Origin of the sequence: Sphingomonas sp. 2R-10 (genome assembly GCF_030062225.1) — a bacterium.
Lineage (GTDB): Bacteria > Pseudomonadota > Alphaproteobacteria > Sphingomonadales > Sphingomonadaceae > Sphingomonas.
In genome coordinates this window covers 1-57,671 of record NZ_JASCXF010000010.1, presented here as the reverse complement: position 1 = coordinate 57,671, position 57,671 = coordinate 1, and the positions used below count along the sequence as shown (strand labels likewise).

41 protein-coding genes and 2 pseudogenes (1 of these 43 running past the window's edge) are annotated in these 57,671 nt (G+C 69.3%); 7 read left to right on the top strand and 36 right to left on the bottom strand.

Features of this window, described 5'->3' with window-relative positions; all coding sequences use genetic code 11:
• From QLH51_RS06555 to QLH51_RS06520, 6 genes and pseudogenes are all read right to left on the bottom strand, one after another.
• Nucleotides 1–205 carry the 5' portion of a glycoside hydrolase family 127 protein gene (locus QLH51_RS06555; protein ID WP_125656928.1) on the bottom strand. Its footprint begins 2,150 nt before the window's first position, so the window shows 205 of its 2,355 coding nt (coding positions 1–205); the start codon lies at nt 203–205; the stop codon falls past the left edge of the window.
• Nucleotides 206–213: 8 nt separating this feature from the next.
• Nucleotides 214–468 (bottom strand): annotated as a pseudogene (locus tag QLH51_RS06550) (glucose/galactose MFS transporter); the annotation flags it as partial.
• 555 nt (nt 469–1,023) lie between these two features.
• Nucleotides 1,024–1,362: pseudogene (locus tag QLH51_RS06535) on the bottom strand (transposase); the annotation flags it as partial.
• A gap of 344 nt (nt 1,363–1,706) precedes the next feature.
• Nucleotides 1,707–2,684, bottom strand: coding sequence for an NAD(P)H-dependent flavin oxidoreductase (locus QLH51_RS06530; RefSeq protein ID WP_125656931.1), 978 nt, complete (start codon nt 2,682–2,684; stop codon nt 1,707–1,709).
• Nucleotides 2,685–2,743: 59 nt separating this feature from the next.
• Nucleotides 2,744–3,508, bottom strand: a complete 765-nt coding sequence (locus QLH51_RS06525) for an enoyl-CoA hydratase (RefSeq protein WP_125656934.1) — start codon at nt 3,506–3,508, stop codon at nt 2,744–2,746.
• A 2-nt stretch (nt 3,509–3,510) separates the two neighbouring features.
• Nucleotides 3,511–3,966 (bottom strand): MarR family winged helix-turn-helix transcriptional regulator, encoded by a 456-nt coding sequence (locus QLH51_RS06520; RefSeq protein WP_125656937.1) that lies wholly within the window; start codon nt 3,964–3,966, stop codon nt 3,511–3,513.
• Between the two features lie 202 nt (nt 3,967–4,168).
• Here QLH51_RS06520 and QLH51_RS06515 point away from each other — a divergent pair, with 202 nt between their 5' ends.
• Together QLH51_RS06515 and QLH51_RS06510 are read left to right on the top strand one after the other, a co-directional pair.
• A complete protein-coding gene (locus QLH51_RS06515) occupies nt 4,169–4,822 on the top strand; it encodes a hypothetical protein (RefSeq protein ID WP_125656940.1) in 654 nt (217 codons plus the stop codon).
• A gap of 98 nt (nt 4,823–4,920) precedes the next feature.
• Nucleotides 4,921–5,181, top strand: a complete 261-nt coding sequence (locus tag QLH51_RS06510) for a PepSY domain-containing protein (protein WP_125656943.1) — start codon at nt 4,921–4,923, stop codon at nt 5,179–5,181.
• Nucleotides 5,182–5,286: 105 nt separating this feature from the next.
• Here QLH51_RS06510 and QLH51_RS06505 read toward each other — a convergent pair whose 3' ends face one another.
• Nucleotides 5,287–5,580, bottom strand: coding sequence for a DUF1330 domain-containing protein (locus tag QLH51_RS06505; protein ID WP_125656947.1), 294 nt, complete (start codon nt 5,578–5,580; stop codon nt 5,287–5,289).
• 34 nt (nt 5,581–5,614) lie between these two features.
• Nucleotides 5,615–6,613 (bottom strand): zinc-dependent alcohol dehydrogenase family protein, encoded by a 999-nt coding sequence (locus QLH51_RS06500; RefSeq protein ID WP_125656949.1) that lies wholly within the window; start codon nt 6,611–6,613, stop codon nt 5,615–5,617.
• A 102-nt stretch (nt 6,614–6,715) separates the two neighbouring features.
• Between QLH51_RS06500 and QLH51_RS06495 the strand changes: the two genes are divergently transcribed.
• Nucleotides 6,716–7,687 (top strand): AraC family transcriptional regulator, encoded by a 972-nt coding sequence (locus QLH51_RS06495; RefSeq protein ID WP_125656952.1) that lies wholly within the window; start codon nt 6,716–6,718, stop codon nt 7,685–7,687.
• Here the strand turns inward: QLH51_RS06495 and QLH51_RS06490 are convergent.
• The 11 genes from QLH51_RS06490 to QLH51_RS06440 all read right to left on the bottom strand — a co-directional run bounded on the left by QLH51_RS06490 (nt 7,684) and on the right by QLH51_RS06440 (nt 26,837).
• Nucleotides 7,684–8,691: an alpha/beta hydrolase fold domain-containing protein gene (locus tag QLH51_RS06490; protein WP_125656955.1), complete on the bottom strand. Its 1,008-nt coding sequence runs from the start codon at nt 8,689–8,691 to the stop codon at nt 7,684–7,686. The two genes, QLH51_RS06495 and QLH51_RS06490, sit on opposite strands and share 4 nt — an antisense overlap.
• 17 nt (nt 8,692–8,708) lie before the next feature.
• A complete protein-coding gene (locus tag QLH51_RS06485; protein WP_125656958.1) occupies nt 8,709–10,364 on the bottom strand; it encodes an FAD-binding dehydrogenase in 1,656 nt (551 codons plus the stop codon).
• Between the two features lie 94 nt (nt 10,365–10,458).
• Nucleotides 10,459–11,022, bottom strand: a complete 564-nt coding sequence (locus QLH51_RS06480; protein ID WP_164516127.1) for a Crp/Fnr family transcriptional regulator — start codon at nt 11,020–11,022, stop codon at nt 10,459–10,461.
• A 492-nt stretch (nt 11,023–11,514) separates the two neighbouring features.
• Nucleotides 11,515–14,259, bottom strand: coding sequence for a DUF5695 domain-containing protein (locus QLH51_RS06475; protein ID WP_206428972.1), 2,745 nt, complete (start codon nt 14,257–14,259; stop codon nt 11,515–11,517).
• Nucleotides 14,260–14,345: 86 nt separating this feature from the next.
• Complete coding sequence (locus tag QLH51_RS06470; RefSeq protein ID WP_125656964.1) at nt 14,346–16,109, bottom strand: hypothetical protein; 1,764 nt, start codon at nt 16,107–16,109, stop codon at nt 14,346–14,348.
• Between the two features lie 73 nt (nt 16,110–16,182).
• Nucleotides 16,183–18,813: a TonB-dependent receptor gene (locus tag QLH51_RS06465; RefSeq protein ID WP_164516128.1), complete on the bottom strand. Its 2,631-nt coding sequence runs from the start codon at nt 18,811–18,813 to the stop codon at nt 16,183–16,185.
• 172 nt (nt 18,814–18,985) lie between these two features.
• Entirely contained in the window at nt 18,986–21,805 is a 2,820-nt protein-coding gene (locus QLH51_RS06460; protein WP_164516129.1) for a TonB-dependent receptor, read from the bottom strand.
• A 98-nt stretch (nt 21,806–21,903) separates the two neighbouring features.
• Nucleotides 21,904–22,881, bottom strand: a complete 978-nt coding sequence (locus QLH51_RS06455) for a FecR family protein (RefSeq protein WP_125656972.1) — start codon at nt 22,879–22,881, stop codon at nt 21,904–21,906.
• Nucleotides 22,878–23,357 carry an RNA polymerase sigma factor gene (locus tag QLH51_RS06450; RefSeq protein ID WP_164516130.1) on the bottom strand — a complete coding sequence of 160 codons (480 nt, stop codon included), beginning with the start codon at nt 23,355–23,357 and terminating at the stop codon, nt 22,878–22,880. Before QLH51_RS06450 ends, QLH51_RS06455 begins: the two co-directional genes overlap by 4 nt.
• A gap of 180 nt (nt 23,358–23,537) precedes the next feature.
• Nucleotides 23,538–25,748, bottom strand: coding sequence for a pyrroloquinoline quinone-dependent dehydrogenase (locus tag QLH51_RS06445; protein ID WP_125656978.1), 2,211 nt, complete (start codon nt 25,746–25,748; stop codon nt 23,538–23,540).
• 75 nt (nt 25,749–25,823) lie between these two features.
• Nucleotides 25,824–26,837, bottom strand: coding sequence for a hypothetical protein (locus QLH51_RS06440; RefSeq protein WP_206428973.1), 1,014 nt, complete (start codon nt 26,835–26,837; stop codon nt 25,824–25,826).
• Between QLH51_RS06440 and QLH51_RS06435 the strand changes: the two genes are divergently transcribed.
• Entirely contained in the window at nt 26,814–27,308 is a 495-nt protein-coding gene (locus QLH51_RS06435) for a fumarylacetoacetate hydrolase family protein (protein ID WP_206428974.1), read from the top strand. The genes QLH51_RS06440 and QLH51_RS06435 overlap by 24 nt on opposite strands.
• A gap of 49 nt (nt 27,309–27,357) precedes the next feature.
• On the opposite strand, the gene QLH51_RS06430 is transcribed toward QLH51_RS06435, so the two are convergent.
• Nucleotides 27,358–28,752 carry a sensor histidine kinase gene (locus QLH51_RS06430; protein ID WP_125656984.1) on the bottom strand — a complete coding sequence of 465 codons (1,395 nt, stop codon included), beginning with the start codon at nt 28,750–28,752 and terminating at the stop codon, nt 27,358–27,360.
• Nucleotides 28,753–28,905: 153 nt separating this feature from the next.
• Here QLH51_RS06430 and QLH51_RS06425 point away from each other — a divergent pair, with 153 nt between their 5' ends.
• On the top strand, nt 28,906–31,692 hold the full coding sequence (locus tag QLH51_RS06425) for a M16 family metallopeptidase (protein WP_164516131.1): 2,787 nt from the start codon (nt 28,906–28,908) through the stop codon (nt 31,690–31,692).
• 54 nt (nt 31,693–31,746) lie between these two features.
• Here the strand turns inward: QLH51_RS06425 and QLH51_RS06420 are convergent, their stop codons facing one another.
• The 9 genes from QLH51_RS06420 to QLH51_RS06380 form a co-directional block, all read right to left on the bottom strand.
• Complete coding sequence (locus QLH51_RS06420) at nt 31,747–37,164, bottom strand: hypothetical protein (protein WP_125656990.1); 5,418 nt, start codon at nt 37,162–37,164, stop codon at nt 31,747–31,749.
• A 5-nt stretch (nt 37,165–37,169) separates the two neighbouring features.
• Complete coding sequence (locus QLH51_RS06415) at nt 37,170–39,647, bottom strand: VWA domain-containing protein (protein WP_125656993.1); 2,478 nt, start codon at nt 39,645–39,647, stop codon at nt 37,170–37,172.
• Nucleotides 39,647–41,359 (bottom strand): hypothetical protein, encoded by a 1,713-nt coding sequence (locus QLH51_RS06410; RefSeq protein WP_125656996.1) that lies wholly within the window; start codon nt 41,357–41,359, stop codon nt 39,647–39,649. Before QLH51_RS06410 ends, QLH51_RS06415 begins: the two co-directional genes overlap by 1 nt.
• Nucleotides 41,356–42,261 carry a DUF58 domain-containing protein gene (locus QLH51_RS06405; protein WP_125656999.1) on the bottom strand — a complete coding sequence of 302 codons (906 nt, stop codon included), beginning with the start codon at nt 42,259–42,261 and terminating at the stop codon, nt 41,356–41,358. The genes QLH51_RS06410 and QLH51_RS06405 overlap by 4 nt, the downstream gene beginning before the upstream one ends.
• Nucleotides 42,261–43,736, bottom strand: coding sequence for a hypothetical protein (locus tag QLH51_RS06400; protein ID WP_125657002.1), 1,476 nt, complete (start codon nt 43,734–43,736; stop codon nt 42,261–42,263). The genes QLH51_RS06405 and QLH51_RS06400 overlap by 1 nt, the downstream gene beginning before the upstream one ends.
• A gap of 85 nt (nt 43,737–43,821) precedes the next feature.
• Entirely contained in the window at nt 43,822–44,718 is an 897-nt protein-coding gene (locus QLH51_RS06395) for an aspartyl protease family protein (RefSeq protein ID WP_125657005.1), read from the bottom strand.
• 42 nt (nt 44,719–44,760) lie between these two features.
• Nucleotides 44,761–45,783 carry an AAA family ATPase gene (locus QLH51_RS06390; protein WP_125657008.1) on the bottom strand — a complete coding sequence of 341 codons (1,023 nt, stop codon included), beginning with the start codon at nt 45,781–45,783 and terminating at the stop codon, nt 44,761–44,763.
• Nucleotides 45,784–45,860: 77 nt separating this feature from the next.
• A complete protein-coding gene (locus QLH51_RS06385) occupies nt 45,861–46,532 on the bottom strand; it encodes a response regulator transcription factor (RefSeq protein ID WP_125657011.1) in 672 nt (223 codons plus the stop codon).
• 60 nt (nt 46,533–46,592) lie between these two features.
• Complete coding sequence (locus tag QLH51_RS06380; RefSeq protein ID WP_206428975.1) at nt 46,593–49,640, bottom strand: TonB-dependent receptor plug domain-containing protein; 3,048 nt, start codon at nt 49,638–49,640, stop codon at nt 46,593–46,595.
• Nucleotides 49,641–49,774: 134 nt separating this feature from the next.
• On the opposite strand from QLH51_RS06380, the gene QLH51_RS06375 reads away from it, so the two are divergent.
• Together QLH51_RS06375 and QLH51_RS19930 are read left to right on the top strand one after the other, a co-directional pair.
• Complete coding sequence (locus QLH51_RS06375) at nt 49,775–50,134, top strand: hypothetical protein (RefSeq protein WP_125657014.1); 360 nt, start codon at nt 49,775–49,777, stop codon at nt 50,132–50,134.
• On the top strand, nt 50,091–50,420 hold the full coding sequence (locus tag QLH51_RS19930; protein WP_443018819.1) for an integrase core domain-containing protein: 330 nt from the start codon (nt 50,091–50,093) through the stop codon (nt 50,418–50,420). Before QLH51_RS06375 ends, QLH51_RS19930 begins: the two co-directional genes overlap by 44 nt.
• A gap of 299 nt (nt 50,421–50,719) precedes the next feature.
• Here QLH51_RS19930 and QLH51_RS06365 read toward each other — a convergent pair whose 3' ends face one another.
• The 7 genes from QLH51_RS06365 to QLH51_RS06335 all read right to left on the bottom strand — a co-directional run.
• A complete protein-coding gene (locus QLH51_RS06365; protein WP_283514453.1) occupies nt 50,720–51,523 on the bottom strand; it encodes an APH(3')-I family aminoglycoside O-phosphotransferase in 804 nt (267 codons plus the stop codon).
• A 99-nt stretch (nt 51,524–51,622) separates the two neighbouring features.
• On the bottom strand, nt 51,623–52,741 hold the full coding sequence (locus QLH51_RS06360) for an OmpA family protein (protein WP_125657020.1): 1,119 nt from the start codon (nt 52,739–52,741) through the stop codon (nt 51,623–51,625).
• 107 nt (nt 52,742–52,848) lie between these two features.
• Complete coding sequence (locus QLH51_RS06355; RefSeq protein ID WP_125657023.1) at nt 52,849–53,349, bottom strand: DUF2793 domain-containing protein; 501 nt, start codon at nt 53,347–53,349, stop codon at nt 52,849–52,851.
• Entirely contained in the window at nt 53,346–55,472 is a 2,127-nt protein-coding gene (locus tag QLH51_RS06350) for a GTA baseplate fiber-binding domain-containing protein (RefSeq protein ID WP_125657026.1), read from the bottom strand. The genes QLH51_RS06355 and QLH51_RS06350 overlap by 4 nt, the downstream gene beginning before the upstream one ends.
• A 2-nt stretch (nt 55,473–55,474) precedes the next feature.
• Nucleotides 55,475–55,849, bottom strand: coding sequence for a peptidoglycan endopeptidase (locus tag QLH51_RS06345; protein WP_125657029.1), 375 nt, complete (start codon nt 55,847–55,849; stop codon nt 55,475–55,477).
• A complete protein-coding gene (locus QLH51_RS06340; protein ID WP_125657032.1) occupies nt 55,846–56,628 on the bottom strand; it encodes a DUF2163 domain-containing protein in 783 nt (260 codons plus the stop codon). Before QLH51_RS06340 ends, QLH51_RS06345 begins: the two co-directional genes overlap by 4 nt.
• Nucleotides 56,625–57,671: DUF2460 domain-containing protein (locus QLH51_RS06335; protein ID WP_283514452.1), on the bottom strand; the 1,047-nt coding region annotated here is incomplete at its 5' end. The genes QLH51_RS06335 and QLH51_RS06340, both read right to left, overlap by 4 nt.

Sequence of the window (57,671 nt, the reverse complement as noted above, 5' to 3'; positions counted from 1 at the left end):
GGAGCAGACGATCGGGGTCGAGCGACAGCAGATAGCGACGATTGGCGTCGAAGGCGTCCGCAAACGGGGACGGTTTCAGCCGCACATGCCGCATCGGGACCGGCGCCGCGCGGAGGCCGACCGAAGGCCCCGTCGCCGCGACGACCGGCCGGGCGAGGAGGAGGGCGGCGCTGCCCGCCAGCAGTTCGCGTCGGGTCGGTCGCATGGTCTTCACCCCTTTGCCGCGACCGGCTTCGCCGACGGGATCGACGTGAAGAAACAGGCGATGAACAGCACGCTCTCGATCGGCGTCGTCTGCGTGTAGTTGCGGTCGAACACGTTTCGCGGGTGCGGCAGCAGCGTGTTGTCGATGGCGGTGATGCCGCTCCACACGAAGAACAGGCTGGCGAGCAGCGTCAGCGCCTTGCCGTAGCCTTCTGTCATGGCCGGCGTTCCAGCTGGCGCCGTTGAACCGATCGAACCCGCCATTCCACTCTCCGCGCAATTCGTGGTCCGGCGATCGATGCCGCCGTTTGCCACCCGGTAATATGTCTGACTATATCGCGCCCATATTGCGGTCAATGCGCAAGCCACGGGGGTGGGCCGCCGGGAGGGTTGCGGTCGATCCGGTACATCCTCGGGGCCGCTGCTTGCGCTGCCATCGTCGGCGCAGGCCGCTCCTGCCTGTACGGCGCTGATGGCGTCAGCGCGCGGATCATGACGCTCGGCGCGACGCTGCAATCGTTCAGGGACCCCGATCGGGACGGCGAATTCCCCGACATCCCGCTCGGCCATGATGAAGCCGCCAGTTGCGTAACCAGACCCAATTTTCGGGGGCAGACGGTTGGCGTTATGCCAGCCGGATCGCGGGCGGCAGGGTCGAGATCTATGGCAAGAGCCATCCATTGCCGTTCAACGACAAGACGAATTCGCTGCACGCGGGGCTAAGGGCTTCGACAGATATGTCTGGCGCATCACCGAAGTGAAATCCGGGCCGCAGGCCGGCGGGCGATCAGGGACATCACGGAACGCTTGAGGTCACCGTCACCTACAGTCTCGACGACATGGGCGCCCTGAGAACCCGACCCATACTTCGAGTTCGGCGATGCGGCGGGTCATGCGCCTGATGGAAGCGATGATGAGCCATGCCCCGGAAGAAGCGACGGATGCCTCCCAGTCCTTGGCGAGACACCGGCATCGGTTGAGCCATGCGATGGTGCGCTCGACGACCCAGCGCCGGGGCAGGACGACGAAGCGGCGGGCATCGGAACGCCGGACGATCTCGATGACGAGATGGTCGGTATGCGCGATGGCAGTGGCCAGTTTGGGCCCGGCATAGCTGCCATCGGCGAAGAAGCGGTCGAGCGCAGGGCAGGCTTCGCGACAGCGTCGATGCTGCCACTGGCAGTCGGGACCAAGGTTAGAAGGGCCCGTACGCCGCTTAGCAGGATTAGCCGGTTCTGGCTCGCAATAGATTGGCAAGACTTGGGCCGGGCCTGTCCTCGTTTATTGCTGGCAGGATTGGCGCTGCCATGATGCACTGATTCTGCGGCATGCCGGGTCTTGGCAGAGCCGCATGCGCGGTGGCGCCGGTATGCAGCAGCCGGCCCATGTCGACATCGACGTGGCCAGGCATCATCCGGATGTTGCCTTCCGGCTATGCCTTTAATCGACAGTGTAGAACCGCTGCCCGGCGCGGGCAAAGCGACCCCGTGCCGGAAAAGCTTTCATGCACCAGTGTACGCCAGCAGGCGATCACGCACGATCCTTTCCGCTTCCTCCACGATCCGCGTCACCATCTCGGCGATGGTCGGGATGTCGTGGATCAGGCCGACGACCATGCCGCAACTCCACGCGCCGGCATCCATGTCGCCGTTCTTCATGACCTTGGGATAGACGCCGACCACCTCGTCCATGATGTCGGGGAAGGTGATCGACGAACCCAACTCGCGTTCCTTGTCGAGCAACCGGTCGACCCCTGCGTTCTTCAGCACGCGTTCGGTATTGCGCAGCGGGCGCATCACCAGTCGTGTGTCCAGTTCGTTCGCCGCAAGGATCGCGTCCTTGACGTTCTGGTGGACGGGCGCGTCCTGCGTCGCGACGAAGCGCGTGCCCAGATTGATCCCGTCCGCGCCCAGCGCGAGTGCGGCGACCAGCGAACGCCCGTCGGCCATCCCGCCCGACGCGATGAAGGGAATCTTCAGTTCGTCCGCCGCGCGGGGCAGCAGGATCATGTTGGGGACGTCGTCCTCGCCCGGATGACCGCCGCATTCGAACCCGTCGACGCTGACCGCGTCGCAGCCGATCGCCTCCGCTTTCAGCGCGTGGCGGACCGAGGTGCATTTGTGGATCACCTTGATGCCCGCCGCGTGCAGCGGGGGCAGGACCGCGGCGGGGTTGTTGCCGGCCGTCTCGACGATCTTGACCCCGCCTTCGATGATGGCGCGGACATAGCCGGGATAGTCGACCTCGCGCGCCACCGGCAGGAAGGTCAGGTTCACGCCGAACGGCTTGTCGGTCATCGTCCGGCAGCGCGCGATCTCGGCGGCGAGCGCCTCGGCACCGGGCTGGGTCAGCGCGGTGATGATGCCCAGCCCGCCGGCGTTCGAGACGGCGGCGGCGAGTTCGGCATAGCCGACCATGTGCATCCCGCCCTGGACGATCGGATGCTCGATGCCGAACAACTCGGTGATCCTGGTGCGCATGAAAGTTACTCCGGGTGCGGTTCGCCCGTCGACACCGGGATGCCGACGGGAAAGCCAGGTCAGGCGAACTGAGTGAAGTCGGGCGCGCGGCGCTGGACGAAGGCCATGAACGCCTCCTTGGCTTCGGGGCTTTGCAGGCGCTCGAGGAATTCCTTGCTCTCGACGTTCATGTGCGCCGTGATCGCCGCGGCGTCGCGCATCAGGCGCTTGGTCGCGCGGATCGCGCCGAGCGGCTGTGCGGCGATGCGGGCCGCCGCGCTTTCGATCGCGCCGACCAGGTCGGCGACGGGCACGACCGCGCTCGCCAGCCCCAGCGCGACGGCGTCGCGCGCCGCGACCGCCTCGCCCAGCGCCAGCATCGAGAACGCGCGCAGATGGCCGACCCGGGCGGGCAGCAGCAGGCTCGACGCGGCCTCGGGCACCAGCCCCAGGCTGACGAACGGCGTGGTCAGCTTCGCGTCGTCGGCGAGGATGACGTGGTCGCAGTGGAGCAGCATCGTCGTGCCGACGCCCACCGCGCGGCCCTGCACCGCGGCGATCAGCGGCTTGTCGTTCTCGGCGATCGCGCGGATGAAGCGGCCGACGTTGCGCGGGCCGTAGCCGGGCCTGGCGGACGCGAAGTCGGCCAAGTCGTTGCCCGCGGTGAAGATATCGCCTTCGCCGCGGATCGCGATGACCCGCACCGCCGTGTCGGCCTGCGCCGCGCCGATCTCGTCGGCAAGCACGCCGTACATCGCGTCGGTCAGCGCGTTCTTCTTGTCCGGGCGGTTCATCAGCAGCGTCAGGACGCCATCGGCCTTCGTCACCGTCACATGGTCGGTCATCGTCACTTCTCCCTGGAAAATCTGGTGCCGGCCGCCTCCAGCCAGCGCGCGACGATCGTGAGTTCGGCGTCGTCGAAGCCTTCGCACAGGCGGTCGTTCAGCAATTTCGCCGACCGCGCCGCCTCGATCCGCAGCGCGCGACCGGCATCGGTCAGCGTGATGTTCCATGCCCGGCCATCCGCCGGGTCCGGGCGGCGCTCGACCAGCCCGTCGCGCGCCATGCGGTCGAGCAGTCCCGACAGCGCCGGCGCGCCCAGGCCCAGGCTGGTGCCGAGACGCTTCATCGGCACGCCGTCGCCGGTCGGCGGCAACGCCATCAGCAGGCCGGCGCGCGCCGCGGTGCTGCCATCGACATCGCCCTGGATCGCCGCCTGTACCCGGCGTTGCGCCAGCGTCAGCAGATAGACGAAGCGCGGTCGCCGCCCCGTTCCGTCCTTGCCTGTCCCGCCATACGCCATCGTTCGCTGCCAACTCGAATCATGTTCGTATGCGAAGTATATAGTTCGCGAGCGAAATACAATTATGATCTTTCGCGAATGCGCCGGTGACACCGCGCGACAGCGCCGCGGGATCGGCTCCCGTTCATCGAATCGCTGCTATCGGGACCGAACCAGGGGGCGAAGAGAGCGTTTACGCCCCGGAGTTCTGGCAGGAGGTTTCATGAAGGCGCTTTTCGTTCTGGTTCCCGCACTCGCGCTCGCCGGCATGGCGGCCCCGGCGACCGCCGCTCCGCAACAGCGCGGCACGCAGGCGCAGCGTGCCGACAATGCGCGCCAGTCCGCCGCCCTGCGTGCGCGGATCGGTCAGGTCGAGGCCCGGATCGCCCAGGCCGAGCAGACCCGCGCGATCGATCGCACGCAAGCCACCCTCCTGCGCCGCGACGTCGCACGGACTCGACAGGACCTGACCCGCCTGTCGCGCAGGCAGGGCTTCGTCAGTCCCGCCGAACTCGCCTCGTTCAACCGTACGCTCGGCGGCATCGATGTCGTACTCGACAATCGCGGTGTCGCGCGCAGCCTGGCCGGGGACGTGCCGAACCACCACGGTCACGGCCATGCCGGTGGCCGCGATCCGCGGCAGGACTTCACCGACCGCGGTTTTCCGACGGCGGAGCGGCATTACGGCAACGACGCGCTGCCAAGCGCCGAGGTGACGGCCTTCCAGCGCACCGACGCCCGCCTGCGCTATCGCAACGCCCGTATCGAGCGCGACGGCAACGGCTGCGCGGTCTACGAAGGCACCGCGCGCGACGGGAAGGTTCGCCGGGAACGCCTGCTGTCGCCGTCGGGTCAGCCGATCTGCACGCGGCGCTGACCCGACCCCGGGGATGATGATGGGTGGTGCAGTATCCTCTTTCAACCGATGAAACTGGATGGATGGTTGATGGTTAACCGGTAGAAACGGAGAAGAAAATGAAAGTGTTTTTCGCCGCGATCGCCCTGACGTTTGTAGCATCACCCGTTCTCGCCGACACGCCGGGCGCCAACTGGCTTCCATCCGGCAAGGTCGGTGCCGCCATCGCCAAACAGGGATACCAGATGACCAAGGTCGAAGCCGACGACGGTCACTGGGAAGGCGAGATGACGAAGAATGGACGGCTGTATGAATTTCACGCGGACCCTCGCACCGGCAAGCTAATGAGCGTGAAGCCCAAGCATCGGGGTCACGACTAATCCCGACAGGGCGATCCTGCGACGGTAACACGTGGGACCGTGACGTTACGATGATCCGCTCTCCGGCGTGACGAAGGTCGTCGCGACGCCGGAGAGCGGTGATTTTCAGCCGTCGAGTCCCTCGACGATCATCGAGCGATAGTCGGCGCCCAGAAAGCGATGCTTCAACGCCACCTGATGTTCGGGGCTGTCGTAGAAGGCGCGCGCCGCCTCCATGGTGTCGAACCACGCGATGACGACGCCTTCGGGCGCGGCGCCCTCCAGCGGATGGAGCGCACCATAGGCGGCCACCACGGTCGCCCCGGACGTCGCCAGCAGCGGCGTCACCAGATCGGCATAGAATTTCAGTTCCTCCGCATCGCGGGCGCGCTTACGGATGAAGATGGCATACGCACTCATCGTCTCCATCACAGGTGGGTCGGGTGTTGGTCGCTCAATGCTCAATGACGACCTTGCCGAACACCTGGCGGCGGCCGAGATGCTCGATCGCGGCGCGCGCGTCGTCGAAGCTAAAGCGGCGGTCGATCATCGGCTTCAGGCCGGTGCGCTCGACGAAGCGGACCAGGTCCTCCAGGTCGCGGCGGCTGCCGGTGGTGATGCCCTGAAACCGCGCATAGCTGAGGAACATCGACAGATAGTCGACGCCGCCCTCGAACCCGCCGAGCACACCGACCATCGACACCTGACCGCCCGCCGCGACCGCCTTGAGCGACTGGGAAAAGGTCGCCGCGCCGACCGTGTCCACGACGCGGTCCACGCCGTGTTCGGTCATCGCGCGCGCCATCGCGCCCCATTCCGGATCGGTGTCGTGACGGATGACCTCGTCGGCCCCCAGTGCGTGCAGCCGGTCCGCCTTGTCCGTGCTCGACGTGGTGGCAATGACGCGCGCGCCGAGCGCCTTGGCGATCTGTACCGCGAAGATCGAAACACCGCCGGTCCCCTGCGTCAGCACGATGTCGCCGGCGCGCACACCGGCCAGCGCGGTCCAGGCGGTGACGCCCGAACAGACCAGCGCGGCGGCCTGTTCGAACGACAGTCCGTCGGGCGCGCGGACCACGGTTTCAGCACCGACGACCTTGTATTCGGTCAGCCAGCCATCGACGTTGAGCGAGTATTGTGCGGCCGCACTGACACCGTTGAAACCGCCGCCGAACCATTCGGGGAAGAAGCTGTTGATGACGCGGTCGCCGGGTGCGAAGCGGGTGACGCCGGGGCCGACAGCCTCGATCTCTCCCGCCGCGTCAGACAGCGGCACGACGTCGGGCTTGACGGGGGCGGGGATCATGCCGGTCAGCAGCGCGAGGTCGCGGAAGTTGAGCGCGGTGGCGCGGACCCGGATCAGCACCTGTCCCGGACCGGGGACGGGCACCGCTTCATCTACGATCTTCAGGTCGTCGAGCGAGCCGGCCTTGGTCATTCTGTAGGTACGCATGGTTTGTCTCCTGTCTTGCTGATCGACAGATAGGCGGACCGGGCGATACGGATAATAGCTCAAAGGCTTTGATTCCTGACCGATCGTCCAGCACGATGCGCCATGGACCTCTTCGATGACGTCGTGAGCGCGATGAGCGTGGCCAGTTCGCTCTATGTCCGGGTCCGGCTAAGCGCGCCGTGGGGCGTCGCGTTCGACACCGGCTATCAGGCGCGGCTGATGATGGTGGCGGACGGTGAGGGCTGGCTGCTGAAGGCCGGCGACGCGCCGCTCCGCGTGGCCGAGGGCGACTGCCTCATCATCAAGGAGGGCACGCGCTTCGCGATGGCGGATGCGCCCGACAGCCGCATCGTCGATTGCGCCGAACTGTTCGTACACCTGCCCGGCTTCTCGGCGGAAACGGGGTTCACCACCATCCCTGACCGCACCGTCCGTCACGGCGGGGAGGGCGCGGTGATGGAGATCGTGTCGGCACGGCTGTCGTTCGATCCGGTCGCGGCCGAACCGCTGCTGGCGGTGCTGCCCGACCTGCTCCACGTCCGGCTGGGCGACGATCATCTGCCGCTGCTGGAGACGACGCTGCGGCTGATCGGGCTGGAGAGTCTGGGCGACGGGCTGGGCGCCGATCTGGCGGTCGAGCGGCTGACCGACGTGCTGTTCATCCAGGCGATCCGCGCATGGGCGGCGGCGGACGGGTCACAGGCCGGGGGCTGGCTCGCCGCGTTGCGCCACCGCTCGCTCGCCCGCGTGATCCGGCAGGTCCATGCCGACATCGCGCGCGACTGGACGGTCGAGGACATGGCCGAGGTGGCGGGCGTCTCGCGCTCGACCTTCGCGCAGCATTTCCGCGCGGTGCTGGGCGAAACGCCGCTGAACTACGTCACGCGGTGGCGGATGTACCGCGCCAAGATCCTGACGCGCAAAGGTGCTGCACTGGCGGAGGTCGCCGTCCGGGTCGGATACGACTCCGACACCGCGCTCAGCCGTGCGTTCCGCCGGATGGAGGGGCTGGCCCCCGGCGAATGGCGGCGCACCATCGGCGGTCAGGTCGCGGGCGTACCGATCGCCGCCTAACCGGTCGATGCGAGAATGAAGGCCGCGGCCTCGTCCAGCGCGCGCTCCGCCTCGGGGATCGGCGCGGCCAGCCAGACGTGGAACATGCCGGGATATTCCGACAGGCGCAGATCGGTGCCGCTCGCCCGCGCACTCGTCGCGAGGCGTCGCGCGTCGGACACCAGGATATCGTCGGTCCCCGCCAGCACGAGCATCGCGGGCAGGCCCGCGAGCGACCCGAACAGCGGGCTGATGACGGGATCGTTGGTCCGGCGCGCGCCAGCCCATGAGAAGCCCGCGTCGCGCAACCGGTCGATCGACAGGATATGGTCGCGCTTCGCGATCTCGGTCTGTGCGGGATCGCTGACGGTGGCGTCCGCCCAGGGCGAGATGAGGACGAGCCGCGCGGGCAGCGGCGTGCCGCGGTCGCGCCACCGCTGGCACAGCGACAACGCGATCCCGCCGCCCGCCGAATCGCCCGCGATGACGACGTTCTGCGCGCCGACCGCGGCGACCATCTCGGCATAGAGTGCGTCGATCATCGCGAAGGCCGGTTGCCAGTCGTGCTCCGGCGCCAGCGGATAGAGCGGCACGGTCAGCTCGACACCGGTCCGCGCCGCCAGCCCGCCCAGGATCGGCCAATGTTCCTTCAGCAGGTCGAGCTGGAACGCGCCGCCGTGGAGGTAGATCAGGCGCAGGTTCGTCGTCGCCTCGCGCGCGGCGACGACATAGGCGCTGCCACCGGCGATGGCGCGCAGGTCGATGGCGAACCGCGACGCGATCCGTTCGGGCGGGGCCGCCGGTCCCGCCGCGCAATTGAGCGCGATCAGCGCCGCGTTGCCCTCCGGCGTATCGGTCGCCCCCACGCGATCGCGGCGCTTGATGAGGGCGACGATCGCTTCGGCCTTGGCGCTGCGATGGTTGCGCCGCGCGCGCATCGAAAGCAGCGCCGCCCCCAGCCCGACCGCCGCCCCGGCGGCGAGCAGCGCGACGGCGACGCCGCGTCCCCCCTTGTCGTCACCCATCACGAGATCCCCTCCCCTCACAGTGCGGCAGCAGCGGCGCGCGCAGCCGTCCGTCCCGAAAACAGGCAACCGCCCAGGAACGTGCCTTCCAGCGCGCGATAGCCGTGCAGGCCGCCGCCGCCGAACCCCGCGACCTCGCCCGCCGCATACAGGCCGGGGATGATCGCGTCGTTCCGGTCGAACACCCGTCCGTCCAGATCGCACTGGAACCCGCCGAGCGTCTTGCGGGTCAGGATGTTGAGCCGCACCGCGATCAGCGGCCCGTGCGCGGGATCGAGGATCTTGTGCGGCTTGGCCACGCGCGACAACCGGTCGCCGCGGGACCTTAGCGCATTGCGCATCAGCATCACCTGCGCATCCTTGCCGAAGGCGTTGTCCATCTCGCGATCGCGCGCCACAAGCTCGCGTTCGATATCGGCGAGCCTGACGAGATCGCCGCCGACCAGCGCGTTCATCCGCGCGACGAGCGTCGGCAGGTCGTCGGCGACGACGACGTCCTCGCCATGCCGCTTGAACGCCTCGATCGGGCCGGGCGCGCGCTTCACGTTGAGCGCGCGGCGCAGCAGCAGGCGGACGTTCTTGCCGGTCACGTCGGGGTTCTGCTCAGACCCCGACAGCGCGAATTCCTTGGCGATGATCGTCTGATTTAGGACGAACCAACTATAGTCGTGACCGGTCCGACCGATCGCCGCCAACGTACTCAGCGTGTCGTTGCCGGGATAGTCGGGTGCCGCGAACCGCTTGCCCGTGGCATCGAACCACATCGACGACGGGCCGGGCAGGATGCGGATGCCGTGCCGATTCCACACCGGCGACCAGTTGCGCAGCCCCTCGACATAATGCCACATCCGGTCGCGGTTGATGAGCTTGCCGCCCGCCGCCTCCAGCACCGCGATCATGCTGCCGTCGACGTGCATCGGCACGCCCGAGATCATCGTCGCGGGCGGCGGCCCGAGCCTTTCGGGCCAGTTCGCCCGCACCATGTCGTGATTGCCGCCGATCCCGCCCGAGGCGACGATGATCGCCTGCGCGCGCAGTTCGAAGTCGCCGGTGCGCACCCGCGAGGTCTCGCCGCCGCGCGGTACGCCGCTGGGTTCGAGGACGGCACCGGCGATGCCGGTTGCGACGCCGTCGGTCAGCATGATGCGCTCGACCTTGTGCCGCCAGCGGAAGCCGATGCGCCCCGCCGCCGCATGGTCGCGCACCCGCCGTTCGAACGGCGCGACGACGCCGGGCCCGGTGCCCCAGGTCAGGTGGAAGCGCGGAACCGAATTGCCCGGCCCGCTGGCCGACGCGCCGCCGCGTTCGGCCCAGCCGACGACGGGGAGGACACGGTGGCCCATCGCGCGCAGCCAGCCGCGCTTCTCGCCCGCCGCGAAATCGACATAGGCCTCTGCCCAGCGGCGGGGCCAGTGATCCTCATCGCGGTCGAAGCCCGCCGTGCCCTGCCAGTCCTGCCAGGCGAGGTCGCGGCTGTCCCTGATCCCCATCCGCCGCTGTTCGGGGGAATCGACGAAGAACAGGCCGCCCAGCGACCAGACCGCCTGCGCGCCGATATTCTGTTCGGGCTCCTGGTCGACGATCACGACGCTGCGACCGGCGTCCGCCGCCTCCGCCGCCGCGACGAGCCCCGCCAGCCCCGCGCCGACGACGATGACATCCGCATCCTGCATCGTGATCTCCGTCACTTGCTGTACCGGCGACCGGGATACATCGAAATCAACGGGAAGATTGTCGGATATACGACAATCTCGTTTTGGGGCAGCGTCAGTCGCCCTGCGCGATGCCGGTCAGGTCGCCCGTCACCCGGACGCTTCCATAGCCCAGTTCGATCAGGCCGCGACGACGCAGGTCCTGCAACACCGCGTTCACCGTCTGGCGCGACAGGCCGACATTGGCGGCGAGTTCGTCCTGCGCGATCGACAGCGGCACACCCGGACGGCGGCCGTCGAGCGCCTGGAGCAGCAGCGCGACCCGGCCGGCAGCGGGCATCGACAGGAGGTTGCGGATAGACGCCAGCGCCGCGCGCTGGTGCAGGCTCGCCATCCGCCCGATCGCCCGCCAGAGCCCGGGCGTTTCCGCACCGATCTTGGCAAGATCGCCGTGCGAGATATGAAGGACCACGCTGTTGCCGTGCGAGACGGCGTCCTGCTGGCGTGGTCCGTCGTCGAGGCTCGACGCCTCGCCGAACCACTCGCCCGGCCCGGCCAGCAACAGCAGGAATCCGATGCCCTGCGGCGAATAGCCCGTTAGCCGGACCTGCCCCTCGACCACCGCATACAGCCCGTCGGGCGGGTCGCCCTGCCGATAGACCGCGGCGCCATCGGTCAACGACCGGACTCCGGCCGCAGCGGAGACGGCGCTCCGGAGTGCGGCATCCGACGCCTTGAACCATTGGGATTGCGTGACTTCCCATGTGTCGAACACGGCCATCAATCGCACACCCTGTGCTGTGGGAGGAACTGGCGGCCGTCCGATGCCTTCGATCGGGTTTCCTGGCGAAGGACGAACGCGGCATTCCGTTTTTCAGTCTATCCGATGGCGTACGGCGCCGGACAGCCTAGTTGCCGACGACCGCGGGGCATCGACCATCCCCCTCCACTGCGCACTCGATCACGGTCAGTATCCCGAAGTGAGGGGATGAGGACATGCGGCGACGCTCGACGAACTGGTGCGCGAACTCGATGCCGTCGCGATCTCTTCGTCCGGTAATCTCCCGCCCCGTTCGGGCGACCGTACCGGGCAGGCGGTGACCGAATGTCCCGGATATCCGGCCGAACCTGCCCAATGCTTTGCGAACCATCAAATGCCGGGATCAAACACCTAGGGCCGCTTCGCGTTTGCCGACAGCGTTACGATGGTCGGAGTGTCGGCGAGCCGCACGGTGAAGCCGCCGCGTTCCATCACGCCCCGGTCCGGTTTCATCGCCACAGTCCCGGGTGTCGTCCCCTCGACGAACAGCCGAGCGGCCGGGGTGACGTGGTCCGCCGGGTCGAGCGTCAGGGTGATCCGGTGCGCCACCGGCGAATAGACCGCCCGCGCGATCCGGCCCGCCTCCAGCGTGATCCACTGTCCCGCGGGCGCAACAAACAGCCGCGATCGCGCACCGTCCTGCGGAACGATGGTCACCGCGTCGCCCGCCATCGTGACCGTGCCGCCAAATCCCAGCCAGCCGAAGGTCGGATCGTCCACCGCATAGGTCGCGGTGGCATAGGCATGGCCGAAGAAGCCGATCCCGAAATCGCCGCTGTACGGATCGTGTCGCATCATGTCGGGCCACGAATGGAACGCGGTCGACGAGGCACCGTCGCGATCGATTGCCGTCATCGGCCCCATCAGACCACCATAGGCGACCCGCAGCAGATGGAGGTCGGCGGGATTCCGCCGGAACGCGTCGAGCAGCGGCACCGCATTGAGCGCGGAGGCATAATGGTGGATCTGCCGCTCCACCCGCTCATATTTGCCCGACGTGCCGAAATCCCAGTAACGGCGCGCATTGCCGTTATACCCCCAATTGGGAATGGCGGGGTCGTAGCCGAGGATCACGTCACGCGTCGTCTCCGCCTGGGGGGTGAAGCCGAAATGGCGCATCCACGCATAGACTTCGGGTTGGCCGGTCGAATCCCAGGGCATCTCCGACCCGAACGGATAGCGCAGCGAGCGCCAGTGATCGGCGCGTGCCCGCATCAATCGCTCGAGATGCGCCGCCTGCGCGGTCATTCCTTCCCGCTGCAACGCGACGAGGATATCGACGTAGACATCGCCCAGCATCAGCCCGAATTCGGAATAGAGCGCCGCGTCGCGGGTCATCGCCACCGCCGTCCGGTAGCCATGATCCAGATACCAGCGCCAGTCGTGGCGCGTCACCAGCCCCGGATGATTGCGCGCCAGCCGATACAGCGCCCAGTGGACCGCCGCGACATGCGGATAGTTATACGATCGGTCGAGGCGATCCGCCTCCTTCCTGTCCCACGACCATTGCCACCAGCGGGGATCGGCCGGACCGGGATACTGGTCCGGGAACCGTGCCCGGTCATACCACACCAGACTCTTGCGCACGGCCCCGGCATGGCGGCCATCGGCGACCTGCAGCTTGCCGACGAGCGTTTCGTCCACGAAGCGTTCGATCCGCGCGATCTCACCTGCGTCGGGATTGACGAACTGCTTCATCACCGCCGCGACCCAGCTGCCCGATCCCGCCTCGTCACCGATGCCGGGAATCCACATGCGATGATCGCTGAGGACGACCTTGCCGGCCTCGCGGTCGAAACTCAGGATCGCCGGTCCCCGCCGGAACGGGTCGCCGGGATCGTCATACCATTGCCGGCTCAGCGAGAACCGGCCGAGGTCGGCGGTAGCCGCGGCCAGCGGCTTCGTCAGGAAGTAGCTGACCGTCTGCTTCCGGCCATCGGCATAGGCGATCGTCAGCCGCGCGCGGCCCCAGCCGTTCGGGCGCACCGCGAACCGGGTCCAGCCGTTCCGCTTTCCCGCCGGCGTCAACGTCAGCGCCCCCGCCGGATGGCTGGCGATCCCGATGATCGCCGACGGCGCCTTCACGAAGAACGTGCCGGTCTGGTCGGCGGGCAGGACATAGCCGGGGAAGCCCGCCACGACGGGTCGACGGTTCGCGGCCAGCGTTCGATCGATCGAGCGGATATCGGGGGACCGCGCCAACCGGACACCGAACTCCGCCGCCTCGCCCGGCGCCAGCGTCCGCCCGGTCGGAACGTTCCACTGTTCGTCCGCGCCACGCCATTCCCGGTCGGCGTAACCGGTCGAATGGATCGTCCAGTCGAAGAACCCCTCGAACGTTACCGATCGCGGCGTGCGGTCGGTGAACGGGGACGCGGTCGATTCGCCCGCCGGCGCCATCGGCACATAGGCTTCGAGCGGCGACCCCCGTTCGGGCAGGACGAGCAGCGCGGGACCGCGCCCGTTGAGGCGCGTCACCTGAAGATAGCCGGCGTCGCGACCGATATAGGGATCGACGAAGCTGGCATGGGCATGGGCATCGTCGAGGTTGCGCCCGGTCAGGATGTTGTCGAAGACCATCGGCATTCCGACAGCGCCCAGTTCCAGCGACCGGGCCGAGGTGTTCAGGATGCGAAAGCGCAGCGCGACCTGACCGCCCTCGTTCAGCCAGCGACGCTCGATCCGGAACGGCGCGTCGGCCCCCATGGTCGCGGTGATGTCGGCAGCGGCGATGGTCGCGCCGGTTGCGCGCAACGCACGGATCGGGCGGCGGGTGCGCGAGGAGTCGAAATCCCGCCACGTCCCCCCGGCTTCCCGCACGCGCAGGTGCAGGTCGCCGAGATGATTGTAGCCGTCGCCCGCGCGCGCGGCCTGATGCGAAAGGGGAACGAAGCTGAACCCCGGTTCGGACAGCGGCGATAGACGAGCCAGTGTCTGTGTGTCGCGACGCAGGCCGATCAGGAAATCGCCGACCCTCGCCTCGCGCAGCGCGACGGCGGGCGTCGTCGCGCGCGGGGACGATCGCGTTACGGTCGCGCCGCACGCAACGGCGAGAAGACAGGATGACAGGGCGATTCGCAGGAAGGGTCGGATCACGTTTTTCCGCCGGCAGGTCTGGAGGGTGGGAACCTTGCGGTCGCGATCGATCATGGAAACCGCCGTCGCGTGCGAGGATGGCGCCGTCAGGTCCACTGCCCCCGCGCCGCGAAGCGCGCCCTGGCGGTGGCGATATCCTTCATCACCAAATCGCGTTCCTTGGTGAAGGTGTCGTCGACGAAGGTGATCGTCGGGATTTGCGGCTGGTCGATCGTCACCGGGGTGTACCGGGTGAAGCCGATCTCGTGCACCCCGCTCGACCCGCGTCCCGGCGCCGCATGGCTGAGATGGTTGAACGAGGCGACGGTATCGAAGCTCGCCTGCGGATACAGGGGGTAGCGCGCGACGTGGTTCATCGGGATGAACCCCATCTGCGCGTCATAGGCCATCTCGGCGATCGGGATGACGCCGGGATGCGTCGCCGCCAGTTCCTTGACCAGCGTGCGCGTACCGACCAGCTGGTCGCCCTGCGGATTGTTTTCCCACAGGCCGCAGATGTCGAGGAAATAGGCGTCGACGGGATAGCGCGACAGCATGTCGGCGATCCGCCTCTTCAGGTGATCGCGCCAGCTCTTCACCGCGACGTTCATGAACACCATGCTCGGCTCGCCCTTGCGGTCGCCGTCCCAGTCGACATAGTCGGAGGCGAAGGGCACGTCGTAGATCGTCCGCAACTGCGCATCGGCGATCGTGTCGAACCCCGGCCACAGCGGGTTGGCGATGTTGGTGCCGAACATCAGTCCGAAGCGGAAGCCGAGCTTGCGCCCCTCCGTCAGCAGGCGCCGGAACGCCGCCTCGCCGCCGGTCGCCTTGCCGATCGTGAAGTTGGGATAGTCCCAGTAATAGCGACCGTCCCAGCCGGGCAGGAACACCATGACCGTCTTCGGATCGATCTGTTTCGCGGTCCAGCGCAGGATCTCCAGCTGCCGGTCGAAATCGTTGAAGACATAGCCGGTCCAGTGCTCGCCATGCAGCGACAGGACCAGCGCGACATGCTTCGCCCAATCGGGCGCGTCGGTGCGCTCGCGCAGCTTCGGGATGCGCCACGCCGCCTCGACCGCCTGGAAATGCGGCCGCGCCACGCCGGCGAAGTCGGCCGCCACCGCGATCCGCCAGCGACAGGTCGTCACCGTGCCGCTGCGTTCCCACCCGGCCTGCTCGTACAGCAATTCGGTCTTGTAGCCGTCCGGCCCGGGGAGGAAGGCGAAGCGCGCCGGCCGCACCTCGGTCTGGAGCGCGGAGATGCCCCAGACGCGCTTGTCGCCGCCCTCGATCGCGACGAGCGGCGTTGCCATGCCGCCCATGAGCGCGGGATATTCAACGACCCGTTCGTTGTCGCCCGGATCGCTCCAGTCGTTGGCCGACACCGACAGCCGCCCGCGCGGCAGGCCGCGCACGATAGTCTTGATCGATTTGACCGGTATGTCGAGCGCAGCCGCTACCTGCCATTCCAGCGCACCGGACGGCGTCTTTTCCAGCGTCGCGGTCAGCGATCCGGCGCGCCGGCGCGTGCCGCCCGCCCAGGTGAACCCGGCCGCCTTCAGTTCCAGGCGGCCATCGCTCCTGCGGAGCGTGACCGTCGCGGGATCGATGCCGTAGCTGTTCTCGAAGCTGATTACCTCGAACCCGAACAGCAATCCGCCGAACTCGACCGACGGTTCGGGGTTGGAGAAGCTGAACTTCATGACCGGCGCGCCCTTGGGCGGCGTGAACACCCCGTCGGTCGACGTCAGCAGACGCAGGCCGGCGGGATTGGCGACCGGTGCGGCAACGGCGCCGGGGGCGGCCATCGCGGTGGCGGCGGCCGCGCCGGCACTGCCGGCCAGCATCGTACGGCGGGATATCGTCATTCTGGTTCCTTGTTCATCTCGCAGGCGGGCACGGGGGGCCGCCGGGATGCGCGCACGCTCCCGGCGGACCGCGTCAGAAATCGAACTTCAGGCCCAGCTGATACCGGCGATAGGTCCGGTAGCTGTTGTTGGGCGTTTCCCGGAACCCGTTATAATATCCCACCGCCGGCTGCAGCGCGTTCATGGCGTTGGCCGTCAGGCGGAAGTGTTCGTTGATCCGGTACTGGAAGGTGGCGTCGACGACCTCCTGCCTGCCGAAGAGTTCGGCCCCGCCCAGTTCGGGCACGCCGCCGAAATTGGGGTTGTTCACGAAACTGGTCGTCAGCGTATAGCCGAGCCGGACCAGCACCGCATCCTTGTCGTAATAGGCGGACGTATTGATCGTGTGCTTCGCCAGGCCCGGAATCTGCGTCTTGACCCCGGCGGCGTTGGTCAGCTGGCTGTCGAGATAGGTATAGTTGCCGTCGAACCCGAAGCCGGACCACAGTCCCGGCAGTTCGACGAACTTCTTGTTGACGTTGATCTCGATGCCCTTGAACGTCGAATCCGACGAACCGTTGATCGGGCGCGAGATGCGATAGAGGAGGCCGTTGATCGTCTCTTCGGTGATGTTGTTCTGGACCAGCCCCTTCAACGTCTTGCCGAACACCGCCACCGTCACATAGCCCGATGGCGAGAAGAGCCAGTCGAGGCCGACATCGATGCCGTTCGCATAGAAGGACTTCAGGTCGGGATTGCCGCCCCCGCCGGTCAGGTCGGCGTTGAGCGTCAGCCCCGGCGACAATGCGGTGAAATTGGGCCGGGCGACGGTGCGTGCGGCGCTGGCCCGTGCCGTCAGGGTATCCGTCAGCTTCGCGCGGATCGTCGCGCTGGGCAGCCAGTCGGTGGTCGTCCCCTCGTTCCGGATCGGCGTCGCCCGCCCCGCCGACAGGGCGAAGGCGTTGCCACGATTGTGATTGCGCACGCCGCGGATGCCGAGGTCGCCGTCGATCGGGATGCCGGCGACGCTGAACCCGTAGACCGCCCGCGCATAGACCGCGTCGGTCCGCTCGCGCAGCTGGAAGAAGTTGCGCGGGGAGAACGGGGGAAGCTGCGCGGGCAACCCGACCTTCGACAGGAAGCCCAGCTTGTCCGCGAACAGATTGGGATTGGCGACCACGAAGTCGCCATCGGGCGATGCGGTCGACAACCCCGGAATCGACGCCAGCGTGCCGGTGATGTCCTGGTTCAGGCTCGCCTGGTTCGCGGTGGACCGGCGGAAGGTCCGCCGGAAGCCGACCTGGAACGCGGTCAGAAAACCTTCCGGCCGATATTCGACGTCGACCCGCTGCGAATTTCCCGAACTGTCGTTGCGCTGGAGGATCTGGTTGTAGCTGAGCCGGGTGAAGCTGGCCGGCTGGGTGATGTCGAGACCCGTGACCGAGATCGATCCGCGTTCGGGCGACGTCGCGCCGTTATAGGTCAGGTTGGGGGCGGTGCCCGCCGCGGCAAAGATCAGGATGTCGTTGTTGTTCTGGCTCTTGGTGAAATCGCCCTGCGCACTGATCGTCAGGCTGTCGCGCACCCATTTGGCCGACAGGCTGCCCTGCCCGACCGACCGGAACGGGCGGACGTACAGGCTCTGGGCGGTCAGCGCGACATTGGCATAGGTGCCGGTCCGGACCAGCGGCAGGTCGACCGGCGAATCCTCGACCAGTTTGAAGCTGCGGGCATTGGCCGCCGAATTGGCGGTCGCCGGCACCGGCGCGACCAGCGAATATTGCTGCGACTCGTCCAGGTAGCGCCCCTTGAAATAGGCCCCCGACAGCGTCAGTTCGTCGGACGGCGCCCATTGCAGGTTACCGATCACCGAATCGCGCGAATGGCGCGCGTTGATCTGGATCGGCAGGGCGAAGGACGGAATGATGGCATTGTCCGCCGCATCGCCGAGCACGCCGTTGCCGTTGATGTCGAAGACGTTGGTGCGCTTCGCATAGCTGGTGATGAAAAAGTCGCTGCGCAGCAGCACGGCGGTATGCGCGACGCCCAACGACGCGCCGATGCGGCCGATACCGGTATCCCATGCCCCGCCGACCGCGATCGATCCCTGCGGCAGGGGCTTGCCCCGCTTGTCATCCATCGACATCGACACCTGCCCGGTGGCGGCGGGTTGCGAATAGGACAGCGGCTCGCGCGTCTTGACCTCGACCAGGCCGCCGATCCCGCCTTCGATCAGGTTGGCGGACGGCGTCTTGAACACCTCGACCGAATTGACGACGTCGCCGGGAAGATCGCCGATCTGCAACGCGCGGGCGTTGGCCGTCACCGTCTCACGGCCGTCGATCGTCGTCTGGATGAAGCCGACGCCGCGGATGTTCGGCTGCTGCGCCTCGCCATTGTCATAGGTCACCTGCACGCCGGGCAGGCGCTTCAACACGTCCGAAAGGTTCTGCGAGGGCATCGAATCGATGTCCTTGGAACCGATGGCGTCGACGGTCTGCAGATTCTTGAGCCGCGCGTCGCGCGTACCCTGGCCGCGCGCGACGACGACGATCTCGTCCGAATCGTCGGATGCGGTCGCCGCCGGATCGGTCCGGTCGCCCGGTGCCTGACCGGCCGCGTCCTGCGCGTGGACCGATGCGGTCGCCAGCATCGCATAGCCGACGCAGGTCGCCAGCAGGCCGGCGCGCAGCATCCGCGAGGTGTTCGAAAGCGTGGTATTCATCGTGTCCCCTCCCATTTCCGTCCCCGTCGGGGATCGGCTTTCCCGATTGATGGGACATGCCCGGCTGGTGGCAGTGTCCCCGTGTCTTCCCGCCCGTGTGCCGGACGCCATTCGACACCCCGCGAAATGCAGGTGATGCCGATCCGTAATATCGTTGGTCGCCCCGTGCCGGTTATGTGGGCTTGGAGCGGATCGTCAGGCCGATCATCATGCGACGACTTTCGATGAAGGACTGATTGAGCAACCGCGAGGTGCCGAAATACTCGGTCGACCGGCGTTGCAGCAGGTTGATCGCCCCCATCGTGACCGAAACCCGCGGCGACAGCGGCACGGTCGCGCTGCCGTCCAGTTGCCCATAGGGGTCGCGGAACAGCGGGCGGCCGAACGAATCACCGCGAGAGACCTCTGCGATCCGGCTGCGCCACGTCCATGTCAGGGTGGCCGAAATGCCGTCGCGGTCGTAGGTCGCGGCCAGCATGTAGTTGTGGCGCGACATCTGCTCCAGCGGAACACGCACGCCTGCGCCGTTATCCGCTTCGAAACTGTCGATGAACGTGTAGTTCGCCTGCAACCCCAGGCCGGCAAGCGCGCCCGGCAGGCCCGTGAAGCGCTGTTTGAAGCCGGCTTCCACGCCGCCGATCCAGCCGTCGTCCACGTTGAACGGCCGGTTGATGAGAAACCGTTGCCCGTTCACCGTTTCGGGTGCTCCGACCATCCGGATGAACCCGCCGACCTGTTTGTAGAAGGCTGCCGCGTACAGGTTCGCGCCGGGTGCAGGATAATATTCCAGCGCCGCATCGAACTGGTCGGCGACCAGCGCATTCAGCGCCGGGTTTCCCGCGTCTCCCGTGCCGTTGACGAAGTCCAGCGACACCGTCGGGGCGAGCAGGTTGAAGGCCGGCCGCGAAATCTGGCGCGAATAGGAGAGCCGGGCATAGAGCCGGAGACCGACTTCGGCGCGCAGGTTGATGCTGGGTAGCCAATGGGCATAGCGGCGTTTCATGGTGAGCGACGCCGTCGGCCCCGCGATCGACAGGATCGTCGCCGCGTAGCGCAGACCCGCATTGCCATCGACGGGGATGTCACCGATCGTGCCGCTGAACGTCGCCTCGGCATAGCCGCTGCCCGCCGTTTCCTCCGCACGATAGCCCAGCGCCGGATCGAGATCCGGCATGGCCGGGTCGATGCCGAAAGCGGCCCGGACCGCGCCGACCCGCCCGGCCGACAATATCGCCGGGCGTGGCGCGATCCAGCGCGATTGCGGATAGGCCGCGCCGAACAGGTCTCCGTCGGTCAGGCCGACGAACCCGCTGCCCTCGACCGTTCCCGCATCGTCCGGTGCCGCCCCGGTACGAAAGCCGAGCCCGTGAACGACCGAGCGTCGGGCGATCCGGACCCCGGCCTTCACCGACTGGATCGGTCCGTTCAGCGCATAGGTGCCATCGAGGCGATAGGCATGTTCGCCGTTGGTGTCCCGTACCGCGAAATCGCCCAGCGTCGCGAACCGCCATGCGGCACTCCGCGCCGGATCGACACCGGCCAGCACGAACCGCGGCAGTCCGCCGGCTGCATCATACGCCACCTCCGGCGCGACGCTGCGCAGCGTCAGCGTCGGCGCGCCATAGTCGAACCGCGTACCCGTCTGCGACACGTCCGCCAGCAAGGTCACCGGCCCGTGCCGATAGCGGGCCGACACGCCCCATTGCAGCGTGTGGAACGTGCCGGTGCCATGGCTGGTGCTCGACGTCACGGGCGCGTCCGTCCATCGCCCGGCCCGGATCGTATCGCCCCGCGCGTCGGGCGCGAACGGTCCGCTCGCCGTCGCATCGGCCAGTGCCACCTGCAACGAGGTGTTCGTGAAGTCGAGCACGCTGCGATTGTAAAGAAGGTCGCCAGCCAGCTCGAGCGACCCGGACGGACGCCATTGGGCGGCGGCATAGCCGGCGGTCAGCGCCTTGGTCCCGCGCAGATAGCGTTTGGTGGCGTTGACCGGCGCGTCGATCGTGTCGCCGGTCGCGGTGACCTGCGGGGCGATCGAGTCGATACGCACCAGATCCTGGGCGATGTCCTGTGCCTGGTGGCTGCCACCGACCAGCAGCCCCATCTCGCCGACCGGCGTGTCGATCCGGCCGCCGGCATGTCCCGAGACATAGGGGCGCATCCGGCCGTCGAGGTCGCCCAGGACACCCTTTGCCGTCACCGCGATCTCGCCCCCGTCGACGTCGAACGGCCGCCGCGTATGGAAATCGATCACGCCGCCGATGCCGCCCTCGATCTGGCTGGCGGACGGCGTCTTGTAGACGTCGATGCCGGAGACGATGTCGGACGGCAGCGCCGCGATGTCGAAGCCGCGCACGACGGTATTCGACAGGTTGCGGCCGTTGATCCGGTCCTCGGTCTGGCTGAGCCCCCGGATCGTCACGATGCCGCCGCCGGCACGCACCGACAATTGCAGGCCCGGTATGCGCCGGACGACGTCGGCAAGCGACGTATCGGGCAGCGCGGCGATATCGTCCTGGGTCAGCACGCTGACCGATTGCAGCGCACGCCGCTTGATATCGGCCGCCTCGCCACCGCCGAGCCGCGTGCCGATCACGACGATGTCGGCATCGACGGACGGTGGCGGGGCGGCATCGGCCCGGACGACCGGCCGCACGGGCGCGGGCGCCGCGACCAGCACATAGCCCTTGCCGATCGCCCGGAACGACAGGCCGGTCCCGGACAGCAGCCGGGTGAGCGCGATATCGGGGTGCAGCCGGCCATCGACCGGTCCTGCCGTCTTCTTGCGAACGAGCTGCGGCGGAAAGCTGACGTCACGACCGGTCTGCTGCGAAAAGCGCCGCAGGGCACGCGACAGTTCTCCCCGGGGGATACTGACGATCGATGGCCGGACGACGCCCGGCCGGGGCGGCGTCTGCGGCCATGCCGGTTCGGCAAGGCCGGCCGTCAGCAGGCTCGTCATGCCCAGCAGCTTGGCCATCCGGCGCGTCACCTCCCCAGCTCCCACGTCCTGCCTCGATCGTTTGTCAGGCCGGTACATAGGGGTAGACGCGGCGCTTTCGAAAACCCGTATAGTCCGACAAAATTAGTTCAGCGACCGGTGGCGACGATCCTCGGCCGCCCCCCGGCGCGATCGATCCGGACCGGCAGCGTCGCGGCGACTAGGTCGAGGAACGTGTCGTCGGAACCGGTCCGGAACGATCCGCTGATCCGCAGGGGTGCGACATCGCCCACGATGCCGATCCGGACGGGGCGATAGCGGTTCACCTCGCGCACCGCACGCGCCAGCGGCACGTCGTCGAACTGCAGCCAGCCGGTCTGCCAGCCGGCGATCGCACCGGGATCGGGCGCGCGGGCCACGCGGGCCTTGCCCCCATCGATCGACAGCAGGTCGCCGGGCGGCAGCGCGGCGGGCGGCGCCGAAACGCCGTCTGCGACCGTGACTTCGGTGCCCGCACCCTGCGCGAGCAGTTCGACGCGATCCGCCTCGACCCGGGCGTTGAGCGATCCCGACCGGATCCGCACCCGCCGGTCGCCGACGTTCAGGACCACGGGCGAACGCCCCGCGGTAATCAGCGCCTGCCCCTGCACCGACAATGTCGATCCCCGCACCGTCAGGCGACTGGCGGTATCGAGGAGAATTCGGGTGGTATCGCCGAGCGTGACGAGCCGCCGCTGGCCGATGGCGGTCGCGAAGGTCCGCGCCTGCTGCACCGGAACGCCGGGGGGGGACGGTGGACTGCCGACATGGTGCAGCGTCAGCGCCGCCACCGGCAGGGCGACGAGCAGGGCGATCAGCACCGCGGCACCCCGCCGCGGGGTGTTTCCCGACCGCGCGTCGGCACGTGCCAGCGCCTCGTCGGCCATCTGCCGAAGCGCGTCCTCGCCGCCCAGTTCGCAGGCGACCGCTTCGATGGCGGCGACGGCGGCATAGGCCCGTGGGTTGCCCCCATGGGTGCGCTGCCACGCATCGAAGCCGACCTGCGCCGCATCGAGCGACGCCCCGTCCGGTGCATCCTCGAGGCGGGCATGCCATCGCGCGGCCTGTTCGAGCGCGTTCGTCGTCATTCGCGAAAGTCCATCAGGCGCTGGACGAGGTGTGCCAGGGCACGTGCATGATGCTTTTCCGCCGTGCTCAGCGAAATCCGCATCGTCCGGGCAACCTCGGCCATCCTCATCTCCCGCAATGTCCTTAGCGCGAATACGTCCCGGGTACGTTCCGGCAGTTCGAGCAGCGCTGCCTGTATGCGTTCGGCCATCGCCCTGCTGTCTAGGACGCGGTCGGCGCCGAAATCCGTACTCGACACGTCGACTTCGTCCAGCGAAGCATGATCCCCCGCATGACGGGCTTGTCGACGTCGATGGTGATCCACCAGCACCGACCGGGCCACGCTGATGACGTAGCTGTCGGGATTGTCGATCTTTTCCGGAAGGTTGGTCCGGATGAGCTTCAGCAGCGCGTCCTGCACGAGGTCGGGGACATCGGCCTTGTCCTGCGCATGGCGATTGAAGAACCGCACGATCAGCAGGCGGTGCGTGCGCACCAGTCCGGCGACTATCCCGTCCGAGCGTTGACTAGCCTTGTGGTGCAAGCTCAGGCTCGTTCTCTATGGATGGATCGTACAGACGGACACCATCCCCTTATACACCCGCGCGCCGGTGCAACCAGTGTCGACAGCATGGACGACGGACGATCGCGCAGCCAGGCGCCCCCCGGATCGCGTTCACTGCCCCCGTGCACGTGCGGCCGGTGCCGCGGCCGTTCGTCCGCCGCGACGGTCGGGCAGGGCGAAGGCGATATAGGCCGCCCCCTGTGGCCCCTTCTTGTCCCGCGCGCCGCTGGTCGCGATGACGACATACTGGCGCCCGGCGACCGAATAGGTGACCGGCGTCGCGTTGCCCGCGAACGGCAGGTCGCCCGTCCATAGCAGCCGGCCGGTGCGGCTGTCGAACGCGCGCAGCTTGCGGTCGTGGATCGTCGCCCCGATGAAGACGATGCCCCCGGCGGTCGCGATCGGGCCGCCATAGTTTTCGGATCCGGTGTTGCGCATCCCCCGCGCGGCCAGTTCCGGATATTCGCCCAGCGGCACCTTCCACAGGTAGCGCCCGGTATTGAGGTCGATCGCGTTCAGCGTGCCCCATGGCGGCCGCACGGCGGGATATCCGTCGATGTCCTGGAACTTGTTGTAGCCCGAGATGGCATAGGGCTCGCGGACCGCCGTTCCGCCCGTCGACGTCACTTCCCGACGATCGCCGACGGGCGCCTTCCCGCCCGATGCCAGCCAGGCGACCAGCGCTGCGCGATCGGCGGCGGCGATCTGCGGAAAGCCCGGCATGCGCCCCCTGCCCTGCACGATCGTCGCGGCGATCGCTGCGGCGGTCAGGCGCGAACCAACCATGGTGAGGTCGGGAACATCCGGCGGCGAACCGCCCCGGTCGGCGCCGTGGCAGGACGAGCAGTTCGCCCGATAGGCCCGCTCGCCCGGCCCGGCATCGCGCGCCACGGTATTGGGCACGAGCCGCGTGTACCACGGAACGTCGTTGGAATTGACGTAGAGTACCCCGGTGCGCGGGTCGGCCGCCGATCCGCCCCATTCGGCGCCGCCGTCGAAGCCGGGAAAGACGATCGTGTCGCGATCGGTCGACAACGGAACGAACTGTCCCGCGCTGCGCATCGTCCGGAAACGGGCCAGCGCGTCCGCATGCGCGGCAGGCGTGCGGCGGGTGAGCATCGCCTCGGTCAGTTGCTGACGCGCGAAAGGTGCCGGGGCGATCGGAAACGGCTGCGTGGGCGACGTCGTCTCGCCCGGCACGTCGCCGGCCGGGACAGGCCGCTCCTCGATCGGAAAGAGCGGCTTGCCCGTGACGCGATCGAACACGAAGACGAAGCCCTGCTTGGTCGTCTGCGCTACGGCGTCGATCCGCCGCCCGCCCCGCGTGACCGTCAGCAGCGTCGGTGGCGAGGGAAAGTCCCGGTCCCAGAGGTCGTGGTGCACGGCCTGGAAATGCCACAGCCGCTTGCCCGTGGCGGCATCGAGCGCGACGAGGCTGTCGGAATATAGGTTGTCGCCCTTGCGGTTGCTGCCGAAGAAATCGAACACGGGCGAACCGGTGGGCACATACACGATGCCGCGCCGGGTATCGACCGCGAGACCGGCCCAGGCATTGGCGCCGCCCGCCGTCCTTGCGGCACCCGCGGGCCAGGTTTCGTGTCCGACCTCGCGATCGTGCGGTATGGTGTGGAACGACCATTTGAGTCGGCCGGTGCGCACGTCATACGCCCGGATGTCGCCGGGCGCGGCCGGTGCATTCTCCGCCGTGCGGAACCCGACGATCAGCGTATCGCGAAAGAGGGTGCCGGGGCTCGTCGGAAAGACGGCATTCTGTTCCGGATCGCGGCCCAGCCCTTCGCGCAGATCGATCCGGCCACCATCGCCGAACCCGGCGACCGGTTCTCCGCTGCCCGGATCGAGCGCATAGATGAAACTGGCGTTGGAGACGAACAGCCGCTCGTCCCGCGCACTGGCCCAATAGGTCATTCCCCGCGCCGCCTGTCCGCTGGTCTGTCCGGGTGCGAAACGCCACAATTCCCGGCCGGTGGCCGCGTCCAGCGCGAACGCGGTCTGATCGCTGGTATAGCCGTACAGCGTGGTGCCGACGACGAGCGGATGGGTCTGCACCCCGCCCTCGTCGCCGGCGGCGAACCGCCATACCTCCGTCAGTTGCGCGACGTTGTCGCGATTGATCTGCGTGAGCGTCGAATAGCGCTGCCCCGCCGGATCGCCGCCATAGGTCCGCCAGTCGCGATCCGTGGGTTGCGGATAGGGCGTGCAGGAAGACGCCGCCGCGAGCGCCAGTCCCGCGATCGACAGTCCCGTGATCGACAGCGGCAATACCCGTGCCAGGCCGTTGCTGCCGTTCGTCCGTGCCGTCATCGTCGTTCCTTGCCTGTTGCGATGGTGCCTCCCGTCATCGGGGGAGCGCACGCGACGCTGCGCCGGGGCAGGGTATCAGGAACCGGTCGCTGCATCATGCCGGATGCCGGGGCCGCCGACGATATCGGCGACGAACGTGCCGTCCGCGGTTTCCAGCTGCGCGACCCATGCCCTCGACGGATCGACCGGACGTCCCGTCCAGACCGGCTGCCCCGCGCGCGGCCGGGATGCCGCCGCGAACGCGATATCGTGTCCCGGCATGCGAAGATCGCCCCGACCGGCCGGGGTTCCGGCCAGGCCGATCCGCACGTCGTCCCCGGCCGGCGTGGCCCGAAGGGACACGGCCGGTCCGGGCTGCGGTGTCCCGTGCAGCGCCGCGACCAGCGCAAGCATCCTTGCCGCCGGGACGACCCACATCTCGCGCGACGTCATGTAGCAGGTGTGCGGCCAGAACGGTACGTCGTGCCGCGCATCCATGCCGACAGGGACCGCGTCGACGAGCGCGGGCGCCCGGGCCAACTGGATCGTTCCGGCCCCGTGGAAGACCGCGTCCTGCGCGATCGGGAACGTCCGCAGCCATTCGGCTTCGGCCAGTCGTACCGCCCCTTTCAGCTCGGCCGCCAGATTGGTCCGGATGCCGGCCTCCGTCGGCGGCGGAGCGATGTCGGGGGCGCCGAACGCCTGTGCGAACCCGATCTGCTGCACCGCCCGCGCGACATAGGGTTCGATGTCCGCCTGCTTCCAGACCGCGGTCGGCACGTGATGGAAGGGTGCCGTCTCGGCGGCGCCGCGTTGCAGGAAGCAGTCGCTTTCCAACGCCACCGCCGCCCGCCACATCACGCGATCGGCATGGCCGGGAAAGGCGGCACACAGTTTGGTGAACGCGGTCGCCGGCGCGTCCGCGAAACTGGTGTGGAACTCGTTCGCGCGGCGCGCGCCGGCACGGTCGCGGTTGTAATAGCCGGTGACGCCGCGGTCGTTGGTCAGGCGCTGTTCCTGCAACGCGATCAGGTCGCGCGCAAGGCGGACCGCATCGGCGGCATAGGATGGCTGGCCGGTGGACTGGTGCAGATCGATCGCGGCGATCACTGGTCGCTGCGCAAGATCGCGCCGGTCGAGATGAAGACCGGCTTCGGCTGGATCCAGGCGAAGCCGGCGTGCAGCATGGCACCGTTCGCGGTCACGCCGGAGGCGCTGGGCGCAGCTTGGTCCGACAGCCGGCTCGACGCCACGCTCGCGATCGAGTGGAACGGCGAACGGTTCGGCCGGGTGAACGGCCGTGCAGAGATGGCATTCGGCTTCCACGAACTCGTCACGCACGCCGCGCGCACCCGCGATCTCGTCGCCGGAACGATCGTCGGATCGGGCACGCTGTCAACCGTCACCTGGGCGACGGCGGGGTCGTCATGCATCTCGGACGCCCGCGCGATCGACGTGATCCGGGGCGATGCGCCGCGATCGTTCATGCGGTTCGGCGACCGGGTGCGGATGACAGCCACGGCCCTGGACAGACCCGTCTTCGGCGTGATCGATCAAAGGGTTACGGAACGAAAGCGGTAACCCGGCACGACCTTTCCGGTCGATACCGATCCGGCATGGGCACCCAGGGTCAGACAGGCGTGATCCGGGAAAAACGAAGCGTGAAACATGCCCCGCCGCCGGGCGCGTTCGTCGCCGACACGGTCGCACCGTGCAGATCGGCCACCGATTTCACGATCGTCAACCCCAGACCATATCCACGGTAATTCTTGGAAAAGCGCACGAACGGTTCGAACAGATTACGGGCCTGCCCATCGGGAATGCCCTTTCCATGGTCGCGTACCGTCACGCCGCCTTCGGCATCGATCGCGATCATGACAGCCGTTCCGGACGGAGCGAAAGCGATGGCATTGTCCACCAGATTGGTGATCGCAACCTCCACCAGCCCGGCGTCGCCCGCGATCCGCACCGCCGGGTCCATGACGGCGAGGTCAAGCCGCACGCCTCGAGCCGTCGCGACCGGATCGAGCGCGGCGATGACCCGTCCGCAGCAGGCGGCAAGGTCGACCGCATCCGACACGGCGGTACGCACGCGGACGCTCATCAGCGTAAGCAATTCGTTGACCAGCCGGGTGAGCCGGCGGACGTCGGATACCAGCTTGTCCTTTGCCTCCCCGTCGTCGAGCAGCTCCAGACGGGTCCGCAGGACCGTCAGCGGCGTGCGCATCTCGTGTGCCGCCGCTGACAGGAAGAAGCGCTGCCGTTCCTCCACAGCCGTCACCTCCGCGATCATGCCGTTCACCGCACGGACCAGCGGCAGCACCTCCGCCGGCAGGCCGGTTTCGGGCAGGGGGTGGATGCGGCCGTCCGCCTCGTCGCGCGGCCCGATCAGCCCCGCCATCCGCCGGATCATGCCGATGTTGATCGCGAGGATGGTGGCGCAGAGCAGGAACACCCCCAGCGAAGGCAGCAGGAACTGCCGACTGTTCCTCCATATCAGGTCGCCATAGATTCGCAGCGGTCCCGGCCGTCCGATCGGCACCGGGTGGACGATGCCGGACAGTTCGAAATAGCGTGGCATGCCGCAGTTCAGGTAACGCACGAAACCGCGCCCGCGCGAGCGCACCACACGCTCCATTCGTACGCAGACACCGCTGGCGGCCCTGGCCCGCGCCGCCGTCATCCCCTGCAGCCCGAATTCGCGATACCGCACCGGCTCGCCGGTCCCGATCCATGTCCCCCCTACCAATGCGGCGTATCGAAAACCGGGGTTGCGGCGCGTCAGATCGACCACGAACGGGTCGCGCACGATCGTCCGTTCGATCTCCTTTGGCGGGCGGGGCGCCGCGAGCAGGGCGTCGAAGCGGTACGTCGCCTGCGTCAGCGTCGCCTCGCGTGGATCGATATCCGGATCGGTATGATCCAGCACCGGCCGGACGGCGAGCAGATAGACGCCGCTGCACAGAAAGATCAGCGACAACAGGATGGTCTGCGCCAGCATCGACCGTGCGAGCCGCACGCTCATCGAAAATGCCGGCGCGACGGCTGAAAGGGGTGCATCCGTTGGTCCCTGGTGCGACGGAACCGCCGGTATCGTCCGTGCCGGGTGGGGATGCAAGGCTGATGCAAGCTAGGGATGGTTGGTGTCCCGTCCGAACGATCCGAAGGAAATGCCGACGTGACCCTCTCCATCACTTCGACCGTGACGGCATTGTTTGCCGGTGCCGCGCTCGTCCTGCCGGTCCCTGGTGCGGCCCGGACGATGACGCCCCCCGCCCCGTCACCGTCGACGCGTGTCGCACCGGCCCCGCCTGCGTCGATCAGGCTCGACTACCAGCGTTTCACGCTGCCCAACGGGCTGACGGTGCTGGTCCATACCGACCATTCGGTGCCGAACGTGTATCTCGGCATCTGGTACAAGACCGGATCGAAGGACGAACCCGTCGGCCGCAGCGGCTTCGCGCACCTCTTCGAGCATCTGATGTTCCAGCAGACCGCCAACCGCAAGGGCGAGTTCCTGACGATCATGGACCAGGCCGGCGCTTCGGACATGAACGGCAGTACGACGACGGACTACACCAGCTACTACGAGATCGTGCCGACCAACGCGCTCGACATGGCGCTGTGGATGGAATCCGACCGGATGGGCTATCTGGGCGGCGGCATCACGCAGGAGGTGCTCGACGAGCAGCGGCGCGTGGTCAAGAACGAGAAGCGGATGCGCGAATCCGCAGCCGCCGAGGAAGTGCAGCGCAGGTTCATGGCCGCCTATTATCCGCCGAACCATCCCTATGCCCACACGACCATCGGTTCGATGGAGGATCTCGACGCTGCCTCGCTCGACGATGTGCGACAATGGTTCGACGAACATTACGGCGCGGGCAACGCGGTACTCGTCCTGTCCGGCGACATCGACCTCGCGACCGCGAAAGAGAAGGTGTCGAAATACTTCGGCGCGCTGCGGAGCGGCAAGGCCTTCAGCCGGCCGGACCAGTGGGTACCGGCACTGGGTGCGACGCGACGCGATCTGGTGTATCTCGACGGGGCGGCCCCGCAACTTACCCGCACCTGGCCGGTGTCGAACGACGACCCGCACGGCAACACGCTGTTGCTGCTGGGCGCGCGGACGATGACGTCGGTGCGCAATGCCCCCTTCACCGACTATCTGGTAAACCAGGCGAAGGTGGCGACTGCGGTCGAAGCGGATTTCAGCAGCGACCAGCTCGAAAGCAGGTTCAGCGTCGCGATGCAGTTGCGCCCAGGCGTGACGCCGCAGGCGGCCAGCGCCGCCCTCGACGTCGCGCTCCGCCGCTTCTTCAAGACGGGCCCCACCCCGGCAGGGCTGACCTCGATCATCACCGGCACTGACACCGCGATACTGCGCGCCATGGACAGCAGTGCGTCGCTGGGTCAGTTCCTGATCGAAGGCGAGGTGATGCACGAGGATCCGGGCTTCTTCCTCAAGCAGCGCGACTGGGCGCTAGCCGCGACCCCCGCCGAGGTCGCGGCGGTCGCCGGCCGGTCGCTCGGTGCCGGCCGCCCCTATTACGAGCAGGTGATCCTGCCACAGCCCGAGGCCGCGACGCGCGTGGCGGACGTCGATCGCAGCCGCATCCCGCCACCCGGACCGTTGAAGACGACGGTGACGATGCCGCAGATCACGCAGATGACGCTGTCGAACGGGATGAAGCTGGTCGTTGCCGAGCGACACAACCTGCCGATCGTGGACATGTCGATGCAATTCGACACCGGAACGCTCGCCGAGCGCAGCTACGCGCCCGGTGCGGCGGCCGCTGCATTTCAGCTCTTGCCGGCGGGTACGGCCACCCAGGATGCGGAACGGCTCGCGGAACGTTCATCGCTACTCGACGTGCCGCTTTCGCCCTCGGTCGATGCGCAGGGGGGCGCGTTCCGCTGGAGCGCAGGCACCGCGCGGATCGAGGAATCCTTCGCATTGGCCGCCGACGTCCTGCGCCATCCCGCCTATCCGGCAGCGGCGGTGGCTGCCGCCGCCGCCAGCACCGCCCAACGCCTGCAGGAGGAACCGGACCCGGAGGCACGCGCCGAACGGCTGTTCGCCAACGCAGTCTGGGGAAATGACGATCCTCGAGGGAAGCTCGAGCGCCCGGAAGCGTATCGCGGGTTGACGCGCGCGGCGGTGGTCCGTTTCCACGATGGCGAAATCGGCCCGTCCAATGCCACGCTGCTGATGGTCGGCGACGTCACCCCGGCCCGGGCGAAGGTGTTGGCCGAGCGCTATTTCGGCAGCTGGCGCCCGAATATGCCGGCGGCGGCCGCCACGCTGCCGCCTGCCCGCGCCCAGCGGTCGCGCATCATCCTGGTCGATGCCCCCGGCGCCGCCCAGAGCAGCATCACCGTAGGCAACGTCGCCCCGGCGTTCGGCACCGCCAGCGACCCGGCCGAACAGGTCGCCAGTGCAGTGCTGGCGAACGGATCAAGCGGCCGGCTGAACATGAACCTGCGAGAGACGAAGGGATGGACCTACGGTTTTGGCGGCGGGATCGACGATGCTGCGACCGGCGACCGGCTGTTCACCGTCGGCGGTGCGATCGAGACGGCGCACACGGCGGAGGCGATGGCCGAAATCCGGCGCGAAATGACCGCCCTGCTGACCGATCGCCCCATCATCGCGCCGGAACTGGAAGGGGTGCAAAGCACGGTGATCCGTTCAATCGCGCAACGGGTCGCCGGGGCCGGCCGCATGCTGGACACCTTGAACGCGGCGCGCAGATACCGGATGGCATACGACTCGGTCACCTCTGCTGCGGATCGGGCGTCCGCCGTATCGCTGGATGCCGCCCGCGCCGCCGCCGGCCGGATCGTGAAGCCGGACCAACTGACATGGGTGGTGGTCGGCGACCTGAAGACGATCGAGCCGGAGATCCGCGCGCTGGACATGGCCCCGGTCGAAGTGTGGGACGCCAGTGGCAAAAAGCTGCGCTGAGCAGTCGAATCGCGCGGTCCCGGCTCCCGCGGGACCGCGCGAGAACGCTATCCGTCAACCGGAGGGAGCGGCGACCGTCGCGTCGAAGTGGGGCAGGGTGACGTCGGGGGCGATCGTCGCGGCCAGGCGGCGATCGGCGAACAGCTTCGCCAGCGCATCATAGGTAGTCCGCGCCGCCGCCCGGTCGGACCAGACCGTCAGCGCTCCGGCGATCGCCTTCGCATCCGCCTGGTCGGGCTGGCCAACGCTGTAGAGCAACTGCAGCGTGGCCGCGCGGAGCATCGCACCTGCGGACACAACGTCGCCGCTCCGCCCCAGTACGCGCGCCGCAGCGATCCTGTCCCTCACGGATAGCATGGTCGCGGTATCGAGCTGTGCCATCAGCGCCTGCCGCTGCGCAGGATCGAGCACAAGGTCGGTCCGGTCCGCGAGGCGCACGGCGAGGCGCAGGTCGGAAACCGGGATCGGACCGGCGACGAGCCCGGGCAGCAACCTGGCCAGTCGCGCCGCTGCGCCGCCGCGTCCGACGATACCGTCGACCAGCCACGTATACAGGCGCGCCGCGATTGCCGTCTGCGACGGATCGAGTACGGCCAGATAGGCTTCCAGTTCTGCCGAGACGTCGGCCCGTGCCATGATGACGCGTAGTCGCGCGGCTTCGGGTCCGGTGAACAAGGCGTCGTCCAGCGCGGCAACGACCGCTTCGCGTGTCAGCGCGCTCCAACCGGACGATTCGGCACCCGGAACCGCACTGCGCCGCCACAGGCTGCGCAATGCGCCGGCGGCGGTTTCGGGGCGTTCCAGAGCCTCCTGTACGAACTGGCTTACCGCCTGTTCCTCCATCGACCCGGTGGCCCGACGCGCGGCCGCGCCGGAACGCTTCTGGAGCGCGACCACCACGGGCGCATCTGGGTTCGACTGTTCGAACGCCGCGTAGACGCTGCCGAACATCGCGGACGGGTCGGGCGCGGTGCCGCTGCGCTGCGCCGCACGATTGAGCAGCCGCGTCACCCAACTGGGATCGTCGAGAGAGAAGCCATTCGCGGTGGCCACCGCCTGCGCCTGCGCCGCTCGGCCCCGTTCGAGTTCGGTGAAGGCCAGGACCGTTGCCACACCGCGATTGTCCGGATGATCGCGCAGATATCGTGTGAGCAGCGCGACATAGGCGTCCTTGTCGCTCGGCCACAATTTCCACAGAAGGTTGACGATGTAAGTCTGATTGTTCGGATCGATCGCCAGCAGCTTGCGATAATAGACGATGACGCGGTCGTTCGGTTCATTGCTCGTCGCAACGAACTCCGTATAGAATCGCTGGGCCTCCTCGACCGTTGGGTTCGACGCATTCATGAACGCGTCGATGCGCGCCTGCCGCTGTTCCGCGAAATAGCGTTTGGTCAAGTCTGCCGAGAAATCTTCGAACTGCGCCGCGTTTGATTGTTGGGCCAGGGTCAGGAGGAGGCGGTAGGCGGTTGGTCGGTCGTTGGCATACCATGCCGAGAGCAGGGCGGGCATGGCCGCGGCGTCGCGGTAGCGCGCGGCGATCGTTTTGGCCGCTTCCAGCAGCGCCGCGCGGTTGCCGGGATCGGCGTCGAGCACCAGAAATTTCGACAGGATGAAGCGCGAACTGTCCACTTCGCGGTCGCGCACGATCGCGATGTCGCGGCGCATCACCGCCAGCAGCCTTTGCCGCAGCGCGGGATCCAGCGGCGATACCAGCAGGTCGCGGCGCGCCTCCAGCGCGAGCAGCGACGGCGGGGGGCCGCCATTTTCCGCGCGGGCGACCAGCCCCTCGTACAGCGCGAGCTGGCGTTCGGGCGGCAGCGCGGCGATCCACGCGAACGGACGCGCGTCCGCCTGCCGCAGCCCGCGCAGGGTGAAGCCGGTGCCACCGTCCGACCGTTCCACCGCGACCCGCACCAGTTCGTCGTCGGTCAGCAGCGGGCGACCCGCGATCTTCTGCAACAGGGCATAGCGATCGGGCAGGACGTTGAGCAACGCGAACAGGATATCCTCGCGGAACCGCGATGCCTGCAACGGTTCGAGCAACAGGTCGCGGACCTGATCGGGCGGCAGCCGTTCGACCAGATCGGCCAGCAGCAGGATGAACGATCCCGCGCCGTCCGAAGGACCGAACGGCGTCGGCTTCGCACGCCCCGCCTCTTCACGCCGCATCGTGTCCGCGATCATCCGTCGCAGGTGGCCGGCATCGCCGGTGGCGAGCATGGTCGCCACCTCCAGCGAGACGTCGTCGGTGTCGCGCGCCTGCCGCAGCAGGTCGGCCAGCGGATCCCCCGGTGCGCCGTCCGTCGCCGCCGGCGCGGCGCCGGGCAGGCGCGCGACGACCGCGTCGATCGCGCCGGCGAGCGCCGTGTCGCCCCGTGCCGCCGCGATCTGTCGCCCGATCTGGACGATCAGGCGCAACCGGCCATAGTCGGCGAGCGGCAGGGGCGTGCGGCCGGCGATCCGCGCGGCGGCATCGTCGAGCATCGCACGCAGTTCGCGCGGCACCGCCGTCTGCGTCGCGGGATCGGACGGCATGGTCAGCAACAGGCCCTCGACCAGATTGGGGACCACCCGTTCGATGTCGACCTGGTTGTCGGGCGCGGCGTCGCGCGACAGGACCGGCTGGCGCGCGATGACCGCGCGGAGCGACCGCCAGTACCATGGGGCGGCAAGCGCCCCCTGCCCCTTCTGTTCGCGCAGGATCGATGCCTTGACGACCAGATCGAGGTTGTTGCGGTCGCGCAGCATCGCCCGCACGAGGGTCCGCAGCGCCGCGTCGGTATAGCCGCGCCGGGCATAAGCCTCGCCGCTGATCGCATCGACGTTGAAGACGTTGCCGATGCCGTTCATCATCGCGAACGCGCCTTGCGCACCCGCACGGTCGCCGACCGACAGCATCGCTTCGCCCAGTTCGCCGTAGAAGGCGGGCGGAAACAGCCGCTGGAGCGCCAGCAGACGACGGCCATAGACGATGCGGCGCCGCACGTCGCCGAACACGGTCGCCTCGCCGTCGACCGAACTGCCCGCCGTCAGCGTGACGAGCTGTCGCAGCACCGACGCGCGCTGTTCGCCCGCCGCCGGCAGCGACGCATCGAGCGCGCGGAGTTGCAGGTCGGCGTCCGAGCGGGCATCGGCCAGATCGGCGATACGCCCGATCAGGCCGGGATCGGCACCGGCCAGCGCGAGGCGTTCGATCGCGTGGCGGCGCGCCCAGTCGAGCGCGACGTCGGCAACCACCGGATCGGCACCGACCAGCCCGTCGAGCAACCCGTCGAGCACGCCGACGAACCGGCGGGTGGAGGTCGCGACCTCCCCCTCGAACTGGAGCATGGCGATGGCTTCGCGCACCTTCCCCGCCTTTTGCATCGCGGCGATCAATTGCGCCAGCGCATCGGCATCCCCCGGCGCGGCGGCATAGGCGGCCCGCGCCTGTGCCAGCGCGCGATCGTCGAGATCGGCCATGCCGTAGATCCCCGCGCGGAACGCATGGGTCGCGACGCCCGCGCCCTCGGCCTTGCCCAGTTCGGCCAGCAGGCGGTCGATCTCGGCGATCCGCCGTTCCGCCGGAAGGTTGCCGCCCTCGCCCACCGCGGTCAGGATGCGGTTGCGCAGATAGGTGGCCCGGTTGGCGGGATCGATCACCGACAGGCGTTCGAGCGCGGCGGCAAGTTCCGCCTGCTTGTTCATCCGGGCATAGACGGGAATCAGCTGGCGCAGCCGCGCCGCTTCCCCGCCGCCGGTGCGCGCGACGAAGCGCCGCATCGCCGCCACCGCCTGGTCATAGCGTTGCTGGCTGAGGCGCAGCGCCATCAGCAGGCTGATCTGATCGTCGGACAGGGTGCCGGTGTCGAGGCGACGTTCCAGTTCGGTGGCGATCGCGTCGGTATTGCCGCTGGCGTTCGCGACCTCCACGATGCGGGTTTCGATCAGGCTGCGCCGTGCCGGCAGTTCGGTGACCGGCAACAATCCGCGCAGCCGTACCAGCGCCTCGTCCTGCCGGTCGGCCTGCACCAGCAGGTCGGCCAGCCGCACCTGCTGATCGTAGCCGAGCGGTCGGCCCGGCCGCTCCATCGACAGGAACGTCGCGATGGCATCGTCGCGCCGCCCGATCGCGGCATAGCCCTCGGCGATCTGCGCCAGCGCCGGGCTGCCGGCCGGAACGCCCGCGCGCATCGCCTGCAACTGTTCGCCCGCGCGGGCAACGTCGCCCTGCGCGACATAGGTGTCGAACAGGAACCGGCGGGCGTCCATCCCGCCGGGACCGTTCGCCACGCCCGCGATCATCGCGATCGCCGCATCGGACAGCCCCATCGCGATCATCTGTCGCGCGCCGTCGATCAGGACCGGGACGTTCGTGCGATTGGCCGCGCGCAGCCGGTCGAAGACGCCCCTAGCCTCCGCCTCGCGCCCGTCCTGCATGTAGATCGCGGCGAGCGCGACGTACCAGCGCGGGTCGTGCGGCTGCGCCGCGATCAGGCGGCCATATTCTGCGATGCTTTCGGCACGGTTGCCGGCAAGGTCGAGGATCGCGGGCAGACGTTCGCGCAGCGCACCCGCGCCGGGCGCGGACGCCATCGCCACCGCTTCGTCGTTGCGGCCGAGTTCCAGCAACAGGTTCAGCCGCATCTGGCGGATATCGGCGTCCTGCGGCTGTGCGGTCAGGAACGCATGGGCCCCGGCAAGGTCGCCGCCGTCGCGATACGCCTCGGTCAGCAGCGCCAGCGCGTATCGCCGGTCGTCGATCGTCGTCAGGGCGCGGTACGCCTGCCACGCGCGTTCGCGCGCCACCGTGCGGTCGCCGGCGACCAGCGCCCATTCGGCGACACGCAACAGGTCGGGTCCCGCGCCGGGGCCGCCCGTGGCGGGGCGGAACAGCGTCAACGCGGCCGCCGGATCGCCCAGCACGCCGAGTGCGACCGCGACCGGCCGTGCCCGGTCGGCGGGCAGGGTGCGGCCATAGGCGGCCAGCGCCGACGGATCCGACAGTCCGCGCAGGACCGCGACTCGCAGCGCCAGCGCATCGCCCCCCGCCCCGGCCGCCTGCGCCGCGCGATACGGACCCAGCAGGTCGACATCGCCCGCCGCATCGGCGAGCCGCGCCCCGAGCAGCAGGACGTCGCCGTTCGGGTCGAGCGCCGCCGCCGCCGCCGCAGCGGCGCGTGCCCCCGGCAGGTCGCCGCCGCGCCACAGCAGCGCCGCCCGGACCGCCTGCGCCCGCGCGCGCGACCGGGCGTCCCCGGTCCGCGTCGCCGATTCCACCCGCGCCATCAGCGGACCGACCGCATCGGCGAGCAGCGCCCGATCGTACAGTTGCCCGATCGTGGCCAGATCGAGCGTCCGCGCGGCCAGCACCGCCGCCGGATCGACTGTCGCCGCCGGCGCGGTCGCCAGCGCGCTGCCCAGCGCGGGGACGGAACAGGTGCAGGCGAGGACCGTGAGCAGCGCCGCCGTCAGGGGAAACCGGGTCATCAACATCAGCGCACCGCAGGGTTCGGGGCGGCACCGGCACGGCGCGACGGCCACCGGCGACAGCCCAGTTCGAGGATATACAGCAGCATCGCACCGAGCGCGAACCACGGCCACAGATCGGCCGCCGCGGGGATTCCGGCATCGATCGCCGGCGGCGCATCGGCCCCGTCGCCCACGCCGCCGGTCGCCGCCGACAGGGCAGCCAGCGGGATCGGTCGCCCGCGCGATCCCGACGACGGTTGCGTCGCATCCGAATAGGGGGCCGCCGCCGCACGGGTCACGGCGGTGCCGTCGACGGCCTCGACCATCGCGGCCCGATCCGCCGGCCAGCGCAGCCGCGCCTCGAACAGGCCCGGCGCACGCTGTTCGACGGCACGCACCGGCCGGACAGCGCCGTCCGCACCGATCAGGCGCAGATCGGGAACGCCGGGCCGCGCGGTGTCGGTGCGTTGCGCGACGATGGCGATCGTGTCGCCGTTCCGGGTGACCGTCAGGTCCATGACCGGCCGCTGCCGCGCGGTCATCGCCACGACGCGCGCCAGCCATGCGCCATAGCCCGGCCAGCCGCGCCAGCGCGCCGTGCCCGCACCCAGCGGTTCGGTCATCAGGGCCGTCACCCGGCCCGCGCCATAGAACCAGGTGGCGAGGACAGGATCCCCGGTCGCGGTGGCGACCAGCGTGTCGGCGACCTGCGGGCGGGTACGGACCCGTGCATAGCCGTCGAGCGGGGGCGGCGTCGCGGCGGTCGTCCCCGCCGGCCACCAGTTCGCGGCACCGGTCGTTCGCAGCGGGAACGCCCCCTCCCGATACCCCGCCTGCGGCATGGTGCCGGGCTGGCGGAAATCGAGCGCGACGAGGCTGTGTTCGTCGGGCACCGCATAATAGCGGCCGCCGCCCCAGCGCGCCCATTGCGCCATCGTGTCGTCGGGCTTGCCGATGCCGACGACCGACACGGTGATGCGATCGCGCGCCGCCTGTTCCAGCAGTTGCTGGTAGCGATCCGACCCGACGCCGCCATCGGTCAGCACGACCATGTGGCGGAACCGGGTGTCGGCCTCCTTCAGCGCGAAATACGCCTCCTGCAGCGCGGGGAACAGCACGCTCGCGCCGTCGGCGCTCATGCGGCCGATCGCGCGCTCGACCTCGTCGCGGTCGGTGGCGGGCTGCATCGGAACGGCCCATTGCTGCGCGCCGTAGAATTCGACCACGCCGACCCGGTCCCGCGGCGTGAGCTTGCGGACCGTCTGGCGCGCGACCTGCTTGGCCAGTTCGATCGGCGTACCGCCCATCGAGCCCGAGGTGTCGATGATGAACGCGACGGCGATTGTCGGCTGCTCGACCTTTTCCTCCTGCCGCGCCTCGACCGGCAGCGCCTGCGCCAGCGGCACGCCGCGGACATAGCCGCCCGCCCCGAACGCCGCGCGCCCGCCGGACACCAGCAGCCCCGTGCCCCGGTCGCGTACCGCCGTCATCAGCCGCCGCTGCGCCCCGGCCGGCACCTGCGCCGCCGGCACATCGTCCAGCATGACGAGCGGATAGTCCGCCGGATCGGCGCCGAGCGCGGACGGTCCGGCGGCGTCGACCGCGACACCGGGACCGAGCAGGCGGCGCAGCGACGCGGCTGCACCCGCCTGTCGCGATCCGGCATAGAGCAGGCGCAGCGGGTCCTGCACTGCCGCCACGGCGGTCGCCTGCGCCACGGGCGCGCCGCCGGGGGCACCCAGCGCCACGCGCAACGGCACGAAGCCGGCACGTGCGGCCGGAAATTCCAGTTCGACCTGCGCGTCGCCCGCCGCGTCGAACGGTGCCGAGGTGGCGAGGCGGCGGCCGTCGCCGTCCAGTGTCACGACCCGCCGCCTTCCGTCGCCCTGCACCGCCACCCGGACGCGAACCTGCTCGCCGATTCGGGCCGGCGCGACGCGCACGTCGGTGATCGCCGGACGGCCCGGCGGCGCGGTCAGCGGCGTCGTGTCGACCGGGATGCCCCGTTCCGCCAGCGCCGCCGCCGCGTGCTGCCAGCCGCGATCGGCGGACATGCCGTCGCTCAGCAGCCGCACCCGCCCCGCCGTACCGGCGGGCAGCGCGTCGACCGCGCGGTCGAGCCCGGCGGACAGCGTGGGTTGTACGGCCAGGCGCTTCGCGATGCCCTCGGCCGCGACGGGCCTGCCGCCGACCTGCACCAGCGTGACCTGCGTCGCCGGCGCGCGGGTGGCCAGCAGCCGCGCCAGTTCGCGCCGCGCCTCGGCCGCCGCCGCCGCGCCCATCGCGGGACGCTGGTCGAGCACCACGACGATGCGCTGCTGCCCCGAACGATAGACGAGGCCCGGCTGCATCAGCGCGACGACCAGGACGGCGAACACCGCGGTCCGCAACGCCACGATCCACCGACGCCGGACCGGCCGCGCCATCCACCAAACGAGCGGGAGCAGCACGAACAGCCATGCCGCCAGCGGCTGCAGGAAGGTGACGTCGACGACAGGCATCACGGCATCCATCCGCGTTGGAACAGCACCCATTCGAGCGCGAGCAGCAGCAGCGCGGCGAGCACCAGCAGCGTGAAGACCGGGTCGGGCAGGGTGCCGCCCAGCGGCGTCACCGCCAGCGCCCCGGCGGGCTGCGCCGCGCCCAGCGTGGTCGCGCGATCGGTCAGCGACACCGCCATCGGACGGTCGCCGGCCCCGGCCGTGCCCGCATCGCCCAGCGGCCGGTCCCCGAACAGCTGCCGCGCGGCGGCATCGCGCCGGTCGCCCAGCCCGTACAGCGCCGACTGGTCGGGCACCGGCGCACCGGCGCGGGCATAGGGCACCCACGGGTCCGGCGCCGCCAACCAGCGCAGGCTGCGCGAGACGAACAGCGGCAGCGTCGCCGAACGTGCGAAGGGGGAGGCGGGGTCGAGAAGTTCGGCCCAGACGGAGACGGTCGGCAGACGACCGGTCTCCATCCGTACCGAGACCGGACGCCGCAGGCGGTCGGCGATCGCGCGCGCGTCGATACCGGCAAGGCCGAAATCGTCGAGCTGCGCGGAGAGTGCGGGGCCGGCCAGCGGATCAGGCGTGCGGAACAGGAACGCGTCCGCCTGCGCCGCCGCCGGCACCGCCACCAGCGCGGGCAGCCCGCGCGGATCGGCGTCCGCGGACGTTCGCACCAGCACCTGCGCATCGGCAGCGGGGACGACCGTCAGCGCCGTGTCGGACGCCACCGCCGCGCGTACCGTCGCGGGCACCCCCGGCGTCAGCGCGACCCGGATGGGCCGCCGGTCGGGCAGGCGCAGCATCGCATCGTCATCGGCCGAAAAGGCGTCGCCATCCAGCAGCGATACGGTCAGCACCCGCCCGTCGGCGGGTACGTCGCGCACCACGAACGCACCGGCGCCGAGCGTCTCGACCCGGGCGGGGCGATAATCGCGGTCGCCGAGCAGGAACGACAGCGCGTCGATCGCCGGCGGAGCGACCCCCGCCCCCGCCGTCCCGACGATCACGTCGGCCCGGTCCCAACGCCCGTCCGCCGCCGGGCTGGCGCCCAGCGCGACGATCCCGCGATTGCCCGCGACCGGAGCGGTCAGATAGCCGTAGTCGAGCCGGACGTTTGACGGCAGCCCCGCCGCCGCCGCCCGCGCCGCCGCCGGACTGCCGTAATAGCGCACGACGAGCGGCGCATTCGCAGGCAGGTCGCGCACGCGTGCGGCGAGCCATGCCGCGAACGCCGATGGCCGCGCACCCGCCGTCACCCGGTCGAGGCGGCTCGACAGCAGCGACGCGCTCTCGCCGGAATCGAGCAGTCTGGTGCCCTGCGCATCGCCCAGATATACCGCGCGATCGGCGGCATCGAGCGCGCGGACGTCGGCGAGCAGCGCACGCCTGGCGCGCGCCTCCTCGCCATCGGCGACCATCGCCGCCGACGCGTCGAAATAGAACAGTGTCCGACCGCCCCCGCCCGCCGGCGTCGCCATCGGATGCGCGACCGCGAGCCACAGCAGCAGTCCGATCGCCAGCGCGAGCAGGAAGGCGAGCCAGTAGCGGAACCGCGCGCCGAGCACCGGCATCCGCGACGCCTCGGTCGCCTGCCGCCACAGTGCGGCGGTCGGCAGCGCGAGCGGCCGCCGGTGCTGGCGCAAGCGTTGCAGGACGTACAGCAGGGCGGCGATGGCCAGCGCGCCGGCCAGCACCACCGGCCATGAAAAACTGGCGAAGGTCATAGCGGCAGCGTTCCCGGCGCGAGGACCACGCTCAACTGGTCGAGCACATCGCGGTCGGCGTCGAGCCGGACCAGCGCCGCGCCGCGCCCGCCGGCGAACCCGTCCAGCCGGGCGCGGAACGCGGCATAGGCGTCGCGATACGCGGCCAGCAGCGCGGGCGTCACCGTCAGCGGAACCCCGCCGCCCTCGCCATCCTCGATCAGCACATCGCCCGTCAGGCCGGGGTGGAGCGAAGGATCGGCATCGTGCCGCCGCACCAGCTGCACCAGCAGCAACCGGTGGCGCAGCCGTCCCATCGCCTGCGTCACCGCATCGATCCCGGCGTCGTCCATGAAATCGGACACGACGACCACCAGCCCGCGGCGCAGCTTCATCGTCGCCAGCATATCGCACGCCGTGGCCAGATCGGTCCCGCCGCCGGGACGGGTCTGGGCCAGCATCTGCGCCGCGCGCACGATCCCCTGCCGTCCCGACAGGTTGCGGGCGCGGACCTCGATTCGCTCGGCCACGTCGATCAGCGTCACGGCATCGACCTGGTTCAACGCCACTGCCGCGATCGCGAGCGACGCGCGTAGCGCCGCCGCGATCCGGGGCTGCGGCTCGACGAACATGCTGCGCGACACGTCGGTCATCACATAGACCGGCAGATCCTGCCGTTCCTCGAACACCCGCACGAACGTCTTGCCGAGACGGCGGTAGATGTTCCAGTCGATCGTACGCAGGTCATCGCCCGCGACATAGGGTTTGAAGTCGGCGAAATCGGAACCCTGCCCGCGCGCGAACGTCCGCTGATCGGCGAGCCGCCCGCCCTTCTGCGCCTGCGACACGCGCAGCGAAAAGGCATCGAGCCGCGCGAGAAAGCTCGGGTCGAACAGGTCGAGGAACGTGGGAACGACGGTCATCAGCGTGCCTGTCCGTTGCGACGCAGGAAATAGTCGCGGACGATCCGGTCGTCATGCACGCCGGTTTCGCGGTGGACCACGTCACCCGCCGTTCCGTTCTGCGTACCGCGATCCCCCGCCGTCACGACCGGCGCGGGCGCGCCGCGCGGGCGCGCCGGACGCAACATGCTGGTCGACCGGCCCGGACCGGCCGCGCCGGAGACGCGATCATCCATCGGCACCGCCAGCATCAGCGCCGCCGCGCCGCGCGACCGCTTCAGCGCGTCGGCCCCGGTCGTGCCGCCACCCGAACCGGTCGAGCGCTGCCCGCCGTTTCGCGACTGGCCGGGTCGGCCGCCCTGGCCCCGCTTCGCCTGGTTCGCGTTGCCCGAGGGGGTGCGGCTCGCGCTGTTCGCCGCGGAAGGGCCAGCGCGGGTAGGCATGGCGGCCGCGGCCGCCGGGGACTGTTGCGACCCACCGGGCCGGGGCGCGGCCCGAGGCGGCGGCGATGGCGGCGCGCGGCCGGCAGGATTGGCGGTCCGGTCGCCCGCATCCGTCCGGTCGCCACCCGCATCGCGGTCGATGACGCCGCCGGGCTCGCCGGACTGCGGGCTGCCGGCGCCGCCCTTCGGCGCAGCACGCCCGCCCGGCGCGCCGGGACGGTCGCCCGCGCGCGACGCGGTATCGGCGGCGGTCGCCGGCCCCTGTCGCGGGGACACGCCTGCTTCCTTGCCGGCCGCGCCGGTACCCGCCCCGGACCGGCCACCGGGCGATCCGGCGGCGGACACGGAGTCGTCGGAGCGCCCGCCCGCCGACGGTGACCCGCCGGTTTCCACCCCGAAGACGCGCGCCGCCATGTCGCGGATCCGTTCCACGGCCGCGACGGCCGGGGGGGTCCGGGAATCGACGGCATCGGCGGAGCGGGCGTCGTGCAGACGCAGGTCGCCAACGTCCGTCTCACCCGCGTTGCCGACCAGCATCGCGGCCAGCACCAGCACCGCCGCCCCGCCGGCCATGAGCACGACGTCGCGGCGGATCGGCGATCGTGCGGACGCCGGCAGTTCGACCCGCGCCGCCAGCGCATCGTCCAGCCACGGCATCGCTTCGTCGATCGCGGCCTGGCGATAGCCGTCGCGGCGGGGCAGCCCGGCGAACTCGTCGACCGTGCCGATGCGGTCGTTGGTCGCAAGCCGGCGGTCGAGCGTGGCGAGCGCATCCGCGCGGGCGACCCGCACCCGACGCTGCAGGATCGCGACGGCGATCGTGCCGACGGCGATCGCGAGCGCCGGCACTGCCAGCACCGACCACCCGGTCGCACGATAGCCCGACAGCGCACCAAGCAGCAGTACCGCCGACGCCAGCAGCGCCGTCGCGGCGGCGAGTCGCAAACCGGTGCGGATCGCGGCGCGCCGGGCGCGGCGCATCACGAAACGCCGCCCCTTGACCTCCAGCCTGTCCAGCGGAGATGCGACCGCCGCCTCGATATGCACGTTCATCCATCCCCTCGGGCGGGATCGTGAGCACCGCCGATCGTCAATCCTGACAGGTCAGCCTTGCACGAAGCTGTCGCTGGTCGACGGATCAACGGGCAGGTGCCACCGGCGATGGCGGCTTGCGCAGGTGCAGTTCGCCACGCGGGAAATCAAGGGCATAGACCTGCAACGCCGCCAGCAGGTCCAGCCCGACGATCATCGTCGGCGGATCGCCCGCCTCGCCACCGCCCAGCCCGTCGGCGAAGACGACGCGGACGTTCCGGCCGATCGCCGGGCCGATCTTCACGCTGTCCATCGTCGCGACCTGCGCCGCGCTGCCGCCGCCCGCCGCGCCGCGGATCTGGCCATAGGGCGCGAGCCGGGAATCGTCGGCTTCCCAGCCGATCGCGCGCAGGACGTCGCTGCCCGCGACGCTGCCCTGCGCGCCGGTGTCGATCAGTCCGCGGATCAGCACGCCGTTGAGCGTGACCGGCACGACCAGCCCTTCGCCGGGGACATATTCGCCGCGTACCGCGACGAATCCCGCCGGGGTCGGTCCCGACGGTTCGACCCGCACCTCGTCGCGCACGCCGTCGAACACGAGCCGCCGCCCTTCGAACAGGTCGACACCGGCGATCACCTGCGCATCGGTCGCGCCGATCGACGATACGCCGGGGATTTCCGCGTCGCGCAGGTCGAACAGGCGGTTGCCGAACCGCCCGACGCGGTAGAGGCGAACCTCCTCCGCCCCCGCCACGCCGCGCACGCCGATCGTCCCGTCGGCGGGGACGAGGCCGAGCGCACGCGCGGCGTCGTCCCGCATGATCGTGCTGCCGGCGGCGGTATCGATCACGACATCGACCGGCCTGCCGTCGATCGTCGCGACGACGACCGGGCGCCCCTTGCCGTCGCGGCGCATCGGTTCGGCGGCGGTCGACGCCACGGGCGGCGCGGCCGGCGGCGCGGCCTGTGCCATCACGGCGAGGGACATGACTATCGCGAGCATCGGCCCACTCCTTCGTACAGAAAACGGCCGCCGGGCGGCGGATCAGTCGCCGTCGTAGACGCGCTGGACGTGCAGCAGCACTTCCTCGACCAGCGCGTCGGCGCTGACGCCCCCGGCCTGCGCATGGAAATTGGTGACGATGCGGTGCCGCAGGGCCGGCAGCGACACGGCGGCGATGTCGTCGCTGCTGACCGAGAAGCGCGCATCGAGCAGCGCATGGACCTTTGCCGCGAGCATCAGCGCCTGGACGCCGCGCGGCGACGCGCCGAGCGCGACGTGGCGCGTCACGCTGTCGGGCGCATAGTCGCTGCCCGGCTGCGTACCCATGACGAGGCGGATGGCATAGGCCCTGGCCGCGTGCGGCACCGGTATCGCGCGCGCGACCTCGCGCATCCGCAGCAAGGTGCCGCCGTCGGTGACGGCATTCACCACCACCTGTTCGCCGCCCGTCGTCCGGTCGATGATCGCATGATATTCGGATTCGGTCGGATAGCCGACCAGCAGCTTGAACAGGAACCGGTCGAGCTGCGCCTCGGGCAGCGGATAGGTGCCTTCCTGATCGATCGGGTTCTGCGTCGCCATGACGCAGAACGGTTCGGGCATGCGGATCGTGCGTCGGCCGACCGTCACCTGCTTTTCCTGCATGACCTCTAGAAGCGCCGACTGCGTCTTGGGCGTGGCGCGGTTGATCTCGTCGGCGAGGACGAGGTTGGAGACGATCGGCCCCTGTTCGAACGTCAGCTCGTGGCGGCCGCCCTCCCCCTCGGTCAGCATCGACGTGCCGATGATGTCGGCGGGCATCATGTCCGGCGTGAACTGGATGCGCGAGAAGGGCACGTCGACGGCGCGGCTGATCGCATGGACCAGCGCGGTCTTGCCCAGCCCCGGCACGCCTTCGAGCAGGACGTGGCCGCCCGCCATCAGCGCGGTCAGGACGCCGTCGATGACCTCGCCCTGCCCGACCATCATCCGCGACACCTCGGTACGGATCCGGGTGAAGGTGGCGCGGAAATCGGCGGCGCTTTCACGGGCGCTGGCGGCGGTGATCTGGTCTGTCGGCTGCATCTTGTCCCTGTCGGTCGAGAATCGCGGGCGGCCATCCTGCCACCGCAAACTTGCACCAGGCTGGCAGGATGGCCGCGTCAGGCGATGGCGAGGCGATAGCCGACGCCGCGCACCGCCACGATGCGGACGGTGCCGGTGCGGTGGATGAGGTTGTGGCGCAGGCGCGAAATCTGCGATTCGAGCGAGTTGGCGTTGACCAGATTGTCATAGCCGTAGACGCGCGCCTCCAGCGTCTGGCGCTGGACCAGCGCGCCCGGGCGGGCCATCAGCTCGGCCAGCACCAGCGCCTCTGTCCGGCGCAGCACCAGCGGTTCGTCGTCGACGTAGAACGCGCCGGTATCGGCGTCGTGGGTGAGGCGGCCGAACCGGCGCACCTCATGCTCGGTCGGCATGATCCGCCGCAGCGCGTTGCGGATGCGCGCAAGCAGCTCGCGCGGTTCGAACGGCTTGCCGATATAGTCGACCGCGCCCAGTTCGAGCCCGGCGATCCGGTCGTCCACCCCCGCCAGCGCGGTCAGCAGCAGGAAACGCTGCGTGGCGCCCCGCCGTCGCGATTCGGCGATCAGGTCGGCACCCTCGCCGTCGGGCAGCATCCGGTCGAGGATCACGAGGTCGAAGGCGTTGGTCGCCAGCGCCTCGCGCGCCATGTCGAGGCTGTCGGCGAGGTCGACGACATAGCCGTTGCGACGGAGATAGGCTCCGGTCGTCTCGGCTACGTCCAAATCGTCCTCGACGATCAGCAATCGCATTATCCGCCGTCTCCCTGCCGCGCCCCGGCGAGCGACGGCAATGGATCGGCGGAGAATGGTTTAAAAGACATATTCGACCTGGAACATCACGGTTCGCCCCTCGATATTGTAGCGAACGGTATCGTAGGGCCGTCCCTGCACCACCGTAAAGGGCGGCTTCGCATCGAGGATGTTGCGGCTCGCCAGGTTGAAGGTGAAGCGCTCGTGCGTCTTGAGCGAGGCCGTCAGGTCGAAGACGGTGTAGGGCGACACGCGAAAGGCCCGCGGGAAGCCGTTCTCGGTGTTGTTGAGCAGGCCGGCGGCATAGTCAACGAGATAGTCGTTGGTATAGGCCGGGGTGTGATAGCCCCACAGCGTCGCCGACAGCTTGCCGCGGGCATAGGTGAGCGATCCGACGAGGCGATAATCGTCCGGCCCCTGCAACTTGCCCAGCGTATCCACCGGGACCGACCCCGGCAGCGCGCGGCTTTCGGACTTCAGATTGTCGACCACCGTCAGGCGCGGTTCGAAATTGCCGATGCCGGTCATCAGGAAATAGCTGATCTCGTAGGTCATCGACCGGTATTCGGAACCGATCAGGTTGATGGTGCGGCTGCGGAACTGGGTGATCCGGCCATCGGGACCACGCGGGAAGAACTGCTCGAGCAGATAATATTCCGCCGGCCGCACGATCTTCGCCACGTCGTCCGCGCGGGCGAACTGGTTGCGGATGACGGTGCGGTTGTAGGTCGCGCTGGCGTTCAGCCCCTGCAGCGCACCGCCGGGCGGCTGCCATGCCAGCGTGAAGCTTTCCTGCCGCGACGTCTGCGGCAGCAGGTCGGGGTTCGGCGAGACGAAGGCGGGCACGCGGTAGGTGATGCCCGGATTGCGCGGATCGCCGGTGATGACGACGTCGCGCAGCCGCTGCGACGCGTCCGGGCGGAACAGCTGGGTGAAGGGCGGCGGCTGGAACCCGCGGCCCCATTTCGCGAGGATCGTCACCCCCTCGACCGGCTGATAGTTGAGGCCGAACGACGGCGTGAAGCGCGTGAATTCGTTGCGCCCGAAGCGCAGCGGCACGCCCGGCCTGAAGGGAACGTCGCCGACCGTGCCGATCGGGCCGTCGATGCGACTGGTGTCGCGACGCCCGGCGAGGTTGAAGGTCAGCGCATGGGCCAGCGGCAGGTCGTAGCCATTGCCGAGGATCGGCAGGCTGACCTCGGCAAAGAATGCGTAGCGGCTGCGCGACCCTGCGGCGCCGGTCACCGCGTTGATCTCCCGGCTGTTCGCGCCGTCGTCGTTATATTCGCCACCGATGGCATAGCTGAGCGGACCGGCGGGCAGGTTCATCAGGCGGCCGGTCAGGCGCGCCTCGACCTGTTCGGCGCGCGACGAGCGGTCCTCGCTGTCATACTGGTAGAAGAAGTCGCGGATGCTGCCGCCGGGGCCGTCCCCCGACGTCTTGAAGGGATTGAAGGCCACGGCAGGATCGGTGCTGGTCAGCGCCCGGCACTGCCGGTCGAAGATCGCGCGCCGCCGCGTGAGCGCATCGCCGGTCAGCAGCCCGCTGTCGATCTCGAAGTCGGTGCAGGTGAAGGTGCCGGGATTGGTCGTGCTCTCGGCGATGCCTATGATCGATCCGAGCTGCGAACCACTAGCCTTCGTCTTCGATTGCGACGTCGTATAGATCGCCGTGAGCCGCGTATTCTTGTTGAAGTCGTACGTCAGTCCGGCGTTGACGTTCCACTGTTCCGCCGTGTTCCGGATCGTGCTCGGCGTGACGATGCCCCTTCTCGCCTCGTCCTGCGGAAAATAGTTGACCTGTACGCCGGGGCTGAACCCGTCCGGATCGAGCTCATAGGCGGCGAACGGATTATAATATTGTCCGGGGGCCAGCGTCACGGTCAGACCCCGCCCGCCATCCTCTTCCTGAACGTTCGTGCCGCGACTGTACAAGGCGTTGGCGAAGAACTTCAGCCGTCCGGTGATGTTCTGATCGAGGTTCAGCGTGAAGCCCAGCGTGTCGCTCAGTGGCCCGGCCAGCCGTGGAATGTAATCGCGCAGCCGGTCCGGCCCGACCACGACGAACTGGTCGGCCGTCGGCCGGGTGCCGGCGCCCGGGCCCGGCGTAAGATAGCGGTAGGCATATACGAACTCACCGGTGTCCGGATCGAACGCGCCGCTGCTGTTGTCGATGATACCGGGTTGCAGGCCGTTGGCCACCGATCGCTGGTTGAAATACGGATCGCCGCCGAACAGGGCGGAGTAGTCCTCGGTTACATAGCCGGTCTTGCTGTTCACGACCGGCTTCTGCCGCTGGAAGTCCGCCGTGCCGGAAATGCTGCCGCTGCCCCACGCGAAGCCGGCATAGGCGTTGAACCGTGCCGAATCCCGGCCGTTGTTCGAGAACTGCGCCTGGCTGCCCAGGGTAACGCCGCGATAGTCCTTGCGCAGGATGAAGTTGATGACACCGGTCATGGCATCGGCGCCGTAGACCGCGGCGGCGCCGCTCGGGATGATCTCCACCCGCTCGATCGCGCTCAGCGGGATGCCGTTGAGGTTGACGAAACCGTCCTCGATGCCGGCGGCGCCCGCCATGCGACGGCCGTTGACCAGCACCAGCGTATTGCTCGCGCCCGCCCCGAACAGGTTCGCCGCCGACACGCCGAGCGACCCCAGCTTGGAGACGGAGGACTGGCCGGAACGGTTCGACAGCGGGCCACTGTTGCGCTCGTTCGTCACCGCGCCGATCGTCGCCACGTTCTGCGGCAGGGTGCGGATGAGATCCTCGACCGAGGTGACGCCGCGCCGCTTGATCTCCTCGCGGTCGATCACGACCTTCTTCGACGTCACGTCGCCATCGTACAGGCGGCTTCCGGTGACCTCGATCGTATTTTCGGGAGAATCCCCCGCCACCGGCGGCGCGTCGGCATTGGCGTCTGCCGGCTCGATCACCGTGTCCTGCGTCGAAACCTGCTCCTCCGCAGCGGCTCTCGCCTTCTGCCGGTCATCCTGCCCTTCCGCACCGGCCTGCACCGACGACGGCGACTGCTGCGCACCGGCGACGCCGGACAATCCGATGGCCGACACCGCGGCCAGCAGCGCGAATTTTGATCGGAATGCTCTCACCGGTGCGTTTCCCCCATGACCGGTCGTCTCGTATCGGCGATCGCTCGCTGCCCGCTCCTTTTTGGAGTCGATGACAGCACCGGCGAGCAAGACCGAACGTCGATCGGACCAGTCGTTGTTCCCGTGAAAGAATTATGACGGCAAGCTTGCACGAACCTTGCCAATATTCGGGCGACCTGCTGCCCGCTTTCTGGATCGCCTTGAGCTGGAAAGATCAAGTCATGAAGGAGGACCGGCAAGTGGAGCGAGCGATGAAAAGGTCGAAGTTTTCGAAAGACTTCGTCCATGACCAACTTGCGACAGTACCAGAGCTGCATATCCCGACGGCGGTAGATATCTTCAGCCGGTTCTCGCCGGCGGTGCTGCCAAGGTTCCGCTTCCGGGCGCGGGACGACGTGGAGGTGCTCAAGCGGGTGAGCGGCGAGAGGGGCCATCCGGCATTGATCCGCGTTGACCAGGACAGCGAGTTCCTCTTGCGCGACCCGAATCTGTGAGCCTGCGCCCGCGGGGTCACGCTCGACTTCAGCCGGCCCGGCAAACCGACGGACAACGCGTTCATCGCGTCCTTCACTAGCCTGCGACGGCCGGGGGCACGTTCCGGGGGAGTGTCTGAACCAGCATCGGTTCATGAGCCTCGACGACGCGGTCCGAAAATGCGAGGCTTGGCGCGGAGACTACAACGAGGTGCGACCGCATAGCGCCATCGGCCACAAGACGCCGATATCGCTGGTGAACCGGTCAGCGGCACATGGCCCGCTGCTGCCGGCAGATGCTGGATGACGACCAGCCAATTGGTCCAAGAATGGGGAGCAGCTTATCGGGGCCGGTCTGGACCCGTTCCGGCAGTTCACCGTCGGGTTCGCGCAACAGCGCACGCGGCACGAAACGAACGTCCAGCCTGCATTGTGCTCGCCCCACGCAGATCGACATTCAGGCCGTACCCCCGCGCAGGCGGGGGTCCAGAGTAACGGCAGGGCGACATTCGTGGCTCTGGACCCCCGCCTGCGCGGGGGTACGTGAACCAGAAAGGCTCCTGATCCTGCTGGATGGCGCTCCAATTCGCTGAATGTCGATCGGCCCTAGAACAACTCGTCCAGCAGCAGATGGAACGCCATTCGCGCCCCATCGGGCTCCGCCACCCCATAGGTCACGAACATCCGCGCCACCAACGCGTCGTCGAACGCGCCCAGACAGTTCGCGAGGATCGCGAGATCCTGATAGCGGTCGGCGATCCCGACCCGCCCCAGATCGATGCAGCCGGTCACCTCACCGTCCTGCAGCAGCAGATTGTCGAGCGAGAAGTCGCCATGGGTCACCACCGGGTCGGCCGGCAGAGGCAGATGCCCTTGCAGCGCGTCCCACACCTGCTGCGCGCTCCATCCGGCCCGCGCATCGTCGAAATCCGCTTCATCGACCAGCTCGGCATCGATCCGCACCTGCGCCAGATGCAGCCGGTGCCCCGCATCGAACGGACAATGCGCCACGGGAATCGCATGCAGTCGCCGCAGGAACCCTGCCAGCGCGTCGACCACCGCCCCGCGTTGTTCGGGCGCCCGGTCGAGCAACTGCCACGCGGTTTCCCCGGCCAGCGCCGTCGTCAGCAGCCATGCCGCATCCGGCAGCGCTACGAACGCGACCAGGTCTGGCACCGGCACATATGCCGCCAGCCAGCGCAGCCGCACCATCTCCGCGACGATCTCGTCGGCGACTACGCCCGTCCCGTGCTTCAGGAACAGGTCGGGCGCATCCGCACGACCGGAAAGGCGATAGACCGCCCCGCCCGATTCGCCGACATGGTCGCGCGCCCAATGATAGCCGCGCACCGCCTCGGCGATCCCGGCCGGCATCGTGACCGGCGCGCACGCCACTTCCCGTTCCGCCACTGCCTGCTCCGACTGTCGATCGTCCCCCCGCCAAACAAACGAAAAGGGAGGCCGGTTGCCCGACCTCCCTTCCGAAATTCTGCTTCGTGAGAAGCTGAATTACATGCCCGAACCCGGACCGTAAGTGATTTCCACGCGACGGTTCTGCAGTTCGCGAACACCGTCGGCGGTTTCGACGCGCGGACGGCCTTCACCGAACGCTTCGGTCGAGATGTTCGACCCGCCGATGCCACGGCCTTCCATGTACGCACGGACTGCATCAGCGCGACGCTGCGACAGACCGACGTTGTACGAAGCCGAACCCGAACGGTCGGCGTGACCGGCCAGCATGACCTGCGCGTTGCCGCACGACTGGTAGTTCGAAATGGCGTTGTCGAGAATGCCAGCCGCTTCTGGCGTGACGTCCGACTTATCCCATTCGAAGAACACGATGTACGGTCCCGGCGTGCAGACGACCGGCGGCGGCGGCGGCGTTTCGACCGGCGGCGGCGGCGGCGGCGGCGTTTCGACCGGCGGCGGCGGCGGCGGCGGCGGGGTCGGCGCGCCGAAGTTGAAGGTCAGGCCACCCAGCAGGCTGTGCGACCGGAAACGACCGTCATAGCCAACGCCACGAACGTTCACGAGGCGAACGTCATCGGCGTTGAAGAAACGATACTTCAGCGAAACGTCGACGTTTTCGCTCAGCGGCGCGCGGATACCCGCCAGAGCCTGCCATGCGAACACGGTGTCCGAATCGTCGAGCGCCGCGAAGTTGTTGACGACGCGATAGTCGTGCGCCTTGACGCGCGCGACACCCGCACCGCCGCCGACGAAGCCGCTGATGGCATCGTCATCGCCGAAGTCGAGCAGGGCGTTCGCCATGAACGACAGCGCCGAGGTACGGCCACCGCCGCTGTAGGTGCCGGCACCCACTGCGGTCGTCGGGCCGGTTGCGATCGAACCGGTGGTCCGGAGTTCGTCGACGGTCGCGCTCTTGTAAGCGACTTCGGTTTCGATGCGCAGGGCACCGAAATCGTAACCCACGGTGCCACCGACGTCGTAGCCATAGTTGCTATCGACGGTAGTGACGCCACCGGCCGGCGTGGTCAGATCGTAATCGATATCCTCGACGATCATCGCGCCGCCTTCCACACCCACATACCACGCGTTGTCGCGGGCGAGGGCGGGAGTTGCGAGCGCAGTGGTCGCGAGCGCCAATGTGACGGCAAGCTTCCGCATTCTAGTCCCCTTTCACAGTTGTCCTACGGACAGCGCAAACCAAGTACCGAAGCGTTAGTTTCCACGCAAGCGCACAAATTCTGCGGTGTTGCAGGAAAGACACGGATTTAGCGTGCGATCAGCCCGTGGTCGCGCAGCGCGCCGAGGATCGCGGCGAGCGCCGTTCGGGCCTCTTCGTCGCGCACCGTTCCGCCGTCCGGAACAGCGATCGCCGCGCGCTGCGGCCCCACCACGGCGACGCCGTCGACCATGATCCGCGCCGCGCGCACCTCGCCCTGCCGCCACGCACCCCCGCGGAACACCAGTGTCGTTTCGCCGCCGATCCACCAGAGGGTCATCCCTTCGCGCGGCATCATGAAACGCCAGCCGCCACCGGTCATGCCCGCGATCTGACCGGCCCGGCCGGCCCACGCTCCGCCCGGCGCGGGGCCGACGATCCAGCAGCGACCGGGCTCGGCGGTGGCGGGCGGCGTGTCCTGCGCAACGCCCTCGACGCAACCATGCAACAGCAGGTCGATCAGGGTAAGCGCCTCGTTGTGCGTCATTTCCTTTTGCGCCTGCGCAATGTGCAACAGGGGCAGCGACAGGCGGCTGGTCTGGTCGGTCATCGCGTCGTCTCCGGTCGGTAATGGAACAGCGCTGGTGGCGACGCACCCTGCGTGCCGATCTGGCGCAGCTCGACGGTCAGCGGCGCGACCGGATCGATCGTCCAGGTCGGCTCCGCCACCTCGATCGTCCGCACCGCCCCGGTCGCATCGGTCAGGGTCAGGCGATACGCCTCGCGCTCCTCGCCCAGCGGCGTGTCGATCGCATCGCGCCACGGTGCCACCAGCCGGGTCCGGCGGACCCAGCGCAGCACCGGGCGGTCGCCCTCCCGTCCGACCGACAGATGCACCGGCGCGGGCGGCACCAGCGCCCGGCCGCCCGGGCGCAGGGTGGCGGTCGGCGTGTCGCCTTCGACGATCCCGGCCGCCATCACCGCCAGTTCCAGGCCCACCGCCCCCGGCAGCTCGATCCGCCGCACCGTCGCCGGGTCGAGCAACGCGAAGCCCTCGCCCATCCGGTGGCCGGCGATCGCCGCCTCGCTGCCCCGCCGCCCGCGCCACAGCCGCGACAGCCGCCAGCGCGCCGGCCCGATCCGCTGTGCCGTGCCGAACTGCAATATCTCCCCGCCGACCAGCGCCGCATTGCCGCCGCGGTCGAGCGCGGCGTCGTCGATCGTCTCCAGCGTCATCGCGTCGTGCAGCAGCTCGACCTCGATCGTTCCCGCCCGGTCCTCGATCATCGCGCTGGCGGGCGCGGGGGGCAGCGTCACGCGCCCGATCACCCCCGCCGCCGCCGTCTCGCCGATTTCGGTCCATCCGCCCGCATCGCTGCCGACCAGCAGCGTCGCCCGCCGCCAGCCCGGCGCCGTCCCGGCCGCGATCGCGCCGATCCACGGCGCGCCCTCGACGGTGTCCGACGGCAGTTCGACCAGCATCAGCCGCGTCGCGCCCGTCGCGACATCCGCCGCCAGCTGCGGCACCCCGATGGCGGGCGGCGCGGCCAGCGTGGCCGCGGCGATCCGCACCAGTTCCAGCGTGATCCGCATCGCCTCGATCCGGGTCCGGCGCACGCGCCACAGGCCCTCGCCATCGGACAGCGTCACCCGGTCGCCGGGCGCCACGTCGATCGCACGCCAGTCGAGCGCGACCGTCCGCACCTCGCCGGCCAGTGCGGCACGCGCGGCGATGTCGCCCGCGATCCCCGCTGCGACCCCGGCGGTCATCGCGGCCGGCAGCTCGATCCGCAGCATCCGCCGCGTTGCGCTCCCGCGCAGCACCTGCTGCACCCCCGCCTGATAATCGCGCGCGACGTCGTGATAGGCGAGCGCGAAGTCGGCGGGCGTGGCCGGCGGGCGCTGCCAGTCGGGCGCATCGCCCGGCAACACCGCGTCCGACAGCCGCCGCGCCGGCCCGCTCCCGCTGCGCAAGGTGACGTGATCCCCATCCACGGCATACCAGCCACCCAGCGGCTCGACCAACGCCTCGATCGCGTCGCGGCACCGCGCCCCGCTCGCCGCATAGCCGCCCAGCAGCGGCCCGCCCGCCTCCGCCACGATCGCGCCATTCCCGAGAGCCGCGACGATCGCCCCGGCGGCGACCGGGGCGGCATCGGCCTCCACCTCGAAGGTCAGCGACGGGATGCGGTTCCCGAAATCGGCCAGCGCCAAATCCTCGAACACCGCATAGGCGACACCGCGATACGCCGGCGCATCGGCCGCCCCGACGATGCTGCAGATCAGCGGATCGGCCGTCTGCGCCTCGTCGCCGGGATACCAGCGGAACCCGGTCCGCGTCTTCCAGTCGCCCGCCGCACCGCGCAACAGCTTGCCCTCGGCCCAGATCCGGCGGATGCCGCGGATCGGCCGCCCCGACAGCGCGACCGCGAACGACGCCGAATAGCTGTAGCGCGTCGTCCGCCCAGTTCCCTTGCCGCCGGTCGTGCTCGCCGCCTCGCGCAGGTCGGTGGCCCAGATCACCGTGCCCGCCACCCGCATCGTCCCGAACAGCTTCGGGATCTGCGCGCCATAGCTCGACAACTGCACCTGCAACTCGTTGAGCCTTGGCCCCTGCCGCGCGGGCGTCCCGAACACCGCGCCGTCGATCGCCCGTCCGGCCAGCCCGCCCAGCGCCGCGCCCACCGGCCCCGCCACCGCGCCGCCCAGCGTGGTCAACACCATCGTCGCCATGTCTATCCTCCCGATCGTCGCCACACCGCCAGCACCGGCCATCGCGGCGGCCCCGGCCGCTCGACCACCGCCCGCGCGACCGCATCGGCGTGGATCATGCCCCCGCCGGTCGACAGCGCGAGGTGCAGCTGCCCCGGCCCGCTCGCCAGCAGCAGCACGTCGCCCGCCGCCGCTGTTACCGCGTCCTCGAACCCATAACCCTTCAGCACCACCGCGATCCGCGCCGGATCGCCGCCCCGCGCCGGATAATCGCCCGGCACCGTGAGCCCATGCGCCCACGCCACCAGCCCGACACAGTCGAACCCGGTGTCGGGACAGCGCCCCTGCCGCCGGAACCGGCACCCGACCACGCTCCGCGCCCGCGCGACCGCGCTCATTCGCCGGGATAGCGCGTCAGCAGGTCGATGCCCGGCAGATGCGGCTCGCCCCGAAAGTTCGCGACATTCCCGAACCGGTCGCGGCACGTCGCCAGCGTCGCGTCGCACCCCTCGCTGATCTCGACCAGCGCGCCCGTGCCATCGAAGCGCGGCGGCTGTTCCAGCGTCACGCTTGTCCCGTCCGCCGCCACGATCATCGCCGCCAGCCCGCTGTTCGCGCCGCCGATCCAGCGGAGCCGCCCGCGCGCGAACCCCGCGCCCGCCGCCAGCAGCACCCGCGCGCCATCCTGCCCCGTCACCCTCGCCACCCGCCGCCGCGCCGCCATCGGCACGCGGCACCGCCGGTCGCCCAGCAGCGCGCGGCATCCGGGCGAGGTCGCCTCGACCACCGGCGCCTCCAGCCGCTCCTCCGCCCCCAGCAGCTCGGCGGCGAACCGCCCGCGCCGCAGCTCCACCGCCCCGATCCGCCCGCTGGCAATCGGCACCGGCGCACGCCCCACGTCCCAGTCCACCGCGAACACCACCACCCGCGCCCCGTCATAGCGCCCCGCCAGCAGGTCGCCCGCCGACACCGCTTCATGCGACAGCGCCCCCTCGACCGCCATCACCGGGGCGTCGAGCGTATCGTCGCGCACGATCGCCGAGGGCACCATTCCCGGCGCCGCGCGATACGGCAGCCCACCCACCACCACGTCGCGGTCGTGCGCGGTCAGCCCGATCGTCACCCCGTCACGCCGCTCGATCCGCCAGCACCACGTCAGCGTCGTCACCACGCTCATGCCTCGCGCACCTCGATCAGCGGCACGCTGGCGGCGATCCCCGCGCCATGCGTCGCGCGCGCCACCTGCAACCGGTCCTCGGCGAAGCGCACCGGCACATCGAACGCGAACCCCGCCGTCACCGCCACGCCAGCCGCCGGCGCGACGTCGAGCAGCACCACGCCGCCCGCACCGACCGCAAAGCCCTGCGTCTCCACGCCGCCGACGCCTACCCGAACGCTCCCCGCCACCGGGCGGGTGATCCGCCGCGCCATCGCGCCGTAGCGTTTCACCAGCGGGAACCGCGTCGTCACCCCGTCGCCGGTCCCGATCGCGACGTCGCCGAACCCCGGCGGGTCACCGGTCGCGTGGTCGAACGGGTCCCGCAACCGGAACGCCCGCGCCGGCCCCAGCCTTGCCCGAAAGAAATCGAGCAGGACGCCCACGTCGCGCTCCGACCGCACGCCCGGCCCGACATCATAGCGGGTGCGTGGTTCGGCCCAGTCGACATTGCGCATCTCCGCGCCGCCCGCCGCCACCGCGATCGCGGTCGACGTCTCGGGACAAACCTCGGCCTCCGCGCCCAGCGCCAGCGGAAAGCGCACATCGTCGAACGCATCCATGTCGCGCTCCTCCTCCCAATAGGTGAACCCGTCGCGCAGCACCTGCGGCAGCGCCCACACGAACGTCTCCGCCACGCCGCGCCCGCGCGCGACCTCCGCCGCGGCCGCGATCGCCGCCCATTGCCCGCGATCCTCGGGCCTGAGCACGAAGCCCGAGAAATAATGCTGTTCCGCTTGCCGGTAGCCGAGCCGCGCTCCCGCCGCCGCGACGCCCCGCGCGGTCGCCCCGGCATTGCCGGTCGCCGCCCAGTCATAATCCTCCAGCTGCAACACATCGAACGCCGGCCGGGCCCAGCCGAGCGGCAGGTTCGCGCGCTTCACCTCGGGACTTTCCGCATTCAGGATCGTCGGCAGATAGGCGAGCAGCAGCGCCTCCCCCGCCCCCGCCTCCCGTGCCGCCGCCACCAGCGCGGCGGCACGGGAGGCGGGGGCGGGGGAGGC

Coding starts and splice junctions, on each gene's coding strand:
- QLH51_RS06375 (WP_125657014.1), top strand. CDS start 49,775: ATGACGGCAAGCTTGCACGAACCTTGCCAATATTCGGGCGACCTGCTG.
- QLH51_RS06445 (WP_125656978.1), bottom strand. CDS start 25,748: ATGACGGCACGGACGAACGGCAGCAACGGCCTGGCACGGGTATTGCCG.
- QLH51_RS06530 (WP_125656931.1), bottom strand. CDS start 2,684: ATGCGCACCAGGATCACCGAGTTGTTCGGCATCGAGCATCCGATCGTC.
- QLH51_RS06340 (WP_125657032.1), bottom strand. CDS start 56,628: ATGAGCGTGGTGACGACGCTGACGTGGTGCTGGCGGATCGAGCGGCGT.
- QLH51_RS06430 (WP_125656984.1), bottom strand. CDS start 28,752: ATGAGCGTGCGGCTCGCACGGTCGATGCTGGCGCAGACCATCCTGTTG.
- QLH51_RS06470 (WP_125656964.1), bottom strand. CDS start 16,109: ATGACGATATCCCGCCGTACGATGCTGGCCGGCAGTGCCGGCGCGGCC.
- QLH51_RS06355 (WP_125657023.1), bottom strand. CDS start 53,349: ATGACCGACCAGACCAGCCGCCTGTCGCTGCCCCTGTTGCACATTGCG.
- QLH51_RS06520 (WP_125656937.1), bottom strand. CDS start 3,966: ATGGCGTATGGCGGGACAGGCAAGGACGGAACGGGGCGGCGACCGCGC.
- QLH51_RS06400 (WP_125657002.1), bottom strand. CDS start 43,736: ATGAACGTGCATATCGAGGCGGCGGTCGCATCTCCGCTGGACAGGCTG.
- QLH51_RS06350 (WP_125657026.1), bottom strand. CDS start 55,472: ATGGCGACGATGGTGTTGACCACGCTGGGCGGCGCGGTGGCGGGGCCG.
- QLH51_RS06510 (WP_125656943.1), top strand. CDS start 4,921: ATGAAAGTGTTTTTCGCCGCGATCGCCCTGACGTTTGTAGCATCACCC.
- QLH51_RS06345 (WP_125657029.1), bottom strand. CDS start 55,849: ATGAGCGCGGTCGCGCGGGCGCGGAGCGTGGTCGGGTGCCGGTTCCGG.
- QLH51_RS06360 (WP_125657020.1), bottom strand. CDS start 52,741: ATGCGGAAGCTTGCCGTCACATTGGCGCTCGCGACCACTGCGCTCGCA.
- QLH51_RS06385 (WP_125657011.1), bottom strand. CDS start 46,532: ATGCGATTGCTGATCGTCGAGGACGATTTGGACGTAGCCGAGACGACC.
- QLH51_RS06390 (WP_125657008.1), bottom strand. CDS start 45,783: ATGCAGCCGACAGACCAGATCACCGCCGCCAGCGCCCGTGAAAGCGCC.
- QLH51_RS06415 (WP_125656993.1), bottom strand. CDS start 39,647: ATGCCTGTCGTCGACGTCACCTTCCTGCAGCCGCTGGCGGCATGGCTG.
- QLH51_RS06525 (WP_125656934.1), bottom strand. CDS start 3,508: ATGACCGACCATGTGACGGTGACGAAGGCCGATGGCGTCCTGACGCTG.
- QLH51_RS06405 (WP_125656999.1), bottom strand. CDS start 42,261: ATGACCGTCGTTCCCACGTTCCTCGACCTGTTCGACCCGAGCTTTCTC.
- QLH51_RS06420 (WP_125656990.1), bottom strand. CDS start 37,164: ATGACCCGGTTTCCCCTGACGGCGGCGCTGCTCACGGTCCTCGCCTGC.
- QLH51_RS06515 (WP_125656940.1), top strand. CDS start 4,169: ATGAAGGCGCTTTTCGTTCTGGTTCCCGCACTCGCGCTCGCCGGCATG.
- QLH51_RS06500 (WP_125656949.1), bottom strand. CDS start 6,613: ATGCGTACCTACAGAATGACCAAGGCCGGCTCGCTCGACGACCTGAAG.
- QLH51_RS06465 (WP_164516128.1), bottom strand. CDS start 18,813: ATGAATACCACGCTTTCGAACACCTCGCGGATGCTGCGCGCCGGCCTG.
- QLH51_RS06410 (WP_125656996.1), bottom strand. CDS start 41,359: ATGACCTTCGCCAGTTTTTCATGGCCGGTGGTGCTGGCCGGCGCGCTG.
- QLH51_RS06505 (WP_125656947.1), bottom strand. CDS start 5,580: ATGAGTGCGTATGCCATCTTCATCCGTAAGCGCGCCCGCGATGCGGAG.
- QLH51_RS06485 (WP_125656958.1), bottom strand. CDS start 10,364: ATGCAGGATGCGGATGTCATCGTCGTCGGCGCGGGGCTGGCGGGGCTC.
- QLH51_RS06455 (WP_125656972.1), bottom strand. CDS start 22,881: ATGACGACGAACGCGCTCGAACAGGCCGCGCGATGGCATGCCCGCCTC.
- QLH51_RS06495 (WP_125656952.1), top strand. CDS start 6,716: ATGGACCTCTTCGATGACGTCGTGAGCGCGATGAGCGTGGCCAGTTCG.
- QLH51_RS06395 (WP_125657005.1), bottom strand. CDS start 44,718: ATGCTCGCGATAGTCATGTCCCTCGCCGTGATGGCACAGGCCGCGCCG.
- QLH51_RS06490 (WP_125656955.1), bottom strand. CDS start 8,691: ATGGGTGACGACAAGGGGGGACGCGGCGTCGCCGTCGCGCTGCTCGCC.